Source organism: Catellatospora sp. NPDC049133 (assembly GCF_040648455.1).
GTDB classification, from domain to species: domain Bacteria; phylum Actinomycetota; class Actinomycetes; order Mycobacteriales; family Micromonosporaceae; genus Catellatospora; species Catellatospora aurea.
Genome location: NZ_JBEZDT010000032.1, coordinates 1 through 57,454, shown reverse-complemented (window position 1 = coordinate 57,454; position 57,454 = coordinate 1). Strand labels below are relative to the sequence as shown.

Here is a 57,454-nt window from a genome sequence, read left to right as displayed (position 1 = left end):
TCCCACGCGTAGTAGTCCCCGGCGAACGCGCAGATGCCCGCGTCGCCGAGCGCCTTGGACGTCTCGGCCGGGTGCGTCGACCCGACCCGGAACGACACCGTCGGGCACCGGTCGGCCGGGGCCGGGCACAGCGACACCCCGTCGATCGCGGCGAGCCCGTCCACGAGCCGGGCGAACAGCTCCGCCTCGTAGTCGCGTACCGCGGCCAGGGAGGTCAGCAGGCGCTCGCGCCGGGACCCGGTCGCGGCCGGGTCGAGACCCGCCAGGTGATCGACGGCGGCGGTGACGCCGGCCAGGGACGCGAAGCTCGGCGTGCCGAACTCGAAGCGCTCCGGCACCGCGTCACTGGACGGGCGCAGCTTCGCCGGGAACATCCCCGCCCACAGCGCGGGGTCCGCCACGCAGGCGGCCAGATGCGGGCCGGACCACTTGTACGCGCTGGTCACGTAGAAGTCCGCGCCGAGCGCCGCGACGTCGGTCGGCTGGTGCGGCGTCGCGTGCACGCCGTCCACGAAGACCAGCGCCCCGGCGGCGTGCGCGATCGCGGCGATGGCGGGCACGTCCGGCCGGGTGCCGATCGCGTTGCTGCCCGCGGTCACCGCGACGAGCCGGGTGCGGTCGCTGACCAGGTCCTTGTACTGCCAGGTCGGCAGCTCACCGGTGGCCGGGTCGAACTCGGCCCAGCGCACGGTCGCGCCCTGCTCGTCGGCGACCTGCACCCACGGGCGCACGTTCGAGTCGTGATCGAGCCGCGAGACGACCACCTCGTCGCCCGGACCCCACGACTGGCCGAGTGTGCGGGCGACCAGGTACACCAGCGACGTCGCGCTGTTACCGAAGACCACCCCGGCCGGGTCCGCGCCGAGCAGGTCGGCGACCGCGCGGCGGGCGTCCGCGACGATCCCGATCGCGCGCCGGCCGGGCGCGAACGCGTCGCTGCGGTTGGCCACCGCACCCCGGTACACGGCGTCGACCGCCTGCGCGACCGGCTCCGCGACCAGCGAGCCCGCGGCCGCGTCGAAGTGCCGGAAACCCTCACCCAGGGCCGGGTATGCAGCGCGAGCCCGCGCGATGTCGAACGCCATGCCCGCCACCCTAACCACCCGCCCACTCTGCCGTCATGATCCAAACGGCCGGTGTCCGCGCCGCGCCTTCGGACCGCACGGCCGCGGTCGTAGGGTGGGGTGGTGGCGGAGATCGTGCAGCTGCTGGCGTCGGGGGTGCGGCGGTTTCAGGGGCGGCCCGCGGACGGGCCCTCGCCGGCGCCGCAGGGCGAGCTGGTCGAGCAGGTACGGATCCGCGCGCAGCTCGGCATCGTCGGGGACCGGTACTTCGGCAGGCAGGCGCACCGGGACGCGAGCGTGACCGTGATCGCGCAGGAGTCGCTGCCGCCCGGCGCGGACCTGACCCAGGTCCGGCGCAACATCCTGACCAGCGGCATCGCCGTCGACGACCTGGTCGGCTCGGTGCTGGTGCTCGACTCCGGCGACGGGCCGGTGCGGCTGCGCGTCAACCGCCCCGCCCACCCCTGCGCCTGGATGGACGTGACCATCGGCCCCGGCGCCTGGCGGGCGCTGCGCGGCAAGGGCGGCATCCGCTGCACACCACTCGACGACGGCATCCTGCGCGTCGGCCCGGTCGAGGTCTCGATCGCCCCCATTCCCCAGGCGTAGCGCAGGCAGCCCGTCGTGGACCGCCGGCGGTTCTCACCAGGGTTCGGGGCCGTCCTCGCTGCTCACCCGGGGTTCCGTGGGGCTGCCCTGCACCTTCAAGGAACTGCAGGATCAGGAGTGGCGATTGCTGCAGTTTCCTTGAAGTGCAGCGGGGTCACGGCTTGGGCGTCCCGTCCTTGGCCGGGCCTATGGACACGCACCAGCGGTCGTCGCAGGTGGCCGGTCCATCCACATGCGCAGGAGTCGTGCTGTCGATCCGGCGGCCGCTCGTTCGTACAGACGGAGACGGGCCGACGCGGTCGGCCACGAGCGGCAGGGAGAGACGTGTGCGCAAGCTGATGGTCATCGAGTTCGTGACCCTGGACGGGGTCATGCAGAGCCTCGGTTCCCCGGACGAGGACCGCGACGGCGGCTTCGAGCACGGCGGCTGGGCCGCGCCGTACTTCGACGAGGTCCAGGCGTCGGCGGCGGGCGAAGGGCTCAAGAACACGACGGCGTACCTGTTCGGGCGGCGGACCTACGAGAAGATGGCCGCGTTCTGGCCCACCCAGCCCGACGAGAACCCGATGGCGGCCCACCTCAACGCCACCCCCAAACACGTCGCCTCCCGGACCCTGACCCACGTGGCCTGGCCCGGCGCGTCCGTGCTTCAGGGCGACCTGGCTCAGGCGGTGCGCGACCTCAAAGCGCAGGGCGACGGGGTGATCGCCGTGCTGGGCAGCGGGGTGCTCGTGCAGGAGCTGATCGCGCAGAACCTGGTCGACGGATACCGGCTGTTCCTGCACCCGCTGCTGCTCGGCACCGGCAAGCGGCTGTTCAACGAGATGCCCCGCCCGCAGCGGCTCCGCCTCGTCGACAGCACCCCGACCAGCACCGGCGTGCTCATGCTCGGCTACGACGTGGTGTGACCGCCGCACCGCCCCCCACCGCACCTGAAGATCACGCATAATCCGTCGTCGTGAGCGATCCCGTGGCGCAGGGCGACGACCTCCTCGACGACCTCCAGCGAGCCGAAGCCCTGCTGACGGTGGGCCGTCCCGACGCCGCCGGGCAGATCCTGGCCGGGGTGCTGGGCCGCCACCCGGACAACGCCCCCGCCCTGTGCCTGCTGGCGATCGTGGAGAGCAAACGCGGCGACCACCGCGCGATGCTGCGCGCCGCCGACGCGGCCGTGGCTGCCGAGCCGAGCAGCGACTGGGCACACCGGCTGCGTTCGACGGCGCTGCGCCATCGCTGCCGTCCGCTGGAGGCGAGGGAGGCGGCGCTGGAGGCCGTACGGCTCGCGCCCGACAACTGGGCCTGCCACATCGTGCTCGCCGAGAGCGAGCTGCTGGACGAGACCGTGGTCGGGGTCGAGGCGGCGTATCTGGCCGCGAGCAGGGCCGTGGAACTGGCGCCGGACGAACCGGACGCGCACCTGACGCTGGGCCGGGTCCACGCCGCGGCGTTCGATCCCGCCTACGCGCAGGCCTGCTACGAGCAGGCGCTGGCCCTCGATCCGCAGCACGTGGCCGCGCGCAACAACCTGGCCGTCGAGCAGCTCAGGACGGGCCGTTACACCGCGGGCGGCCGGACGCTCATCGACGCCCTGGCCCAGGACCCGCAGCACGACCTGCTGCACCGGAACCTGGGCCAGGCCGTGCACGCCTGGCTGCACCGCCTCGCGGACGGCGCGGTGCTGGCGTGGCTGTGCTGGGCGGCCGTCCTGCTGAGCGGGAGCCCACGCGCCGAACGGATCGCCGGTGGCGCGCTGGCCGTGCTGGTGGCCGCCGGTGCGGGGTGGTCCTACGCGCGGCTGCCGACCGCGATGCGGCGGCTGGTCCGCAGACTGCCCGCCCGAGCCGAGTACGGCCGGATCGCGGCGTGGGCCTGCGTCGCCGTGCCCTTCGTCGCGCTGCTGCTCAGGCCGGTCGCGAGCACACCGGCACTGCGGGGCGTCGCCGCGGGCCTCACCCTGTTCGCTGTCATCGCCGCTTTCGTGACGGCGTCGCGGGCGTACACCCGGGTTCTCGGCGCCGCCGCACGGCTGCACCGCAGGTGGCGGCACCGGGTCTTCCTCCGGCGCGGTGCCCGGCAGCCGGATTCACGCGCTCGCGGCGTCGCAGCCAGATATACCGCGCTTCGAGTGGTCGCGATCGCCGGCAGGGTCGTCGTCGGGCTGGCCGCCGTCGGTGTCGTCAGCGCGCTGATCCTCCGGCCGCACGGTGAGACCGCGCCGCCGCCCGCGAAGGTGCCGACCGGCCAGTGCCTGACGTCGCCCGACGGCGGGGCCGCCCGGCCCGGCGTCGTTCTCGCGGGCCAGGCGCAGCTCGTGGCCTGCGACGACGCGCGGGCCGTCTACCGTGTCACCGGTGTCATGACCCTGCCCTCGACCGCCCCGGACGGCCCACAGGCAATCTCCTGCGGCGACACCGCGGCGGACACCACCCAGACCGTGATGATCGGCTGGCACGACGGCGGCCACGTCGTCTCCCTCTGCCTCACCGCCGCCCACTGACGCACCGAGCGGCGAGGACACCTCCGAGGGGGTCCGGCGGACCGGACTAGGCTGATCCACATGACGTACGTGGCAGACCCGAAGCGATACGACTCCATGATCTACCGCCGCACCGGCCGGAGCGGGCTGAAACTGCCCGCGATCTCGCTGGGCCTGTGGCACAACTTCGGCCACGAGCGTCCCTGGGACCGCCAGCGCGACATCGTGCGCCGCGCCTTCGACCTGGGCGTGACGCACTTCGACCTGGCCAACAACTACGGCCCGCCGCCGGGCGCGGCCGAGGAGAACTTCGGCCGGATGCTGGCCACGGACCTGAAGCCGTACCGGGACGAGCTGGTCATCGCGACGAAGGCCGGCTACGACATGTGGCCGGGTCCATACGGCGAGTGGGGTTCGCGCAAGTACCTGACCGCGTCCCTGGACCAGTCGCTGCGGCGGATGGGCCTGGACTACGTCGACGTCTTCTACTCGCACCGGTTCGACCCGGACACCCCGCTGGAAGAGACGATGGGCGCGCTGGACGCGGCCGTGCGCGCGGGCAAGGCGCTGTACGTCGGCATCTCGTCGTACACCTCGGCGCAGACCCGCGAGGCGGCGGCGATCCTGAAGTCGCTGGGCACGCCGCTGCTGATCCACCAGCCGTCGTACTCGATGATCAACCGCTGGACCGAGCGCGACCAGCTGCTGGACACCCTGGAGGAGGTCGGCGCGGGCTGCATCTCGTTCTCGCCGCTGGCCCAGGGCCTGCTCACCGACCGCTACCTCAAGGGCGTGCCCGCGGACTCGCGCATCCGGACCAGCCGTTTCCTCAACGAGGACGCGCTGACCCCGAGCAACCGGGTCAAGGTCGAGGGCCTCAACGCGATCGCCCAGCGGCGCGGGCAGTCGCTGGCGCAGCTCGCGCTGGCCTGGGCGCTGCGCGACGAGCGCATGACCAGCCTGGTCATCGGCGCGTCGAGCGTGGCCCAGTTGGAGAACAACATCGCCGCGCTGGGCAACCTCGACTTCACCGCCGAGGAGCTGACCGAGATCGACCAGTTCGCCACCGAGGCGGAGATCGTCATCTAGTGCTGGACGCGCATCAGCTCGTCGTCGAGCACGGCATCCTGTCGGTGGTGGTGGGCTCGCGGGCGTACGGCCTCGCGGGCCCCGCCTCCGACACCGACCGCCGGGGTGTGTTCGTCGCGCCGACCCGGCTGTTCTGGGGCCTGGACAAGCCGCCCACGCACGTGGACGGCCCGGCCGAGGAGCAGTTCTCGTGGGAGGTCGAGCGGCTGTGCACGCTCGCCCTGACGGCGAATCCGACGGTGCTGGAGTGCCTGTGGTCACCGCTGGTCGAGCTGTGCACGCCGACCGGCGAGCGGCTGCTGGCGGTGCGCGGCGCTTTCCTGTCCAGCCGGGCGGCGGAGACCTACGGTCGTTATGCCGCGGACCAGTTCGCGAAGCTGCGGGCGCACCGGGAGCGCACCGGCGAGGTGCGCTGGAAGCAGGCCATGCACATGCTGCGGCTGCTGCGGGCCGGGGCGCACGTGCTGCGGACCGGTGAGGTGCTGGTCGACGTGTCCGACGAGCGCGAGCTGCTGCTGTCGGTCAAGCGCGGCGAGGTGCCGTTCGAGCGGGTGTCGGCGCTGGCCGAACAGCGCTCCGCGGACCTGGCGCGGGCGGCGGCGGACACCGTGCTGCCCGCCGAGCCGGACCGGGCCGCGGTGGAGAAGTTCCTGGTGGGCGTACGCGAGGAAGGGCTGGACTCGGCCGTTCGGTGACGACGGCGGCCGATCGGGTGGCCTTACGGCACGGCACGGTCGTTGTGGATACTTGCCCGGTGACCCGACCCCTCGGCCGCCGCCTCGCGCTGCTCTGTGCCGCGCTCCTCGCCACCGCCGTCGCCGCCTGCGACTCCGCCCCCGACGACCCGGCGTTCGTGTCGCCGAGTTCGGCCGCGCCGTCGGGTTCGGGCGCGCCCGAGCCGGCCCCGGCCGCGTTCAGCGGCTGGCACGACCCCGCCTCGGCCGGCAAGCCGTGGGGCGACAAGGTGCAGGGCCTGCTGACGTTCCGGGGCAACCCGACGCGCACGTACCACGGCAGCGGGCCGATGCCGAAGACCAAGCCCGAGGAGCTGTGGCGCTTCCCGAAGTCGGGCAACATGTGCCGGCCGTCGGTCGACGAGCACGGCGAGCGCATCTGGTGCGGCATGGGCTGGACCGGCCAGCCCGCGGTGTTCGAGCGCGAGGGCAAGACCTGGCTGGTGTTCGGGGCGTACGACGGCAAGGTGCACTTCCTCGACGCGACCACCGGTGAGCGGCTGCTGCCCGACTTCACCACCAACGACATCATCAAGGGCTCGGTGACCATCGACCCGGACGGCTTCCCGCTGGTGTACACGGGTTCGCGCGACGACTACTTCCGCATCATCGCGATCGACGGCGACAAGCCCAAGGAGCTGTGGAAGCTGTCGGCGTACGCGGTGAAGCCGACGCTGTGGAACAACGACTGGGACAGCTCGGCGGTCATCATCGACGACTACCTGTTCGAGGGCGGCGAGAACAGCCAGTTCCACATCGTGAAGCTCAACCGGGGCTACGACAGCAACGGCAAGGTGACCGTCAAGCCGAAGCTGATCTGGAACACCCCGAGCTGGGACGACAAGCTCATCAAGGAGGCCGGGCACAAGACGTTCTCGGTGGAGAACTCGGTCAACGTCTCCGGCAACACCATCTACTTCGCGAACTCGGCCGGGCTGGTGCAGGGCTGGGACATCAGCGGGCTGAAGAGCGGGCAGAAGCCCAAGCGGGTGCTGCGCTTCTGGACCGGTGACGACACCGACGGCTCGATCGTCTCCGACGAGCAGGGCATGCTGTACGTCGGCTCGGAGTACGAGAAGAAGAACGCCCGGTCCAAGACCGTCGGCCAGCTGATGAAACTCGACCCGAGCAAGCCGAACGACCCGCTGGTCTGGAAGATCGACGAGCGCAACGGCGGCACGTACAGCACCGCGGCGCTGCACAAGGACATCGTCATCTTCGGCACGCACGCCATGGACCTGGTCGGCGTGGACCGCGAGACGGGCAAGGTGCGCTGGCGGCACCACGTGCCCGGAATGGGCCACGGCTCGCCGGTCATCATCGACGACGTGCTGATCATCGGTGACTGCAACGCGGGCTGGCTGTACGCGTTCGACGTCGCCGACACCTCGGTCGCGCCGAAGCCGCTGTGGAAGGTCAAGCCGGGCGCGTGCATCGAGTCGACGCCCGCGGTCTGGAACGGCGTGATCTACGTCGGCACCCGGGCCGGCCAGCTGCACGCCCTCGCGCTGCGATGACGGTCACGATCCCGGACTGGACCGGCCAGGTCGCCGACGAGCAGCCGTACCCGCTGGTCTTCGCGACCGTCAGCGGCGCTCACCTGTACGGCTTCGCCTCGGTCGACTCCGATGTGGACCTGCGCGGAGCGCACCTGCTGCCGATCGCGGAGCTGGCCGGGCTGCGGCAGGGCCCGGCGACGATCAACCACATCGGCGACCGGCACGGCGTGGAGCTGGACCTGGTCACCCACGACCTGACCAAGTGCGCCAAGCTGCTGCTCGGCCGCAGCGGCGACGTGCTGGAGCAGGTCACCTCGCCCTTGGTGGTGCGCACCACACCGCTGCACGAAGAGCTGCTGTCTCTCGTGCCGGGCTGCCTGAACGCGGGCTACGCCGACCACTACCTGGGCTTCTCGATCTCGTCGGAGAAGCTGTTCGCGAAGACCGGCGAGCTCAAACCCGCGCTGTACCTGCTGCGGGTGCTGGCGACCGGCCTGCACCTGATGCGCACCGGCGAGGTGCTGGCCGACCTGAACCTGCTGCACGACGACGCGAAATTGCCGTACGTGCCGGACCTGATCGCGGCCAAGCGGCAGGGCGAGCACCGGCGGCTCGGCGTCGACGAAGGGCTGCCCGACCCGGAGCGGATCCTCGCGGACACGTACCGGCTGCGCGAACAGTTGACCGAGGCCAAGGCCGCGACCGCGCTGCCCGCCGCGCCGACCGCGTACGACGCGCTGCACGACCTGGTGGTACGGGCCCGTCTGGCCGCCCGCTGAGGGATCCGCCGGTCGCGCCGGGCCCGGCGAACCGCTGGGCCCGGCGACCGCTGACAGGCACGAAAGAGCCCGCCTGCGCCCCTGACCGGCGCAGGCGGGCGTTCATGGGCCCGCGTGGGCGGGCGGGGTGCTACCGGCGGCGCCAGTTGCGGCCGCGCACGGCGGTGGCGAAGCCGGCCAGGTGCAGCGCGACGAACAGGAAGCCCAGCAGGGACAGCGTGCCGACGGTGAACAGCGGCTCGACGCCCTCGCCGAGCAGGTCCAGCAGCAGGGCGAGCCCGAAGCAGATCGCGGCGATGATGGCGAACATCGTGACTCCAGTTATGTCAGAAGGGGTTGACTGACACTCCGATGTCCACATGCGCATGAGCGCAAACCTCAGCGCAGTGCGACCAGCAACCGGCCCTGCTCGGTGGTGGTGACCTGGGTGCCCAGCTCCGCGCAGGCCTTGCCGAACCGCCAGCCGATCCACTCCGCCTCGTGCGGCATCGCCAACCGGGTCCGGGTGAAGTCCAGCGCCAGCGGCACCGCCTCGACCGAGACCGGCCCGAGTTCGTCCACGGTCACCTCGAACAGCAGCCCCAGATCGTTGCGCAGGCCGGGATCGACGGCGTAGTCGTCGACGAAGTCGCCCATGTCGTACAGCACCGGCCCGTGCACGCCGTGGAACACGTGCGCCGAGTGCCCGGCGACCAGGGTCGCCCCGGCGGCGAGCAGCTGCGTCGCGGCGGCCCGTACGTGCCCGACCGGGCCGCTGGTCATGTTCGGACCCCAGTGCGGGGTCACCAGCGCGACGTCGACCTGCGCGGCCATCTCGGCGACCAGCTCGGCCAGCCAGTCCGGCACGCCGTGGCGCAGGTCGGCGAAGGCGACCCCGGGGCCGTCCTCGGTGGCCGCGAAGTCCTGCGGGTGGTCGGTGACGCCGAGCACGCCGAGGCGTACGCCACCGGCCTCCAGCAGCCGCCAGGCCCGCGCCCCGGCCTGGTCGGGGCCCGCGCCGACCACGGCGACCCCGGCCCGGTCCAGGTGCTCGAGGGTGTCGGCGAGCGCGACCGGACCGAAGTCCAGGGCGTGGTTGTTGGCCAGGGTCACGCAGTCCACGCCCAGCCAGGCCAGCAGGCCCGCGGCCCGGGGCGGGGCGCGGAAGAAGAACGGCTTGCCGGGCGCCGGCCACGGCTCGCCGCGCTCGGAGACGCAGCACTCCAGATTGACCACGCACACGTCCGCCGCAGCGGTGAGCTGCCGCACCTGCTCGGCGAAGATCTCCTCGTACGCGGCGTGCCCGAGGGTGAGCCGGTCCGCCACGGAGCGGCCGAGCATCGTGTCCCCCGCCAGGACGAGCTTCACGCCCTCATTGTGCTCCTCCGGCGATCTTGCGGGCTGGTTTGCCGGGCGAAATCCGGCCGTTCGCACAAGATTCCCGACAGCAGGCGCGGCGAGGGATGATGGGGGCACAGGAGGACGGCCATGCGACCCACTCTGCGGTTGGGCACCATCGCCGGCATCCCGGTCGGCGTGCACTGGTCGGTACTGCTGATCATGCTGCTGCTGGGCCAGGGGCTGGCGACCGCTGTGCTGCCCGCGGGCGCGCCGGGTGGCTCCACCGGGGCGTACTGGATCGTCGCCCTCGCCGTCACCGTGCTGTTCCTCGGCTCGCTGCTCGCCCACGAGCTGAGCCACGCCATCGTCGCCCGCCACTACGGGGTGAGCGTGCGCCGGATCACGCTGTGGCTGCTCGGCGGCATGGCCGAACTGGAGTCCGAACCGCCGCACGCCCGCGCCGACCTGCTCGTGGCGCTCGCCGGACCGCTGGCCAGCCTCGGTGCGGCGGCCCTGTTCGGCGCGGCCGCCGGCGGGCTCTACCTGACCGGCCTGGCCCCGCTGGCCTGGGTCGCGCTGGCGTGGCTGGCGCTGGTCAACGCGGTGCTGGCCGTGTTCAACCTGCTGCCTGGCGCGCCCCTGGACGGCGGCCGGGTGCTGCGCGCGGCACTGTGGTGGTGGCGCGGTGACCGGGCCTTCGCCGCCCGCACGGCCGCGCGGGCGGGCATGGTCGTCAGCATCCTGATGATCGCGGGCGGCACGCTGCAGGTGCTGTGGCTGGCCGACATCGGCGGCCTGTGGCTGGTGCTGCTCGGCTGGTTCCTGCTGTTCGCGGGCCAGGCCGAGCAGGCCGACGCGCGCCTGCGCTCCGCCCTGTCCGGAGTCCTGGTCCGCGACGCGATGACCCCGCCGCCGCCCGTGGCCGGCTACGTGACCCAGCGCCTCGACGACTTCATCACCGTCGCCGCCGCGCACCGCCCCGCCGACGCCTACCCCGTGCTCGACCCCGACGGCCGCCCCGCCGGCCTGGTCACCCTCTTCTCCCTGGCCCGTCTGTCCCCCGCCCAGCGCGCCGACAAGACCCTGCGCGACGTCCGCTTCCCCCTGGACCGCCTCACGGTCCTGTCCCCCGACGACCCCCTGGAAGAAGCCGCCCGCCGCGTCGCCACCACCCGCCTCCCCTGCCTCGTCATCTCCCAAGGCCTCCTGGTCGGCCTCCTCACCCCCGCCGACCTCTCCCGCACCATCGACCTCCACACCCTGACCGAAGGAAGGGCATCGTCGGCTCGCGGCAGCGAGACGAGCAGCGGCTCTGACCATCGCTCTACGTAGAGGAAGGGCACCCTACTAACGCCTCATTGCGGCTGAGCTGGGGAGATGCCCGCGTTTCCGGCAGGTGCGGATAGCGAGGCCGCGGCGGCGCGGCGAGGGCGGCATTATGGCGGGCAGCAGGTTGCACCTGGCGGGGCCTACCGCTCGACGTTGGCGGGCTTCCCGCCGGCAACCCACCGCCGCCCTGCGGTGCGGCTTGTTGCACATTGATGGCAACAGCGGATACCTTGCGGAACGTGTCGTCACCCGGTGTCGTCGTCGAAGCCCTCCTGCTGTCCGTGCAGGACGGCGGCCTGCGCTACCGCCGCCGCAGCACCCCGGTCACCGACGGGGCGCACCCGGACGACGTCGCGCGCCTGCTCGCGGGCCTGTCGCCGTGCACCGAGGGCGGGCTGCTGCACTCGACCTCGTGGCGGGTCGAGCAGGGAGCGGTCGTGCTGACGTACGCGGCCCTGCCCGACCTGGACCCCCGGCACACCCGTCCGGTGCGGCTCGACGCGATGACCTCCGGCCCGCACCCGCTCGCGCCCAGCCCCGCCACCGTGGACGTGGACGCCGTCGCCGCGCACGCCTGCCGCCATCTCGCGATGCTCGTCGACACCGATGCCACCGTCGCAGCCGCCACCCGGCTGCTGCCGCAGCTGTGGGAGCCGCTGCGCAAGCTCGCCCCGGTTCCGGCGGGAGCCCTGACGGCCGTCGCGGTCTGACGGGATCCGTCGCTCCTCCCCGTCCCGCCTGATCCGCGCCGGTCCTCCGCCGTGCGGCGTCGACGCCTACGGCGCGCTCCCGGCGTCGGGATTGCTCCTTCGCGGGCAGCGCGGCCACGCCGCCGATTCCGCGAGAGTGGCCGATCGACGACTAACGCCGCCTCTTATCGGGTAGATGTGGCTGCGAGGGAACTGTCGGACCTTTGGGAGGAAAGTATGAGCCAGACCGCGAGCAGCACCACCCGGCGCAAGGCCACGACCGCGGCGAAGAAGGCCACCAAGGCGACGAAGACCGCGGTCAAGAACACGGCGAAGACCGCGCCCAAGACCCCGCAGGGCAAGAAGTCCATGCCGGCGGCGGCCGTGGGACAGGACGCGATCACGATGCTCAAGGACGACCACAAGGTGGTCGAGAAGCTGTTCAAGGAGTTCGAGAAGGCGGGGGATGCGGCGTACGCCAAGAAGCGCAAGATCGTCGACCAGGTGATCGCCGAGCTGACCACGCACGCGTACATCGAGGAGAGCCTGTTCTACCCGACGGCGCGCAAGGCCGCGCCGGAGACCGGTGAGCACGTGCTGGAGAGCGTCGAGGAGCACCATGTGGTGGCCTGGATGCTGAACGAGCTGAAGAACACCGACCCGCGCGATGAGCGCTTCGACGCCAAGATGACGGTGCTGATGGAGAACGTCCGCCACCACGTCAAGGAGGAGGAGCAGGAGTGGTTCCCGGAGGTCCGCAAGGCGATGAGCCGCGGTGACCTCAAGGAGCTGGGCGCGAAGATGGAGGCCGCCAAGAGCAAGGCCCCCTCGGATCCGCTGTCCCTGAGCAGCGCCAAGGCCTGAGCCCGACCGGCCGCCGCCCCGACCGCGCCCGCGGTCCGGGGCGGCGGCGCCGTTTTGCCGCCGAAGTCGACCCCCGGCTGTTCCGCCGCCTGGAGCCTGCGCACCTCGGCTGGTTCGCATACCGGCGGCTGGTTGATCCGCTGCCTCGATCGCCGACGCAAAGCCGCTGCTCAGCACAGAGACACGGTTAAGAAGGTGCCCTTCCTCTACGCAGCGCGATGTGAAGGTGCCCTTCCTTTCAGGAAATCGGCGTCGGCGATGGCGGCGGCGTGGGAGTCGTTGTTGAAGTAGACGTAGGCGGGGGCGTCGGCGGGCGAGGTGTCGGTGAGGCGGGCCAGCCAGGTGGTGAGGGCTGCTCGGCCGTAGCGCGGGCGAGGGGTGGCGCGGCCCTCGTGGAGGCGGAGGTAGGCGAAGTCGGTGGTGCGCCAGAGGGGGGTGATCGGGCGGCCGAGGCGGTCGGCCCAGCACAGGGCGGCGTGGTGGTGTTCGAGGACGGCGCGGGTCTCGTCGGTCCACCAGGAGCGGTGGCGGGGTTCGACGGCGACGCGGATGCGCGGCGGGAAGCAGCGCAGGACCGCCGCCAGGGCCTCGGGGTCGGCGGGCAGGGTCGGTGGGAGTTGGAGGAGCACCGGGCCCAGGTGGTCGGCGAGGGCGGCGGTGACGGCGAGGAAGCGGTCGACCGCTTCGCGCGGATCGCGCAGGCGTTTGATGTGGGTGAGGTAGCGGCTCATCTTGACCGCCATCACGAAGCCGTCGGGGAGTTGGTCACGCCAGGCGGCGAACGTGCCGCGAGGCGGCAGGCGGTAGAAGACGCTGTTGACCTCGACGGTCGGGAAGTGCTCGGCGTAGTGCCGCAGCCAGAGCCGCTGCGGCAGGCCGGGCGGGTAGAACGGGCCGCGCCAGTCGGCGTACTGCCAGCCGGACGTGCCGACGAGGATCACGGTTGTCTCGTCACCCGAAGCGGGGCCCGGCAAACCCGCATGTGATCATCGAGCGGTGGCGGTGACGGGTGTGCACGATCGGGACGAGCTGGCGCGGCTGCTGGGCGGCGCTCCCGCGCTGCACGCGTACCAGCTCGGTGACCTGGACGACTTCTTCTGGCCGTACACGACCTGGTATCGCGACGGCGACGCGGTCGCGCTGATGTACCACGGCGGCGGCCTGCCCGTGCTGCTCGCCTTCGACGACCGCCCGCGGGGCTCGCACACGCTGCTGGCGGGGCTGGTCCCGCTGCTGCCGCGCCGCTTCTACGCCCACCTGTCGCCGGGGGCCGAGCAGGTGCTGGCCGCGCAGTTCGACGCCGTGCCCGGCGGCCCGCACCTGAAGCTGGCGCTGACCGACCCGGCCGCGCTCGCCGACCCGCTCGGCGACGTGCTGACCGGCGCCGACCTGCCCGAGCTGCTGGCGCTGTACGAGGTGGCGTATCCCGGCAACTGGTTCGACGCGCGGATGCTGGAGACCGGGCAGTACGTCGGGGTGCGCCGCGACGGCGAGCTGCTGGCGGTGGCGGGCGTGCACGTGTGGTCGCCGAAGTACCGGGTGGCGGCGCTGGGCAACGTCACCACGCATCCGCGGGCCCGGGGCGAGGGCCTGGCCAGGGGCGCGGTGTCGGCGCTGTGCCGGCGGCTGCTGGACACCGTCGACCACGTGACGCTGAACGTGATGGCCGGAAACGCCGCGGCCCGCTCGCTGTACGCCGGTCTCGGGTTCACGACGGCAGCCGAGTACGGCGAGTTCACCTTCACCGCTCGTTGACGTGCCCCGTCCCGGCTCCTACGCTCTACGCCGTCCGGTGATGTTGGATTTCGTTGGAACGGGTGGAATTCCGTGGGTGGTTCGGAGCTGGTGGCACTGCGCGCCACCGGGGTGTCGCTGGTGCTCGACGTGGCCGGGCCCGGCCTGCCCCGGGTGCTGCACTGGGGCGCCGATCTCGGCGAGACCCCGCTCGACCAGCTGGCCGACGCGCAGGACGGGGGCGGCAACGCCCTGCCACCGACCGCGGCGCTGCTGCCCACCCAGTACGACCGCTGGGCCGGCCGCCCCGGGCTCACCGGCCACCGCGACGGCGGCCCGGGCCACCTGCGGCTGACGCTCACCGCGCCGGTCACGGCCACCGTCGACCCGGCCGGCGGCGGTACGGTCACGGCCCTGTCGCACGACGAGGTCGCGGGCATCGCGGTACGCACCGAGCTGGAGTTGACGCCGCAGGGCCTGGTCCGCCAGCGCCACGCCGTGACCAGCACCGCCCCGGGCGCCTGGCACCTCGACAGCATGCTCTGCCTGCTCCCGGTGCCCGCCCAGGCCGCCGAGGTGCTCGACTTCACCGGCCGCTGGTCACGTGAGCGCGCCCCGCAGCGCAGCGCGTTCGGCGACCAGACCATCGCGCACGAGAGCCGCCGCGGCCGCACCGGCTTCGGCGCGCCGTCGCTGTTCACGGCGGGCACGCCCGGGTTCGGCTGGCGCACCGGCGAGGTGTGGGGCGTGCACGTCGGCTGGTCCGGCAACCACCAGCACCTGGCCCAGCGCCTGCCCGACCGCGACGGCGTGCTCGGCGGCGGCGAGCTGCTCGAACCCGGCGAGGTACGGCTTGCCGAGGGCGAGACTTACACCGGCCCGTGGGCGCACTTCGCCTACTCGGCAGCGGGCCTCGACGGGCTGTCCGCGGCCGTGCACGGCTGGCTGCGCGCCCGCCCGTCGCACCCGGTCACGCCCCGGCCGCTGACCCTGAACACCTGGGAGGCCGTCTACTTCGACCACGACCTCGCCAAGCTGACCGCACTCGCGCGCACCGCCGCCGAGCTGGGCGTGGAGCGCTTCGTGCTCGACGACGGCTGGTTCCTCGGCCGCCGCGACGACAAGGCGGGCCTCGGCGACTGGCACGTCGACCCGGACGTGTGGCCCGACGGCCTGCACCCGCTCGTGGACGAGGTGACCCGGCTCGGGATGCAGTTCGGGCTGTGGGTCGAGCCGGAGATGGTCAACCCCCGTTCCCGGCTGGCCGAGCAGCACCCCGACTGGGTGCTCGCCGCGCCCGGCCGGCTGCCCGAGGAGCAGCGCTGGCAGCACGTGCTCGACGTGGCCCGCCCCGAGGTCTTCGCGTACCTGCTGGACCGGCTCGACGCGCTGGTCGCCGAGTACCGCCCGGCGTACCTGAAGTGGGACCACAACCGGGACCTGGTCGAGGCGGTGCACGGCGGCGCGGCGGGGGTGCACGCGCAGACCGAGGCCGTGTACCGGCTGCTCGACGCGCTGCGCGAGCGGCACCCCGGCCTGGAGATAGAGTCGTGCTCGTCCGGCGGCAGCCGCGTCGACCTCGGCGTGCTGGCCCGCACCGACCGGGTGTGGGGTTCGGACAACAACGACCCGCTGGAGCGCCAGCACATCCAGCGCTGGACCGGCCTGCTGCTGCCCCCGGAACTGGTCGGCTGCCACGTCGGCCCGCCCGTCTCGCACACCAACGGCCGCGCCACCTCGCTGGCGTTCCGCTGCGCCACCGCACTGTTCGGCCACGCGGGCATCGAGTGGGACATCACCGCCTGCACCGACGACGAGCGGGCCGCCCTGCGTTCCTGGATCACGGCGTACCGGCGGCTGCGCGGACTGATCCACACCGGACGTACGGTGCGGGCCGACCATCCCGACCCGACGGCGTACCTGCACGGCGTGGTGGCCGCGGACGGCGGGCACGCGCTGTTCGCGTACGCCCAGCTGGGTTCGAGCGCCCGGGACGGCGCGACCCGCCTGCGGCTGCCCGGCCTGGACCCCGACGCGGCCTACCGGGTGTCCCTGCTGCCCGAACTGCCCGGCCCCCACCTGCACGGCCGCCCCTGGCAACCGAACCTCGTACTCACCGGCGCGACCCTGGCCGGGCACGGCCTGCTCGCACCCCCGCTGCGCCCGGCGGAGGCCTTCGTCCTGGAACTGCACCGCGAGCCCTGACCACCCACCCCACTGCGTTGATCATGAACTTATGGCACGGCTCGACGGCGTGTCGTTGCCACAAGTTCATGATCACCCAAAGGGGGGTGGGCGCTGCTCGGCCGGGGTCAGGGCTTCTGCTGGCGGCGCTGGGCCTGGATGCCGGCCCCGAGCGCCACGCCGACCGCGATGCCCATGCCGATGCCCAGGGCGAGGTTGTCCAGCGCCAGGCCCAGTGCCGCGCCGATGGCCGTGCCGAGCGCGATGCCCAAGGCCAGGGCGCTGCCCCACTCCTTGCCGCCCTCGGCCTCGGGCCCGCCGCTGCCCGCACCGCCGGCCGGCCCCTCCACGGGCTTGTCCGCACCACCGGGCGGGTCTTCCACGGGCCTGTCCGGTCCCCTGTCCGTCATGGTCGCCTCCCACTGCCTACGCGTCCGGTCGGGGCACCACATACCCGACCCGCACCGAACCATGTCAGACGCCGGCAACCCGCGCATCGACCGACTGCCCGCGGGCGTCCGGCGAGTGGCGGTCGGACCTTGACTCCAACCCCCGGGCGGGTCCACTCCGCCAGGCCGGTCGCTTCGGCAGGCGGCTCACTCCGGCAGGCCGGGGATCGCGAGCTGCCCGGGGATCTCCGGGATGGGGCCACCCGCCCCCGGCTCGTCGGACGGCTCATCAGACTGCTCGAACCGGCTTGCACCCGGCGGCAGCGGCACCGGCGGCAGCGGCTCGGACGGCAGGTGCGGGAAGAGCCGGGCGAGTGCGGGCAGGCGGCGGGCCGTCTCGGCCGGGTCGTCGAAGTTCCAGTGCTCGTCCTGCAGGGTCTGCAGCCGGGGCTCGCGCCGGTGCTCCTCGACGGCGCGGTAGATGTTGGCGCCGTGGCCGCGTACGCCCTCGAAGGCTTCGGAGGCGGCGTAGTTGAGCTCCTCCCACTCCGGCCACTCGTCCGCGCGCCAGTCGGCGCGCTCGCGACCGGCCAGGGCGAGGATCTGCGACTCGAGGGCCAGCGCGTCGGGGTCGTCGACCAGGCGCTCGAAGGCGTCCCGGCCCAGGCTCATCAGCCAGGTGCGGAAGTAGCAGAAGCCGTCGTCGGAGCAGCCGCCGAAGATGCGGTAGGCCGCGCCCCACATCAGCCAGGTCATCGCCCGGTCGGACGCGTCGTCGAGGTGCGCCTCGAAATCCAGGATCTCCTCGACCTCACGTGCCGCGAGCTGCCCCTGGATCCAGCCGGCACGGCGCGCCCGGTCAGGTTCCTCCCGCACCGCACGCCCGACGAGCCCCCAGAACTCCCCCACATCCACGGCAGGCACTCTCCCACATCCGTCCGACGGTCCGACCCCGGCACCGATATCGATCACGGTGCCAGGGCGGCGACACGCCGACGAGCCGTGCCATAAGTTCATGATCAGCGGAAACAAGGGGGCCCGGGCGGGTCGGGGGTGACCCGCCCGGGGTGGAAGGGGTCAGCCTGCGGGGAACAGGCTGCCGTAGTCGGCGAAGGCCATGGCGATGTCGGACTGCGCCCAGAAGCGGTGGTAGGTGAACGTGGGGGCGGGGCCGGTGCCGTTCATGTACGCCTGGACCGCGGGCCAGGCCGGGTCGGTGGCGTAGAACGGCCGGACGGACATGAAGGTCGAGCTGGAGTTGATCGGCACGCCGGTGCCCATCATGCCGCTGAAGCCCGAGGGGACGTACATGCCGGTCTGCGTGGTGGAGTTCCACACGTCGTCGAACCGGTTGTAGTCCTCGCGAACCTCGGGCACCACGATGCCCTTGGTGTCGTTCGCCTTGAGCAGGATCATCCGGTCCAGCAGGCCCTTCGCCGTCGCCTTGGCGGAGTTGCCCAGGGTCGAGCCGTTCTCCTTGGCCGCGTAGTAGATCAGCGTACGGGCGTAGGCCGCCGCGACGCCGACATCGTTGCTGGTCTTGGACACCGTGACGTGCAGGCCGGGGTTGGCCGCCGGGGTGCCGCCGCCGCTGAAGTTGCCGGACGGCTGGCCCGACCAGGTCATGTCACCGGGGATGGTGAACGTCGAACCCGAGCCGAGCGTCGTGTTCGCGATCGCCCAGGCGACCCACTTGTCGAGGATCGTCTTGGCCTTGGCGTTACCGGTGACGTAGTACAGCTCCGCCACCCGGTGCAGCGACCACGCCTGGAAGCCGAACCACTGGTTGCTCGGCGGGTCGTGGTAGACCGGCTTCACGTCGTACGCCATGCCGTAGAAGGTCGGCGTGCCGGACGGCGGCGCCGAGTAGTTGCCGTTCCAGCTGTTCGTCGCGCCACCGGCGATGGCGCCCTCGGCCGACTGCAGCCAGAGGTAGAAGTCCAGCTGCCGGGTGAGGCTGATGTCCCAGTCGGCCGCCGCCGTGGGCGACAGCGGGCGCAGCGCCGACGGGCCCGACGAGCCGAGCACGTACGCCGCCAGCGGGTTCTGGTAGCCCTGGTGGTTGTGGCTGGAGCCGATGCGCCACGACCAGGCACCGCCGATGTCGCCGCCCCAGGCGTAGTACCAGGACATCAGGTAGTTGCTGCTGCTCTTGCCACTGCCCGGCGTGCAGGAGGTGGAGGTGCAGCCCGGGGTCTTAAAGTACTTGTCGTACATCGCGTACCGCAGGAAGTCGCCCATCTTGGCGGCCTTGGCGATGGTGGCCGAGATCTGCGACTGGTTGCCCTGGGCCGTGGCCCACTGCAGCGCCCAGTACGCGGCCTCGACGGCACGCGCGTCGGCGTCCGGCGCGTTGGTGTAGCGCCACTGGTTGGTGCCCGAGCCCTGGATGAACAGCGACGGGAAGTTCGCGAACCGGCCCGTGTCACAGGACGGGTGCGCGACCGTCTCCCAGGTGGACTCCTGCGGCCCGCGCTGGAACGTGTTGATGTAGGTGACGCGCTGGGTGCTGTCGCCGCACTCGGCGCCGGTGCGGCCGGTGCCGTACTTGTACACGTCGTCGACGTCCAGCAGCCAGTGCATGCCGTAGATGTTGCGGTTGCCGTACGTGCTCTGCAGCTCGTTGGCCAGCGGGTCCTGGCCGGCGACCACGCTGGTGCTCAGCGCCACCGGGTAGCCGTTGGGCTGCAGCGACTCGGGCGCGTAGTCGGCCGGGTCACTCGGGTTGTACGTGCTCTGCCCCGGCTGGGCGGCCGCGGACGGGATGATGTACTGCTCGGTGATGTTCCAGGCGTTGTTGAACGGGGTCCAGTTGCCGGTGACCCGGCCGTACTGTGCCTCCATCCAGATCCAGAAGCTGAACGCCTCCGACGTCGTCTCGTGGCCGTGGTCCGGCGCCTCGACGAGCAGCGTCTCGATGGTGTGGTACGGGATGCCCTCCGGCGAGAAGTAGCCGTTGGCCGGGTCCTTTAGCTTGTTGTACTGCGTGGTGAACTCGGTGATGTAGGCGTTGGCGGTGTTCTCGTCGTCGACCTCGGTCGCGGTGACGGTCACCGAGGTCAGGCCGCTGGAGGCGACCGTGATCGGCCGGGTGCCGTTGGTGCTGTCGGAGTCCTGCGCCGCCGCCAGGGTGACGTTCTGCGTGGTGTTCCAGTTGCTGGTGGTGAACGTCAGGCTCGCGCCGGACGAGACCGTGATGCTGGTGTCACCCGAACCCGCGGTGTTCGTGACCGTGACATTGCCGGTCGGCTGGATCGCCAGGCGCACCGCGTACACGGCGGCCGAGCCCTCCGGCACACTCACGCTGGTCGGCGAGACCACGAGGGACTGCGTGGTGGTGGTGTCGTTGTCGGCCTCGGTCGCGGTGACGGTCACCGAGGTCAGGCCGCTGGACGCCACCGTGATCGGACGCGTGCCGGCGGTGCTGTCGGAGTCCTCCGCCGCGGCCAGGGTCACCGTCTGGGGAGTGCTCCAGTTGCTCGTGGTGAACGTCAGGCTCGCACCCGACGACACCGTGATGCTGGTGTCACCCGAACCGGCCGTGTTGGTCACCGTCACGTTGCCGGACGGCTGCGCGGCCAGGCGCACGGTGTACGTCGCCGTGCCGCCCTCCGGCACGGTCACGCCGGTCGAGGAGACGACCAGCGACTGCGGCGTGACCGAGTCGTTGTCTGCCTCGGTCGCGTTGACCGTCACCGACGTCAGACCGCTGGCGGCGACCGTGAACGGCCGGGTGCCGTTGCTGGTGTCGGAGTCCTCCGCAGCCGCGAGGGTCACGATCTGGTTGGTGTTCCAGTTGCTCGACGTGAACGTCAGGCTGGCGCCCGACGACACGGTGAGGTTGGAGTCACCCGAACCCGCGGTGGTGGACACGGTGACGTTGCTGCTCGGCTGGGCCGACAGGCGTACGGCGTAGGTGGCGGTGCCGCCCTCGGGCACGCTCAGCGACGTCGGCGACACGACCAGGCTCACCGTCGGCGTGGTGCCGCCGCAGGACACCCCGTTGATCGCGAAGTTGGACGGGTTGGTGTTCGTGCCGCTGTACGAGCCGTTGAAGCCGATGCCGGTGGACGCGCCGGTGGCCAGGTTGCCGTTGTAGGACAGGCTCGTCGCGGTGACGTTCTGCCCCGACTGGCTGTAGTTGGCCGACCAGCCCTGGATGCCGCCCTGGTTGCCGGGCCAGGTCCAGGTCAGCGACCAACTGGTCAGCGGGTCGCCGGTGTTGGTGATGTTGATGTTCGCGCCGAAGCCGCTGCCGTTGTCCCATGCTTTCGTATAGGTCACCTGGCAGGACACGGCGGCGTGGGCCGGGGACGCGATCGTCGCCCCCGTGACCACGACCATGGCGCCGACCGCGACCAGCGCGACACGGCGTCTCAACGTGCGGATACTCACGAGATCTCCTCATGGAGCGGGTGCCGGCCGCATGTCCCGGATCGGGCCGTGGACGGGACGGATACGCGGCGGCCGCGCAGCGGCCAACCAGGCGCCGTCCGGTCCCACCGGTTGCCCTCGGCCGCCCGATCCGCGTGAGGCTCCACACGAGTAGATGCATCGTCGCATCGACCCTTGCTGATCACAAGGGTCGATCATGCAGCACTTTTCAGCCCCCTCTCAACCTTCCCAGGCAACGCACAGCAGGCCCCTTCCACGTCGATCATGAACTTATGGCACGGCTCGACGGCGTGTCCCTACCCCAAGTTCCTGATCGACAGCGCGACCTCCGCTGGACCACACACTTCGGCGAGCGGTTACATCTTTTTTGATGTGGCCACATCAAAAAAGATGTAACCGCTGTACGCAGATGTGCCGCGCGGGCGCGGGCAAACCGGCAGCCGCGCCTGACACGCGGCCGCCCCTGCTCCCACCAGAAAGGGCCGGCCCGTCAGCCGCGCAACACCAGGCCGCGCCGCTCGCCGGTGAACCGGCCGGACTCGACCACGACGTGACCGGCCAGCACGACATGCTCGACGCCGGTCGGGCGCACGTCGGGCACGGCGTAGGTGCCGTCGTGGCCGATCGTCGCCGGGTCGAACACGACCAGGTCGGCGACCGCGCCAGCGTCGACGAAGCCGCGTCCGGTGAGCCCGAACTGGTCGGCGATCGCCGAGGTCATCTTGCGGACCGCCTCGGGCAGGGTGAGCAGGCCGCGCTCGCGCACGTACTCGCCGAGCACCCGGGGAAAGCAGCCCCAGGTGCGCGGGTGCTGCAGGCCGACCGGCGGGCCGTTGTCGGAGCCGATGCCGATCAGCGGGTCGGCCATGATGGTCGCCACGTCTTCCTCGGCCATCATCGTGACCACCATGCCCGCCCCTGGGTCGCCCAGCAGCACCTCGCACAGCGTGTCGAAGGCGTCCGCGGTGCCCGCCAGCTCGGCCAGGGTGCGGCCGGTGACCTCGGGCCGGGTCGTGTGCGTGGTGACGAACACGTCGGCCGGGGTGACCCGGGCCCAGAAGCCGTTGGCCTGCGTCAGATCCTCGGCCAGGGCGCGCAGCCGCGCCCGCTCGGCCGGGTCGGCGAGCCGGGCCCGCATCGCCTCGGTGCCGCCGACCAGCGCCGCGCCGGGCAGCAGGGCGTTGAGGAAGGTGCCGCCCGCGCGGTACGGGTACTGGTCGCCACGCACGTCCACCCCGGCCAGGCGGGCGGCGTGCAGCTTGGCCAGCAGCGCCTTGCCGCCGCCGTGGTTGGCCTTGCCGGCGACCTTGCAGTGCGAGACCTGGAGCCGGACCCGGGCCTGCGTGGCGATGGCGATCGCCTCGTCGAGGGCCTCGCCGAGCCGGTCGTCCTCATTGCGCATATGGGTGGTGTAGGGGCGGTTCCAGCGGTGCGCGACCCGGGCCAGGGCGATCAGCTCGGCGGTGTCGCCGTAGCTGCCGGGTGGGTAGATCAGGCCGCTGGACAGGCCGACCGCGCCGGCCGCGAACGCCTCGTCGGCCAGGCGGCACATCTGCTCCAGCGCGCCCGGGCGCAACCGCTCGTCCATGCCGTTGGCGTACGCCCGCAGGGTGTTGTGCCCGACCATCGCCGCGATGTGGTTGGTCGGACCGGCGGCGGCGATGTCGTCGAGGTAGCCGGCGAAGTTACGTGGCACCACCGGCACGCCCCCGGCCAGTTCGGCGAACAGCGGCCCGGTGGCCTCGATCGCGGCGGCGTCCAGCGGTGCGAAGGAGAAGCCGCAGTTGCCGACGATCTCCGTGGTGACGCCCTGGTGCAGCTTGAACGGCTGCGGCTGCGGCATCAGCGGCACCGGGTCGGAGTGGCTGTGCGCGTCGATGAAGCCCGGCGCGACGGCCAGGCCGGTCACGTCGATCTCCCGCCGGGCCGCGCCGAGATCCGCCCCGACGGCGCTCACCCGGTCGCCGGTGATCGCGACGTCGGCGACGACGCCGGGACCGCCCAGACCGTCGTACACCGTGCCACCGCGCAGCAGCAGGTCATGCATGTTCAAGCCTCCAGGGGGAAGGGGTGGGGGTCGTGCGGGTCACCGGTCAGGTGGTGATCCGGGCGCGGCCCGCGGCGGCGAAGGCGATCAGGCCCGCCGCGATGACAGGCAGGCCGACGCTGAACAGCGCCAGCGCCCCGAGCGCGCACAGCAGCACCCCGGACACCAGCAGTGCGGGGGCCCGCCTGCGCCGCGAGCCGAGCGCGCCGCCCAGCGTCAGCGCCGCCGCGACGAGCAGGCCGCCCACGAACCAGAGCACCGGCGTGCCGCCCTGCTGGACGACGGCTATCACGTACCCGCCCGCCGACAGCAGGCACAGCAGCACCACGACCAGCGGCAGCCAGTCGATACGGAGCCGGGTACGCGCAGCCACGCCGTCATTGTCCCCGAGGTGGCGGTCCCGGTCCGGCCAAACGGGGCGAAGGGGTCAGCGGGCGATCCATTCCGTGGCGGTGGTGACCTCGGCGAGCGCTTCGGGGTCCGGGTCGACGCCCACGCCCGGTCCGGTCGGCACGGCCAGGTGCCCGTCGGCCAGCACGAACGGGGCGGTGATGTCGCGGCGGAAGTAGCGGTCCGAGGCGGAGGTGTCGCCGGGCAGGACGCAGCCGGGCAGCGCGGCCAGGGCCACGTTCGCGGCCCGGCCGATGCCGGTCTCCAGCATGCCGCCCACCCAGACCGGCACCCCGTTGGCGGCGCACACGTCGTGCACGCGGCGGGCCTCCAGGTAGCCGCCGACGCGGCCGGGCTTGATGTTGACGACCGACGTCGCGCCGAGCGCGATCGCGTCGGCGGCGGCCCGCGCGCTGGTGATCGACTCGTCGAGGCAGATCGGGGTGCGCACCTGCCGGGCCAGCTCGGCGTGGCCCCGGATGTCGTCCTCGGGCAGCGGCTGCTCCATCAGCAGCAGCTCGAACGGGTCCAGCTTGGCCAGGTGGCGGGCGTCGGCAAGGGTGTACGCCGTGTTCGCGTCGACCTGGAGCAGGATGTCGCCGAAGCGCTCGCGCACCGCGCGCACCGGCTCGACGTCCCAGCCGGGCTGGATCTTCAGCTTGATCCGCAGGTAGCCCTCGGCCAGGTAACCCGCGACGGCTTCGAGCAGCTCCGGGATCGAGTCCATGATGCCGACGGAGACGCCCGCCGGCACCCGGTCGCGCACCGCGCCCAGGTGCGCCGCCAGCGGCGTGCCCGCGATCCGCAGCTTCGCGTCCAGCAGCGCCGTCTGCACCGCCGCCTTGGCCATCGGGTGGCCCTTGATCTTCGCGAACGGCACCTCGGCCAGGTACGGGTCCGCGTCCGGCAGGCTCAGCACCGCCGGGATCAGGAAACGCCGGATCACCTCGGCTGCTCCGTCCACGTACTCGCTGGAGTACAGCGGCTCGGCCATCGCCACGCACTCGCCCCAGCCCTGCGCCCCGTCCTCGGTGACCGCGCGCACCAGCAGCACGTCGCGGTCGTGTTCCACCCCGAACGAGGTGCGGAACGGGCTGACCAGCGGCATCGCGATCCGGCGCAGCTCGAACCCGGTCACCTTCATGACTTCTCCTCCAGCACGTACCAACCTTCACGGCTCATCCCGGTGATCCGGTAGCCGGTCTCCAGCGCCCCGCAGATCGCCTCGCGCACCGCGGTCCGCCACAACTTCGCCACGTCGCGGTCCTGCGCCCGCAGCCGTTCGATGTCGGCCGGCACCGCGACCAGCAGCACGGGGGCGCCCGTGGGCGGGCGGGTCGGCGGCAGGGTCGGCGCGTCGGTCGAGGTGCGGCTCAGCAGCTCGGCCGCCCCGGCGGCGCGCAGCGCGGCCAGGTCGACCTCGCGCACCTCACCGCGGGCGGCGGCCGACGCGGCCGGGGACAGCAGCTCCCAGCGAATGTAGAGGCGGTCGGTCGCCTCGCCGGTGTTGATGCCGTCGTTCATCTCGCCGTAGAAGTCCGGCAGGTACTCGGCCGCCGTCGCGCCGAGTTTGTGCAGGTTGACGTAGGCGTTGCGGCGCACCAGGGGGTCGAAGGTCCAGCAGATCTCGCCGATGCCCCGGGCCAGGGTCCAGGCCCGCTGGTGCTGCTTGAGCGCGAAACCCACGCCGCCGCTCTGCTTGGCGGGGTCCACGCCGGCGATGTGCGAGTGCAGGTGTCCGGTGCCGAAGAAGCCCACGGCCGCGCCGATGAGGTCGTCGCCGCGGTAGGCCCCGACGACGTAGTTGCCCGAGTGCTCCAGCGCGCGCAGCATGCCGGCGTTGATGAGCTGGTCGGGCGAGTCGGCCCGCCAGACCCGGCACAGCAGGTCCGCCGCGCGGTTCTGCTCGGGCACGGTGGACAGCTCGCGCATGCGTACGCCTAGCCGGTCGGCGGCGGCCCGCGCCAGCTCCTCGGCCTGCACCACCGCGTCCACGGTGATCTGCTGCGTCACGTCGCCCCACTCTCCCGCCGGCTCGTCATGCCCTGAGCGTATGGCCGCGTGAGTCGCCGCCGATGGTCGCGGTCGACGAAAGCGACCACCGCCGGTGGTGCCCGCGCACGAGGCGGCGAGCCGGACGTCAGGGCAGCGTGCTGACCGTGGCGACGAGCGTGAGCGCCTCGTCGAGCGTGCGCGGCCGCAGCACGCCGTCGGGCAGCTCGTCGGGCCAGCCGGGCCCGGCCGCCGCGACCACGGCGGGGCGGCGCGGCAGCTCCAGCACGGCCCGCAGCGTGGCGAGGTCGGCGGTGCCGGGCTGGTGCGACCACACGACGACGATGGCCGGGCCGGTGCGGCGTACGGCGTCGAGCAGGGCGCGCGGGGGGACGCGGGCGCCGAGCAGCCGGGCGGCGACGCCGCGTTCGGCGAGCGCGGCGGCCAGGGCCTCCAGGGGCAGGCTGTGCTGCTCCTCGTCCGCGCAGGCCAGCAGCACCGGCACCGGCGAGCCGGGCGCGGGCCGGCGGACCCCGCCGAAGACCTCGCTGACGCAGCGCGAGACGAGGTGTTCCACGTCGACGAGGCGCTGGGTGGCGGCGTGGCGGGTGCCGATGCCGACGAGCACGGGCACGAGCAGGTCCTGCCAGGCGTCGACGACGCCGTGCTCGGCCACGGACTCCTGCACGAGGTGGCGCACGGTCAGCGCGTCGAGCCGCATGGCGGCGCGGGCCAGGCCGCGGGCCTGCGCTCCGGCCCGGCCGACGGCGACGGTGTGGCCGCCGCCGTCGCGGGTGTGCGGGCGCTCCTCGGCGAGCTGGGCGATTCCGTCGCGGCCGGCGGAGCGGGCGACGCGGGCGGCTTCGGCGGCGGGCACACCCTGGGCGGTGAGCCGGCGCATGGTCTCCAGGCGGGCCAGGGCGTCGGCGTCGTAGCGGCGGTGGTGGCCGGGGTCGTGGCCGCTGGGGCCGAGCCCGTAACGCTGGTGCCAGGTGCGCAGCGTGGTGACGGCGATGCCGAGCCGCCGGGCGACGGCGCCCGCGCTCAGCCCTTCGTCCTCGCCTGCCACGTCAGCAGCCTATCGCAGCGTACAGTTGCGTTGATTGCTGCATCGTTATCTCCCGCCGACGCCTGGGGATGATCATGAATACCGTCGTACTGTTGCTGACCCGCGATCTGCGCGTGCACGATCATCCCGCGCTGGCCGCCTCCTGCGCCAACGCCGAACGTGTGGTCCCGCTGTTCGTCGCCGACCCGGCGCTGACCGTCCCGGACAACCGCCGCCGCTTCCTGCTGGAGAGCCTGCAGGACCTCCGCGACGGCCTGCGCCGCCGGGGCGGCGACCTGCTGGTGCGCTCCGGCGACCCGGTCGCCGAGGCGGTGCGCACCGCCCGGGAGGTCGGCGCCGAGGGCATCGCGCTGACCGCCGACGTGTCCGAATACGCGGCCCGCCGCCAGGAGCGGCTCGCACGAGCCTGCTCGCGCGAGCGGCTGGCGCTCAAACTGTTCCCCGGCGTCACGATCGTGCCCGCCGGCGAGGTCACCCCGTCCACGGGCGGCGACCACTACAAGGTCTTCACCCCGTACTGGCGGGCCTGGCAGTCGTCGCGCTGGCGCGACACGGTCGCCACCCCACGCAAGATCCACCTGCCCGACGGTGTCACCGGCGACGACCCGCGCGCCGTGCTCGGTGACGCGAAGAGCGAGTCGCCGCACCCGATGACCGGCGGCGAGAGCGAGGCACTGCGCCGCGTCAAGGACTGGAAGACCAAAGCCGCCGCGTACGCCGACCGGCACGACGACCTGCCCGGCGACGCCACCTCGCGGCTGAGCCCGTACCTGCACTTCGGCTGCCTGTCCCCGCTCGCCCTGGCCACCGCCGACGGCATGCCCGAGGCGTACGTCCGGCAGCTGTGCTGGCGCGACTTCTACCACCAGCTGCTGGCCGCGTTCCCGAAGCTGCGCACGCAGGCCTTCCGGCCGGGCGCGCAGGAGCAGTGGCAGGACGACCCGGTGGCGTTGCAGGCGTGGCAGGCCGGCGAGACCGGGGTGCCCATCGTGGACGCGGGCATGAAGCAGCTGGCGGCCGAGGGCTGGATGCACAACCGGGCGCGGCTGGTCACCGCCTCCTACCTGACCAAGACCCTCGAGCTGGACTGGCGCGACGGCGCGGCCTGGTACGACCGGATGCTGATCGACGCCGACGTGGCCAACAACTACGGCAACTGGCAGTGGGTCGCCGGGACCGGCACCGACACCAAGCCGTACCGGCGCTTCAGCCCGGACCGGCAGGCCGAACGCTTCGACCCCGACGGCGAGTACGTGCGCCGCTGGACCTGATCGGGCCGTCAGCCCGCCCGGCCGTAGCCCCACCCCATCCGGGACTTCATCGGCTCGGTCCCCGTCGCCGTGACGTGCGCGATCAGCACCGACCGCAGTGGCTCCGGCGGGTCGGGCCGGCCTTTCCACTCCAGTGCGGTGAACAGATCGGCGGCCCCGTCGAGCCGCTCCGGCGTGGGCGCGGCCAGCACCTCGAAGATCGACTCAACGGACTCCTGCAGCAGCATCCGCCGCGGCGCGAGTTCGTACCAGGGCGTGCCGCCCCCGGGCACCGGCGGGGCATGCGGGGTGAAGCCCGCCCAGGCCAGTAGCGCCGCGATCCGCTGCGCGGCATCCGGAAAGCGCACGGCGGTGAGTTCGGCGAGCCGCTCCTCCGCGTCGTCCTCGCGCTGGGACGTGGCCTCGGCGGCCTCGGTGAGCCCCGGTGGCGCGGCTCGCACCCACGCGACCCGGCGGTACTCCTCCTGCGCCTCGTATTCCGCCAGCATCTGCTCGATCTCGCGGGGGCGGGTCAGGCCGTGCTCGGCGAGCCAGTCGGTGAGCGCGGGGCCGTCTCGCAGATCGGCGTCGCAGTCACCGACGCCCCGCAGGCCGGTCTGGTGGTGCAGGGTCCACTGGGCGATGTCCTGGCCGGCCGCGTCGCGCACGAGGATCGTCGGCGAGCCGAGGCACCGGCAGCGGTCGCCGGTGCCGCCGTCCACGATGGTCAGCAGCTCGGCCAGCTCACCGATCTCGGCACCGGAGAGCGAGATGCGGGCGGCATCCGGTTCGTGCGCTTTCTGCGGGGACGTCGCGACGATGACGACCTCAGCGGCTTCGCTCAGAACCCGGCGCAGGGCGGCCGTGGTGGGAGCCTCGTCGTCGCGGATGCCGAGGGAGAAGTCGTCGCGGTGGCCGGTCACGGCGGGCAGCGTACCGCGGGTGGCGGAGAACGAGGTGTCGGTGCGAGCGGATACATCTTTTTTGATGTGGGCACATCAAAAAAGATGTATCCGCAAACGGAACAGCATGTCCCAGCCGCGGTACCGGTTCCGACGCCGAGGGAGGACTCCCCGTCACGCTTCGGCCTGCGACAACGTGGGTGACTCCGGGCCGCCAGGAGGTCCGTAAGCAATGGATCTCTTGGCCCCATCGGGTCGCCCGATCTCCGATTCGCTGTCTTGAACTGCCGAAACGCAGTCCAGTCCATGATCACTGGCACCGTGATCATGGACTGGAACAGGGTTCAGCCCGCGTTCGCGCCGGAGCGGGCCAGGTGCTCGCGGGCCGCCGCGACCAGGGCCTTCGGGTCGTCGGCCCAGACCCGCACGTGGGTGACCGGCTCGGTCGGGCCCTTCGGGAGGTGGAACACGGTCGGCTCGCGCAGGACGACGTCCACGTTGGTCTGGCTCAGGATGACGATGCTCATCACGGTGCCGTCGGCGGTCTGCTCGTACTGGAAGGTGCGGCTCGCCTGCAGGGAGCGGTTGCGGGCGCTCACCGAGACCACGTTCTCCCACGGGATCGGCAGCGTGATCGTCGCCGCGTGCCGCAGCCGCAGGCCGGACGGCACGACCAGGTGCGGGTGCACCTTCACCATGGCCAGCAGGCCGATCATCCAGGCCAGGCCGTACACGCCCACGAGCGCCAGCGCCAGACGCGCGCTCTCCCACGGCAGCAGCAGGTCCACGGCCGGGATCTCGATCGCCGAGATCACGATGAACACCCAGATCACCGGCGTCATCGCCTTGGCGTAGCCGAACGCGGCACCGCCGTCCTCGGTCACCAGCGGGCGGCGCAGCACCCAGCGGTACAGGCTGCGCCACATGCCCAGCTCGTACGCGAACAGCCGGCGGGTCAGCCGCCACGCCTGCTGCCATCGGGACAGGGAAGCGGGGGTCGTCATGAGGTCTCCTCGCCAGGGGTGGTGGTCAGGCCGACTGCGCGCAGCCGGTCCACGATCTCGTCGAGGCCGGCGCTCAGGCACTCGAACCGGTCCTCGGACATCCCGCCGAACAGCAGGTCGGCGAACCCGGCCTGCTGTCTCTCCATGTCGGCGACGACCGCCGCGCCATGCTCGGTGAACGAGACGAGCAGCGCCCGGCGGTCGGTGGGGTGCGGCTGCCGGGTCACGAAGCCGGTCGCCTCCAGCCCGTCCACCAGGCCGGTGACGGTGCGCGCGCTCACCCCGAGCCCGTCGGCCAGCGCCCGCTGGGTGCTCGGCCCGCTGCTGCGCAGCAGCCAGAGCAGGGTGGTCCGGGACGGGGTGAGCCCCTCTTTGGCCAGGCTCTCGGTCATGTCCTTGTTGAGCAGAACCACCAGTTCGAGCACGCGGTCGAGCGCCGCCAGATACCGCTGCTCGGCCACGGAGCCTCCAGTGATCGTGATGCACATTCACTATGTGCCAGTGACACAATGATGACAGGTCACCATCTCCACGGCAAGCGGACGGGAACACCGGCTGGATGTCCGGCCCTGCGCGCGGTACAGATGGCAGGGGCCGGCGGCGAGCACCGGCCCCGATCACCGAGGGAGCAGACATGCGCGTACCCGCGCTGGAGATCCGTGAGGCGGCCGACCGCCCGCAGGCGCTGGTGATCCTGCTGCACGGCGGGGCGGCCGGCGGGCATGGACGAGCGCACCGCGGCCGAGCCGCCTACCTGCGCATGCTGCCGTTCCAGCGGGCCATGCCCGGCGACGTCACGGTGTGGCGGCTGCGCTACCGCTTCCGGGGCTGGAACGGCGCGGCCGCCGACCCGGTGCGCGACCTGGAATGGGCCCTGGACCAGGCCCGCAGCCGCCACCCGGGCCTGCCGGTCGTCCTCGTCGGACACTCGATGGGCGCTCGCGCGGCCCTGTGGGGTGCGGGCGATCCGCAGGTCACCGCCGTCTGCGCACTCGGCCCGTGGATCGAGCCCGGCGACCCGGTCGCACAGCTCGCCGGGCGCACCGTCCTGATCGCCCACGGCGACGCCGACCGGATCACCGACCCGGCCGCCTCCCGCCGGTACGCCGTCGCGGCCGAGAAGGCCGGGGCGGACGTCACCTTCCTCGACGTCACCGGCGACGGCCACGGCATGCTGCGCCGCGCCCGGTACTGGCACCGGCTCGTCGGCGACTTCGTCCGGGCGCACACCCCGCGCGGCGAGCCGGACCGGGTCCGGACAGCGTGATGCGGGCCGGGCGTCGTGCCCGACCCGCATCGTGGCTGTGGTGTCAGTCGACGCGCGACCGCGAGGCGATCGGCGCGACCAGCGCGACGCCCAGCGCCGCGAATCCGATCTGGAAGAGGAGCTCCAGCCAGTCGACGCCGCCCGTGTTCGCCACGTCGAAGGCGCCCGCCACGAACGTGCCCAGCAGGGCCGCGACGACACCGATGACGATGGTCAGCCACAGCGCGACGGACTGGCGGCCCGGCAGGACCAGCCGACCGAGCACACCGATGACCAGACCGATGATGATGGCGGTGAAGATACCGGTGATTTCCACGGTGTTTTCCTTTCCCTGTCGTTGACACGGCGATGCCCGCACCCCGGGGACGGCAAACCAACACCTGCCCAGCGGCCGTGGCCGCGCCCGACGGCGGAGCGCACACTGCGGGGATGGACCAGGCTGCCGCTCGGCTGTACCGCTACATCGGCCCGCCCGAACTGCTCGCGACCGTCGCCCCTGGACAGTCCGGTCGGCTGCTCGACTCCGCGCAGGCCGTGCGGGCCTGGGTGGCGCAGGTGGGCGGTGAGCCGTTTACCTATGTCGTCAACGCGGCCGGCCGGTTGCTGGCGGCGGACCGGCGCAGCGAGCACGTCGCCTGCGCGGGCGGCCGCGACGTGCTGGGCGCGGGCGAACTGTCGTTGCGGGGCACGGCCACGGGCTGGGCCGTCGCCGAGGTCAGCAACCAGTCCACGGGGTACGCCCCCGAACCGGCGTCGTGGCCGGCGGTGGCGGCGGCGCTCGACCACGCCGGGATCGCCCACCCGGGCGGCTTCACCGCCGCGTTCGATTTCCGCCGCTGCCCGGCCTGCACGGAACTGAACCTGGTCAAGGACGGCGACTACACGTGCTGCCTGTGCGAGGCTCCGCTGCCCGCGCGGTGGCACGGCTGAACCGGGCGCAGACGAGGACGGGCCCCGGCGCGTACGCCGGGGCCCGTCCTCTCACATCGTCACCGGCGCTCGCGGTCGGCGTAGTACGTGCCGACCTGATCGCGGTACAGCGTTTCGTCGCGGAGGTCCGGGTCGTACTCCGGAGCGTCCTTGATCTCTGCCTTCGAGCGGTTGACGAACACCTTCTCCTCGGTCCAGTCGATGTTGTTCACGACTCCCGCGGGAAGCATCCGCTTGCTGCCGAAGATCCACGGACCGGTGTCGACCACGATGTAGCTGGAGCCGACGGCCCCGGTCGCTTCATCGATCTTGCCGATACCACCGTCGACGGCCTCGACGTGGAAGCCGACGATCGAGCGGTCCCCGCCGTCGTCGGTCGTCTTGTAGTCGAGGTCCGCGCTGTAGCTCCACGGGTCCCAGGGGATCGGGTTCATGGCAGTCATGTCTTCCTCCTCCTCGTTGGACTGGTGCTGACGACGACCGCCTACCCGCTCCGCCGCCCGCCTAACCCACCCCCACCCGCCCATGATCACCCGACCTGCCCGGCACCTGGGCGAATGAGCGGTCAAGATGCCCACGATTGCCGGGCACGACGGTGGATCATGGACGGGACGCCGGGGGCATATGGGTTATATGCATAATTCGTACCGGGGCGGGGTACGAGCTCGACATGGCACGAACCGAGCGCGTGATCGCGGCCTCGCCCGAGCGCGTCTTCGCCGTCCTCGCCGACGGCTGGACGTACGCGGACTGGGTCGTCGGCACCGCGCACATCAGGGACGTCGACTCCTCCTGGCCCGCTGTCGGCAGCAGGCTGCACCACAAGGTCGGCCCCTGGCCGCTGTCGACCGCCGACGTCACCCACGTGGTGCGCTGCGAAGCGCCGTACCGGCTGGTGATGCGGGCCCGGATGTGGCCGCTCGGCGAGGCGGTCGCGGACTTCCGCCTGGTCCGCCTGGACGCCCACTCGACCCTGGTCACGCTTGTCGAGGACTTCACCCGCGGCCCGCTGCTCGCGATCCGCAACAAGCTGAACGACCTGCTGCTGCACGGCCGCAACAAGGAGGCCCTGGACCGGCTGGCCGACTTCGCCGAGAACCGCGAGAACACCTACGACGCCCGGGCGCTGGCCGAGGTACGGCTGGAGCGCGTCGCCCGGCACTGACCGGGCGGGGCGGGTCGCGATACCCGGATCCGGCCGGCAGGGTGCATCATCTGCACATGCCCCTCCCGCCGCCCAGGCAGCTGGACTACTACCTGCTCGCCGCCGACGAGTCCGCCCGCCCGGCGGCGGTCGTCGTCGAGGACCTGGTGCTGCGCGACGACGGCACCGCCATCGGCATCGACAACGTGACCTGGACGGCGACCGGCGGCTCGTGGCAGTGCACCCCGGCGCTCAGCCGCGACCTGCGCGCCGACGAGCGGCTGCGCGGGCGGGTACGCGCGGTCGACGCGGGCACCGCCGAGACCGCGCTGCGCGAACTCGGCGGTGGCGACCTGCCGGACGAAGCGTTGCTGCGGGCGCGGTTCGGCGACTTCCTGCCGCTGCCCTCGGCCCCGCTGCTGCGCCTCGGCCCGGCCCAGGCGCCGCCCGGCTTCCGGGACCGGCACGTCTACCGGATCCTGTTCGCGGGCGATCTGGACCGTGCCGGGCTGCAGTGCCTGCGGCTGTGGTGGCGGCTGGAACCGGTCGAACCCGCCGCCGACCCGTCGGGCCGCCTCGTCGGGCGGGCCCGCCGCGCGGTGGACGGGCACGAGCTGAGCTGGGAGCTGCGCCGGATCGGGCCGGGCCTCGGCTGGGCCGTCGACCTGACCGCGTGCCTGCGCGACGGACCCGCCGCAGGGGTGCCCGCGCTGCTGCGCGACCTGCGGCAGCTGGCCCGCGCCCACGGCCTGATCCCGGTGTCCGTCGAGCGCCTCGGCTGAGCCCGGCTTCCTGCCCACCCGGAACGCCACGACACCGAGGACCTAGCGGCGCGTGGCCGGTCTTTGATCAGACCCGGTCGAGCGGCAGATGCGGCTCGGCGGGCAGTTCGACGGTGACCGTGTCGCCGGGGCGCACCGGGCCGCCGGCCAGCACGATGCTCATGATGCCCGCCTTGCGCACCAGGTTGCCCTCGTCGTCGCGGTGGACGACCTGTTTGAGCAGCCCGTGCTCGAAGCGGTCGATCTGGGCGCAGGGATTGCGCAGGCCGGTCACCTCGACGACGGCCTGCGGGCCGATGCGCAGCACCGTGCCCCAGGGCAGCGACAGCAGATCGAGGCCACGGGTGGTGATGTTCTCGCCGAGCTGGCCCGGCGCGACCTCGAAGCCCTGCTCGCGTACCTCGTCGTGCAGCTCGGCGTGGATCAGGTGGACCTGGCGCAGGTTGGGCTGGGTCGGGTCGGCGGCGATCCGCGACAGGTGCCGCACGGTCACGCCCGCGTGCGCGTCCCCGGCCACGCCGAGCCCCGCGACCAGCTCGATCTCGTCGGCGTTCGGCTTGCTGAACCGGTGTTCGGCGTCCCGGCTGACGGCCACCACGATGGGAGCTGACATGCGCCCATCCTCGCATCCGGTCCGGCCGGCGGCATGCTCCGTTGCGGGCCCGGTCGCCGGGGACCGATCATGACCTGATGCAGCCCTCCGCGGATCCCGAGCGCCCCACCGAGGTGACCCTGCTCAGCCAGGCGGGCAACGCCGCCGTGGTGCACCTGCCGGGCCGGGCCTTCCCCGGCGTGAACCTCCAGGGCGACTCGCTGTCGGTGCTGCGTACGCAGCTGGCGGGCGCGGCGGGGACGCTGCGGGAGACTCCCGGCGACGCCGACGCCCTGGACGAGCTGGACGACGTCGTCAGAGAGCTGAACGCGCTGCTGGCCTACTACGAGCGGGTGCTCGCCCAGCACGGTATGCGTCGCCCCTATTAAGCCGCCGCCGGGCGGGTCCGCCGGTTTTCGGGGCGCCGGGCCGCAGAATCATGTCATGGCATACGGGGTGATTTCCGACGAAGCCTCCCATGAGCGGCTGGCGGTGCGGGTCGCCGGAGTCGTCCAGGGTGTGGGGTTCCGGCCGTTCGTGTACACCCTCGCGCAGCGGCTGCACCTGCGCGGGCACGTCGGCAACGACACCGAGGGCGTGTTCATCGAGGCCGAGGGGCCGCGGTCGGCGCTGGACGCGTTCCTGTGCGCGCTGGACCTGGAACGCCCGCCGCTGTCCGTGATCGACTCGATGACCGCCGCGCCGCTGCCGGTGACCGGCACGCCCGGCTTCACCATCGTGGCCAGCGACGCGTCCGGCCCACCCGCCGCGCAGGTCACCCCGGACGCCGCGACCTGCGAGGCCTGCCTGGACGAGACCACCGGCGGGGGCGGCCGCCGGCAGGGGTACGCGTTCACGAACTGCACCCACTGCGGTCCCCGGTTCACCATCGTGCGCGACGTGCCCTACGACCGGCCGAACACGACCATGGCCGGGTTCGCCATGTGCGACGACTGCGCGAAGGAGTACGGCGACCCCGCCGACCGCCGCTTCCACGCCCAGCCCGTGTGCTGCCCGGCCTGCGGGCCCCGGCTCAGCCTGCTGAGCATGGACGGCAGCTCGGTGCTCACCGCCGGGGCCGACCCGGTCGCCGCGACCGCGCGGCTCCTGCGCGCCGGGGCCGTCGTCGCGATCAAGGGCCTGGGCGGTTACCACCTGGCCGTCGACGCGACGCACCCCGAGGCCGCCGCCCGGCTGCGCGCCGCCAAGCACCGCGAGGACAAGCCGTTCGCGCTGATGGTGGCCGACCTCGCGGAGGCGGCCGGGATCGCCGAGGTGGAGCCCGCCGCGGCACGGCTGCTACGCCACCCGGCCCGGCCGATCGTGCTGCTGCCCCGCCGCACCCGCCATCCGGCGCACCGCATCGCCGAGGCCGTCGCGCCGGGCTGCCGCGAGCTGGGAGTGATGCTGCCGTACACGCCGCTGCACCACCTGCTGCTCGCCACGATCGTCCGGCCGCTCGTGATGACCAGCGGCAACTCCTCCGACGAGCCGATCGCCTTCCGCGACGACGACGCGATGACCCGGCTGACCGGCATCGCCGACGTCGCGCTGACCCATGACAGGCCGATCCACCTGCGCACCGACGACTCGGTGGCGCGGGTGGTACGCGGGTCGCCGATGCTGCTGCGCCGCTCGCGCGGCTACGTGCCGCGGCCGGTGCGGCTGCCGTGGAAGCTGCGCCGGCCCGTGCTGGGCTGCGGGGCCGCCCTGAAGAACACCTTCTGCCTGGCCCGTGGCGAGTTCGCGACGCTGTCGCACCACATCGGCGAGCTGTCGAACGCGGCGACGTTCCGCTCGTACACCGAGGGCGTCGGGCACCTGGAGCGGTTGCTGGGGATCACGCCCGAACTGCTCGCGCACGACCTGCACCCGGACTACCCGTCGACGGCGTACGCGCAGGAGCGGGACGGGGTGGAGCTGGTCGGGGTGCAGCACCACCACGCGCACATCGCGTCCTGCCTGGCCGAGCACGCGGAGCAGGAGGCGCTGATCGGGGTCGCGTTCGACGGGCTGGGCTACGGCGACGACGGCACGCTGTGGGGCGGCGAGATCCTGGTGGCGGATCTGGCGGCGTACACCCGGGCGGGTCATCTGGCCGCGGTGCCGATGCCCGGCGGTGCGGCGGCGGTGCGCGAGCCCTGGCGCATGGCGCTGTCCTACCTGGACACGCTCGGCGGCGAGCTGCCCGACCTGCCGCTGGCGGCGCGGCATGCGGCCGCCTGGTCGCCGCTGCGCGACGCGGCGCGGGCGGGGGTGAACGCGCCGCTGACCTCCAGCGCGGGGCGGCTGTTCGACGCGGTCGCGGCCCTGCTGGACCTGCGCGACGAGGTCACCTACGAGGGCCAGGCCGCCGTGGAGCTGGAGCAGGTGGCACGGCGCGGCGAGGTCGCCGGTTACCCGGCGGAGATCACCGAGGACGCGGTGCTGTCGCTGAGCGGCGCCGACCTGGTCCGCGCGGTGCTGGCGGACCGGCTGGACGGGGTGCCGGTGGCGGAGATCGCCGCCCGGTTCCACGCCGGCGTCGCCGACCTGATCGTGAACGCCTGTCTGCTGGTACGCGAACGCCACGGCCTGCACACCGTGGCGCTGTCCGGCGGCGTCTTCCAGAACACGCTGCTGCTCGGCCGGACCCTGGACGGCCTGACCCTGTCCGGCTTCCGGGTGCTGACCCACCGCCAGGTCCCGCCCAACGACGGCGGCATCAGCCTCGGCCAGGTCGCCGTGGCCGGCGCCCGCGACCGCCGCTGACCACGGCCCGTGCCTGCTCCCGGCCTTGCTCGGTAAGGAAGGGCACCTTCACATCGCTATGTGTTGTAGAAGGTGCCCTTCCTTACCGCGCAGGAAGGTTGACCTTGCTTACTTGATGTTGACCTTGCCTACTTCATGAGGCGTTGGACGCCGTCGAGGATGACGTCGAGGCCGAAGGCGAAGGCATGGGCGGGGTCGGCGGAGGCCTGGTAGACCTGGCTGCTGGCCTCGCCGACGCGACCCGCGACCGGGAAGTCGTGGCCGGCCATGACGCGCTCCAGGACCGGGGCCGTGGCGCGCCACCACTCCTGCTCGTCCAGGCCTGATTCGCGCTGCGCGCGGACCAGTCCGGCGTGACTGCGGGCGACGCCTTCGACGTGGGTCAGCACGAGGGTGAGCACGGAGTCCATCTGCAGGTCGGTCAGGCCGATGCCGTCGAGCACCCGCAGCTCGGCCTCGTACTTCAGGACGGCGTTCGGGCCCAGGGTCGGGCGGCCGCCCGTGGCGTCGAGCAGCCACAGGTGGCGCAGGCTGACGTCCCAGTTGCGCTCGGCGACGTAGCGCAGGCCCTCGCGCCATCCGCCATGCCCGGACGGGTCGTCGACGCCGGCGTACAGCTCGCCGAGGACCGTGTCGACCATGAGGTCGTTGAGTTCGGCCTTGCCGGGCACGTGGGTGTAGAGCGACATGGTCCCGGACCCGATCTTGTCGGCGACCCGGCGCATGGTGGCCGCTTCCAGGCCCTCGGCGTCGGCCAGCTCGATCGCGGCGTCGACGATCGCGCGGACCGTCAGGCCGGACCGGCCGGGCCGGGTGTGCGAGCCCCACAGCAGCGCGAGACTGCGACCTGGGTCACTTTTGCCGCTCACGGGAACACTCCACCTCGTCTTATCAGTTGGCGTACGTCGTACGGTACAGGCTACGCTTGCGAGCCGCTCTCACCCCCGATTTCCCGGAGGTCTGCCCGTGACCACTGCTGACTACGGCTTCATCCAGGTACGCGGAGCCCGCGAGAACAACCTCAAGGACATCAGTCTCGACATCCCGAAGCGTAAGATCACACTCTTCACGGGCGTGTCCGGTTCGGGCAAGTCCTCGCTGGTGTTCGACACCATCGCCGCCGAGTCGCAGCGCCTGGTCAACGAGACCTACACGGCGTTCCTGCAGTCGCTGCTGCCCGGCTACGGCCAGCCGGACGTGGACTCGCTGGAGAACCTGTCCGCCGCGATCATCGTTGATCAGAAGCGCCTGGGCGGGAACTCCCGGTCCACGGTCGGCACGGTCACCGACGCGTACTCGATGCTCCGGCTGATCTTCGCCCGGCTCGGCTCGCCCGCGGTGGCCAACCCGGGCGTGCTGTCGTTCAACGACCCCAACGGCATGTGCCCGGACTGCGAGGGCCTCGGCGACGTCGCGTCGATCGACGAGGACGCCATCGTCGACCGGGACAAGTCGCTCAACGAGGGTGCGATCCGGCTGTCCGGCTTCAACGTGGACAGCTGGTTCTGGGCGATCATCACCCAGTCCGGCTTCTTCGACAACGACAAGAAGCTGCGCGACTACACCGCCGACGAGTGGCACCGGCTCATGTACCTGCCCGAGGCGAAGGTCAAGCTGGCCACCCCGGCGGGCAGCATGAACTCCACCTACGAGGGCCTGGTGCCCAAGTTCAAGCGGCTCTACCTGAGCAAGCAGACCGAGACCACGGCCCCCCACATCCGGGCCGCGATCGAGCGCGTCGCCACCCGCTCGGCCTGCCCGGCCTGCGGCGGAGCCCGGCTCAACGCCGCCGCGCTGGCCTGCCGCATCGACGGCCGCAACATCGCCGAGTGCGCCGCGATGGAGGTCGCCGACCTCGCCGCGTTCATCCGCGGCGTCGACGCGCCCACCCTGGCCCCGATGCTGAACTCGCTGGCGGCCCGGCTCGACAACCTCACCCACATCGGGCTCGGCTACCTCAGCCTCAACCGGCCCAGCGCCACCCTGTCCGGCGGCGAGTCGCAGCGGGTGAAGATGGTCCGCCACCTCGGCTCCAGCCTGACAGACATGACGTACGTCTTCGACGAGCCGAGCGTCGGGCTGCACCCGCACGACGTGCACCGGCTCAACGAGCTGCTGGTACGCCTGCGCGACAAGGGCAACACCGTGCTCGTCGTCGAGCACCGGCCCTCGGTCATCGCCATCGCCGACCACGTGGTGGACATGGGCCCGCGCGCCGGGCGCGACGGCGGGCAGGTCGTCTACTCCGGCGACCTGGCCGGGCTGGCCGCCTCCGGCACGCTCACCGGCGAACACCTCAGCCGCCGGCAGGCGCTGAAGCCGAAGGTGCGCACCGCCACCGGCGAGCTGGTCATCAAGGACGCGGCGCTGCACAACCTCAAGGGCGTCACCGCGGCCATCCCGCAGGGCGTGCTGACCGTGGTCACCGGTGTGGCCGGTTCCGGCAAGAGCTCGCTCGTCCAGGGCTGCCTGCCCCGGCACCACCCCGACGCGATCTTCATAGACCAGCGGCCGATCCGCGGCTCCAAGCGTTCCACCCCGGCCACCTACACCGGAGTGCTCGACCCGATCCGCAAGGCGTTCGCCAAGGCCAACGGCGTCAACGCGGCCCTGTTCAGCGCCAACTCCAAGGGCGCCTGCCCGCAGTGCCAGGGCATCGGCCTGCTGTACACCGACCTGGCCTTCATGGACCCGGTGGTGAGCACCTGCGAGGCCTGCGACGGCCGCCGCTTCCTGCCCGAGGTCCTGGAGCACACCCTGCGCGGGCAGAACATCAGCGACATCCTGCGCATGCAGATCACCGAGGCGGCGTCGTTCTTCACCGAGAAGGCGATCAAGCCGACGATGACCGCCCTGGTCGACGTCGGCCTCGGCTACCTGACCCTGGGCCAGTCCCTGGACACCCTGTCCGGCGGCGAGCGCCAGCGCCTCAAGCTCGCCACCGAACTGGGCAACACCTCGCGCGTCTACGTGCTCGACGAACCCACCACCGGCCTGCACATGAACGACGTCGACAACCTGATCGGCCTGCTCGACCGCCTCGTCGACGGCGGCAGCACGGTGATCGTCATCGAGCACAACCTCGACGTCGTCTCCCGCGCCGACTGGATCATCGACATGGGCCCCGGCGCGGGCCACGACGGCGGCCGCATCGTGTTCGCGGGCACGCCGCACGACCTGCTGGCCGACCAGCGTTCGCTGACCGCGGTCCACCTGCGCGAGCACCTGAGCTGACGCACGCCACCGGCTCGGCGGCCGGGGACAGCGAAAGGAGCGCACGCGTACGACACTGTCCGGATGATCACTGCCAGTCCGCAACCAGCCCCGCCACCTGCCGAGCCGATCGACGAGGGCTGGTACCCCTTGCTGCGGTTCTTCCTGGTGCTCGGCTGGCTCGGCACGGCGCTGCTCATCCTCGTCGGGTCGGCCGCCGCGAACGGCAGGGTGCGATTCGTGTCGTGGGACGAGCGGCTTCAGTTCCACGTCGGCACTGTCGTCGCCCTGAACATGCTGCTCGGGATACAGGTCTGCGGCGCGCTCGCCGTGTGGCGGATGCGCCGCAGACCACGCCGCGCAGCCGCCCTGGCCGTCGCAACGGCGGTGCTCGCGCTGGCCACCATCGGGCTGCGTACGCCGCTGACCCGGCCGGAGGACGCCCGGCCCGAACCCGTGCCGGCGTGGACCGGGTGCGTGTCGGTCAGCGGTGGGCGCAACACCTGCCCGGGTGGCTGACCCCAGCCCCGCTGCGGGCGGGCCTGCGCCCGCGACGGGGCCACGGCTGGCTGACCGAGCCGGCCGGCTCCATCAGTCAGCCTGCCCCGCGGCCGGGTCGGCCGGGGGCACGGCAGGCTCAGGAGCCGGCCAGGCAGTCGGCTCCGCCACGGCGACCGCGACGGCGGCGGGGACCGGCTCCGCCGGGACGGCCGCCGCGGGCAGTGCCATGGTCAGCCTGCTGTGGCCGAGGTGGGCCGCAGCCGCGGCTTCGTGGTATCTGTCCAGCTCGGCGAGGAACTCCTCGGATCGGTAGAGGGTGCCGTCGACGACCGGGCCCGACCGTCCTTCGAGCACCGCGACCACGTCGTCGCCGGTGAGCGTCTTGTGTGTCTCCAGCGCGTGGGCCAGGGCGAGCACGTCGCGGCGGTGCTGGGCGAGCAGGTCCGCCGTACGGGCCAGCAGGTCGCCGAGCATGTCCTCGATCCGGTCGGCCAGCGCGTGGCGCACCTCGGCCTCGGTGTCCTGGCCCTTCTTGCGCCGGCCGCCCTGCCCGCCGCCGGGTGCGCCGACCTCCAGTCGCTTGGCGGTCGAGTACGACGACACGGTGCCGCCCATGCCCCAGAAGCCCTCCATGAACGACGCGACCGTCGTCGCCGACTCCAGGTCCCCGGAGACGCCGGACGAGCTGTCCCCGCCGAAGAACATGCGCTCGCCCGCCAGCGAGGCCAGCGACACGCAGATGTCGGACTCGTACTCGGTGCGCCACCGGGTGAACTGGTCCTCGGGCGGGATGCTGGCGACCATGCCGAGGTAGTCGCTGCCCTTCTCGATGGTCGCGATGTCGATCTCCATGTGGTGCCGGGTGCGGTACGCGATCACGGCGTGGCAGGCCTCGTGCACCGCGACGGCGTGCCGCTCCCGCTCGATGTACTCGACGTCCTCGGGCGGCCCGAGTTCCTTGAGCTGCTTGGCCCGCATCACGTCGCGCCAGGCGATGACCTCGCGCCCGTCCCGGATCGCGGTGATCAGGGCCTCGTTGATCAGGTCCTTGATGGTCGCGCCGGTGGCGTACGGAGTGATCGTCGCCAGCTTGTCGATCTCGGCGGCGGTCAGCTCGTGGCGCACCTTGCCCAGGTAGCCCTCGTAGGTGCGGACCCGGCCGGCCTTGCTCGGATAGCCGACCTTGTAGATGCGGTCGATGCGCCCCGGCCGCAGCAGCGCCTCGTCGAGCGCCTCCGGCAGGTTGGTCGCCATCATCACCAGGATGCGGTATCGCGGCGGCGGCTTCGGGCGCATGCCCAGCACCCGGCGCACGTACCGGTTGACGAAGCCGCGCGGCTTCTTCAGCCCGGACAGCTCGGTGAGCAGGGCCTGCAGGGTACCCATACCCCCGCCGTTGTTCATGCCCGCACCCATCACGAACCGGTTGCGCCGCACCGGAGCCGGAGCCGGTTCGGCCGCGGCGTTCCTGGCCAGCCGCCACTGCGTCTCCGGGGACAGCCAGCCGAAGCCGTGACAGCCGGGGCCGGTGGTGAACGCCGGGGTCATGCCGCGCGGGAAGCCCGGGCCGCCCTGGGCGAGCTGGCCGCGGCTGCCGAGCGAGTCGGCCTCGTCGAAGAAGACGATCACGCCGCCGTAACGCAGCGCCAGCTTGCGCAGCTTGCGGAACAGCGACTTCACCTTGAGAATGCCGACGCCCATGAACATGTTGGTGAACGCGCCGGGGTCGACGAACACGTACGGCTTGCCGGTCTCCCCCGCGACGGCCTCGGCCATCAGCGTCTTGCCGGTGCCCGGCGGACCCCACAGCAGCAGGCCGGACGGCACGTAGCCGCCCTTGGCCTCGATCGCGTCGGGCTGCTCGAGGAAGACGATGTTCTCCCGTACCCGCGCCAGCACGTGGTCCTGGCCCCAGACGTCGGTGAACCGGGTCTTGATGTCGTCGGGGTAGTACACCTCGACGCCGCCCCGGGACAGGAACCAGAAGATGGCGACGAACTGCATCACGACGATGAACAGGATGAACACCATCTGCACGACGAAGGGCATCAGCGCCCACAGGATCGCCGGGGCCTGGAACAGCGCCAGCACCGGCGAGGTGTCCAGCACCGCGCCGGCGACGAAGGCGAACACGACGATCCAGAAGATCCACTTGAGGATGCGGGCCAGCCGGAACCTGGTCCAGTCGGACAGCCTCCGCCGGGAGAAGCGCTCGAAGCCGCCGAACACCCGGTGGCTCCAGAACCGGTGGTATCCGGCCCAGTGCTCGCTGACCAGGAAATGCAGCTGGCGCAGCAGTTCCAGCCCGGCCAGGATCAGCAGCCAGCGCGACTCGGCCAGGTGGATGCGGGTCGCCTCCACGAACGGCATGCCGCCCGGGAAGTCGGCCATCTCCGCCCACACCAGCACCAGCCAGGCGACGGCGAACAGGAACAGGAACTTGATCCGGTCCCAGAACGGCAGCTTCTTGCGCTTGGGACGCTCCTCGACCCGTGCGGGCTCACCCGGCGGGCGCAGGCCCTCGACCGGCTCGGCAGACACGTCGCCCATGGCTCGCTCGCTCATGCCACGCTCCTGACCGTGAAGGACTGCACCAGCACGTCGAGTTCCGCCGCCCGTGCGCGGTAACACGAGGCCGAGCAGCGCACGATGAACTGGTACAGCCGCCGCCCGGCGTCGTCGACGTAGACGGTCTGGTCGAACGTCTGCAGCCCGCCGCCGCCGGGGCTGTAGTTGAAGACCGAACGCACCCCGCGCACCGAGCCCTCGGTCGGCAGGATCTCGTCGGAGACCAGCTCGAAGCCCTGGAACACCGGGTTCTGCGCGTTGTCCGCGCGGGCCGAGTCGGTGACCGGCAGCAGCAGGTCACGGGCCCCGTTCAGGGACACCGCGTTGATCTCGTTCTCGGACAGCCGGCGCACCATCGCGTACACGAAGGGCTCGTCGCCGGTGCCGAGGAACAGGTGCAGCGGCTGCGGGACGATCGAGGCGTCGTAGCCGACCGACCAGATCCGCTCCCGCCGCGCCGCCGCGGCCACCGAGTCGGGGTCCTCCCCGGACAGCATCCAGTCCATCGCCTCGTGCTCGATGCGCTGCCAGCCGTGGGGGACCTTGAAGTAGACGCCGTCGTCGGCGTTCTTGACGTACTCGAACTCCGGCGCGCCGCACCCGCCCAGCACGAGCGCCACCGCTGTGAGGAGGGCGGCCAGCGCCGCCCGTTTTCCCGCTGCCTGCCGCCTGTCCTTCATGACGCGCCCCCACCGCCGTCGGGCTGTCCTGATCGGTCACTGCTCACGTGCGGGCGACGACACCTACGGCGGCGTCACCGACCGGCACGGTTGGCTGTCGGTGCTCCTGTAAGGAGTATGGAGGCGGCACGTCCGGAAGCAGAATAGCTGCACAGTCGTCAATGTCGACCGCACACCCGATGGCGCGATCGATACATGTGCCTGATTATCTTCGTGGTCGCCCGGACTCCTTACCGCAGCGGCCGTCCGGTGCGCGGCCGCGCCTTGATCGTCCGACTTGCCTGGCACCTGTGCGTATCTTGAGCGCGAATACCCACAGGTGCCAGGCAAGTCGAGCGATCTTGCGGCGTGCGCCGCCCCGCGGTCCACGTGATGCGGACCGCGGGGCGGGGTCGGCGGGGCGGTCAGGTCAGGTTGGGTCGGAGCCAGCGTTCGGCGTCGGCGAGGTCGGCGTCGCGGCGGCCGGCGTAGTCTTCGAGCTGGTCGCGGCCGATGCGGCCGACGGTGAAGTAGCGCGAGTCCGGGTGCGCCAGCATCAGGCCGCTGACGGCCGCCGCCGGGGTCATCGCGTACGACTCGGTCAGGCCCATGCCGATCTTCTCCGCGCCGAGCAGGTCGAACAGCTCCCGCTTGAGGGTGTGGTCGGGCGTGGCCGGGTAGCCGAACGCGGGCCGGATGCCGCGGAAGCGCTCGGCGTGCAGGTCCTCGATGGCCGGGTCGGCGTCCGGCTCGTACCAGTCGCGCCGCGCCTGCAGGTGCAGGTGCTCGGCGAACGCCTCGGCGAGCCGGTCGGCGAGCGCCTTGACCATGATGGCCCGATAGTCGTCGTGCTCGGCCTCGTACTTCGCCGCAAGCTCGTCCGCGCCGTGGATGGCGACGGCGAACCCGCCGATGTGGTCGCCGGCCGGGGCCAGGTAGTCGGCCAGGCAGCGGTTGGGCCGCCCGGCGGGCTTGACGGTCTGCTGGCGCAGCATCGGCATCCGGGCCTCGCCCTCGATGACGATGTCGTCGCCGTCGGCGTGGGCGGGCCAGAAGCCGTACACGCCCTGGGCGCGCAGCGAGCCGTCCGCGATGATCTGGTCGAGCATCGTGTTGGCGTCGTCGAACAGCTCCCGGGCCTGCGGCCGCTCCAGGATCGCCGGGTACTTGCCCTTGAGCTCCCAGGCCAGGAACAGGAACTGCCAGTCGATCATCGTGCGCAGCTCGGCCAGGCTGGGCGTGACCTCGCGCAGGCCGGTGAAGGCGGGCACGGGCAGCTCGGTGAAGTCGGGCCGCTCGGCGTTGGCGCGGGCCTGCTCGAGGGTCAGCAGCGGCTGGCGGGTCTTGTTGGCGTGCTCGTCGCGCAGCCGGGCCTGCTCGGTGCGGTTGTGCTCGGCCAGCTCCTCGGCCTTCGCGGGGTCGAGCAGCTGCGACACGACGCCGACGACGCGGGAGGCGTCGAGCACGTGCACGGTCGCCGACTCGTACGCCGGGGCGATGCGCACCGCCGTGTGCTGCCGGGACGTGGTGGCCCCGCCGATCAGCAGCGGCAGCTTGAGGCCGCGGCGCTGCATCTCCTGCGCGACGGAGACCATCTCGTCCAGCGACGGGGTGATCAGCCCGGACAGGCCGATCACGTCCGCGCCCTCGGCGACCGCCGTGTCGAGGATCTTCGCCGCGGGCACCATCACGCCGAGGTCGACGACCTCGTAGTTGTTGCAGCCCAGCACCACGCCGACGATGTTCTTGCCGATGTCGTGCACGTCGCCCTTGACCGTGGCGAGCACGACCTTGCCCTGCCCGCGCTGGGCCTCGGCCCTGCCTTCGCGGCGGGCCTGCTCCTTCTCGGCCTCCATGTACGGCTCCAGGTAGGCCACCGCGCGCTTCATCACCCGGGCGCTCTTGACCACCTGCGGCAGGAACATCTTGCCCGCGCCGAACAGGTCGCCGACGACCTTCATGCCGTCCATCAGCGGGCCCTCGATGACTTCGAGCGGCCGGTCCGCCTCCTGGCGGGCCTCCTCGGTGTCCTGCTCGATGAAGTCCACGATGCCGTGCACCAGCGCGTGCGACAGCCGCTGCGCGACCGGGGCCTCCCGCCACGACAGGTCGGCGACGCGCTTGGTCGCCTCGCCGCTGACGGTGCCCGCGTACGCGACGAGCCGGTCGGTGGCGTCGGGGCGGCGGTCGAAGAGCACGTCCTCGACGAGGTCGCGCAGCTCGACGGGGATGTCCTCGTACACGGCGAGCTGTCCGGCGTTGACGATGCCCATGTCGAGCCCGGCGCGCACGGCGTGCAGCAGGAACGCCGAGTGCATCGCCTCGCGGACGACGTCGTTGCCGCGGAACGAGAACGACAGGTTCGAGATGCCGCCGCTGGTCCGCGCCCCCGGGCAGCGCGCCTTGATCAGCGGCAGCGCGTCGATGAACGCCTTGGCGTAGCCGTTGTGCTCGGCGATGCCGGTGGCCACGGCCAGCACGTTCGGGTCGAAGACGATGTCCTCGGCGGCGAAGCCCGCCTTCTGCGTCAGCAGGTCGTACGCCCGCCCGCAGATCTCGACCTTGCGCTCGACGGTGTCGGCCTGGCCCTGCTCGTCGAAGGCCATCACGACGACGCCCGCGCCGTAGCCCTGGATGCGCCGGGCGTGGTCGAGGAAGACCTCCTCGCCCTCCTTGAGGCTGATCGAGTTGACCACGCCCTTGCCCTGCACGCACTTGAGGCCGGCTTCGAGCACCGACCACTTCGAGCTGTCCACCATGATCGGGATGCGGGCCACCTCGGGCTCGGTCGCGATCAGGTTGAGGAACGTGGTCATCGCCAGCTCGCTGTCGAGCAGGTCGGCGTCCATGTTCACGTCGAGCAGGTTGGCCCCGCCGCGCACCTGGTCCAGCGCCACGTCCACCGCGCCCTGGTGGTCGCCGGCCTCGATGAGGCGGCGGAACTTCGCCGAGCCGGTCACGTTGGTGCGCTCGCCGATCATGACGAAGCCGGTGTCGGGGCCGATCGCGAACGGCTCCAGGCCGCTGAACCGGGTCGCCTTCGGCACCTGCGGCACCTCGCGCGGCGGCAGGCCCTTGACGGCCGCCGCGACCTGCGCGATGTGGTCGGGCGTGGTGCCGCAGCAGCCGCCCGCGATGTTGATCAGGCCGGACGTCGCGAACTCGCCCAGCAGCGCGCCGGTCTCCTCCGGCGTCTGGTCGTAGCCGCCGAACGCGTTGGGCAGCCCCGCGTTGGGGTGGCTGGCGACGTAGACCCCGGCGAGGCGGGACAGCTCCTGCACGTGCGGGCGCATCTCGGTGGCGCCCAGCGAGCAGTTCACGCCGACGGCCAGCGGATTCGCCCGCTCGATCGAACGCCAGAACGCCTCGACGGTCTGCCCGGACAGGGTGCGGCCGGACAGGTCGACGATGGTCACCGAGATCCACAGCGGCAGCTCGGGCGCGACTTCACGGGCGGCGGCGATGGCGGCCTTGGCGTTGAGCGTGTCGAAGATCGTCTCGATGAGCAGGATGTCGACACCGCCCTCGGCCAGCCCGGAGATCTGCTCGGCGTACGTGTCGAAGACCTGGTCGTAGGAGACGGTCCGGTAGGACGGGTCGTCCACCCGCGGGGAAAGCGACAGGGTGACGTTGAGCGGGCCGACCGAGCCGGCGACGAAGCGCCCGCCGAACTCGTCGGCGGCCTGCCGGGCCAGCTGCGCGCCGCGCAGGTTCATCTCGCGCGCGTACGCCTGCAGGCCGTAGTCGGCCTGCGCGATGCCGGTCGCGGTGAACGTGTTCGTGGAGGTGATGTCCGCGCCCGCGGCGAGGTAGCGCCGGTGCACGTCGAGGATCAGGTCGGGCCGGGTCAGGATGAGCACGTCCGGGTTGCCGGTGACGTCGTGCGGGTGGTCGCCGAAGCGGTCGCCGCGGTAGTCCTCGGGGGTCAGCCGGGCGCCCTGCAGCATGGTGCCCCACGCGCCGTCGAGCACCACGATCCGCTCGTCGAGCAGCTTGCGCAGCTCCTGCACGCGGGTGGCGGGGGAAGAAGACCGGCTCAACGCGAACACCTCCGAAAGAACTCTCGGAGGCGCCCTTGCAACGGTGGATCCAGCCGAGCGTGGCGGGCTGTGCCCGTTGCAGCGCCTCTCGACCTGAACACGAAGTTTACCGTCCGCCCCCCGCCGCCGCGATCACGGCACCGCTCGCGTCCCGGTCTGCGGGACGCTGACGGCCGTTCGCCCTCGATCATCCGACTTGCCGGGCACCTGGGCGTATCTTGATCCGTTTTTCGCCCACCTGCCGGGCAAGTCCGACGATCGTGAGCGCCGTCCCACGATGCGGAAGAACGCCTCCGCCGAGCACAACGCCGGCGGAGGCGCACTTCGTTCCTGGCCGGGCGGGGGCGGTCAGGCGAGCGGGCGCAGAGCGTCCACCAGCGGGGTGGTCGGGCGGCCGGCCAGGCGGGACAGTTCGCCGGTGGTCGTGGCGAGCGCGCCGTCGCGGATGTCGGCGTCCACAGCCACCAGGAAGCCGGCCGTGCCCGCGTCCAGGCCCGCCTCGGTGAGCAGGTTCAGGTGCTCCTCGGACGAGACGCGCCGGTAGACCACGTCGCGGCCGAGCACGGTCGCGAACGCGGCGGCCAGCTCGTCGAAATCCCAGGCGTGGTCGCCGGACAGCTCGTAGACCGCGTTCTCGTGGCCCTCGCCGGTGAGCGCCGCGGCGGTGGCGGCGGCGTAGTCGGCGCGCGTCGCGCTGGCGACCCGGCCGTCGCCGGCACTGGACAGCACCACGCCCGCGGCACGCGCCTGGACCAGGGCGGGCGCGTAGTTCTCGGTGTACCAGCCGTTGCGCAGCAGGGTGAACGGCAGGCCCGAGGCGCGGATGGCCTGCTCGGTCGCGACATGGTCGGGGGCGACCGGGAGCGGGGAGTCGGCCGCGTTCAGCACGCTGGTGTACGCCAGCCGGGCCACCCCGGCGGCCTTCGCCGCGTCGATCACGGCCTGGTGCTGGGCGACCCGGCGGCCGACCTCACTGCCCGAGACCAGCAGCAGGGTGTCCCCCTCGGTCAGCGCCGCCGACAGGCTCGCCGGGTCGTCGTAGTCGAAGCGGGCGACGCGTACGCCGCGCGCGGCCAGGTCGGCGAGCCGGCTCTCGTCGCGCGCCCCGGCCACGATCTGCCCGGCCGGCACGCCCCGGTCCAGCAGTGCCGCGACCACGAGCCGACCGAGCTGCCCGGTGGCTCCACTGATCACTGTCGACATGTTCTCTCCCACACTGCATGGCGGCGCTGGGCACGATCGCCCAGGCCGCGAAGGGTCTTCACGAAACGGGGACAACTCCCCGGTTGATCCCGACCGTAGCACAACCGGGGACCGATCCCCACTTCGCTATGCTGAACACATGGCCACCCACGCCCCCCGCGCCGACGCCGAGCGCAACCGCCGCCGGCTGATCGAGGCGGCGCTGGCCGTGTTCAGCGAGCGCGGGCTGGACGCCCCGCTCGACGAGATCGCGCGCCGGGCCGCGCTGGGCAACGCCACGCTCTACCGGCACTTCCCCACCCGCCGGGACCTGATCTCCGCCGTGTACGCCGAGACGCTCGACGAGATCGTGCTGGCCGCCGAGCACGCCGCGCACCAGCCGGACGCCTGGACCGCGTTCCACGACCACCTGGTCTACCTGTGCGGCGTGCAGTCGCGGTGCCGGGCGACGTCCGACCTGCTCACCGCCGCCGTGTCCGGCGTGCCGGGGCTCGACGCGCTGCACGACCGGGCGTACCAGGGACTACAGCGGCTCATCGAGCGCGCGCAGGCGGCCGGCGAGCTGCGCCCGGAGTTCCGGCACGAGGACGTGGTGCTGATCCTGATGGCCAACGCCGGGCTGATCGAGCGCACCGCCGAGGCGGCACCGGACGCGTGGCGGCGGCAGCTCGCGTACACCCTCGACGGGCTGCGCGCCCCGGGCCGCACGCCCGCCCCGCCGAGCCCCGGCGTGGACCGGGTGGTGGACGCCATGCGCGAGCGCGGGCGGCGCTTCAGCGGCGACCCCGTGCAGTGACATCACTCTCCGTGTTCACTCGGGGCACCAGAGGACATCGACAGTCGCCGAAATGATTTCGGCACATTCCGAAAGCGTTGCGGTCGCAGGTGATGCGGCATGGCCGAATTTGCCTGTATGCATGCCGTTGACATCGATCAGACCCTCTGCCTGAATAGACCGAAAGCGTTTTAGATCGTCCTCGGTCGATCATTCGGTGGCAGCTCACCGCCTGCCGCGCTCCACACGCACGGTGACGGTTTCACCGTGCCCGCTTCCCGTTTCCGCCGACGCGCGTCGCCCGGACGCGCTCGCCGAAAGGACGCCGATGCACCCCTCCCCACCCCGCCGCCGATGGCCGGTCATCGTGGTGACCCTGCTGGCCCTCAGCGCCGCCGCCCCCGCCTCGGCCGCCCCGGTCGGCGCGCAGGACGGCGCCGCCCCGTCCGTCCAGGCCGCCGGCATGGTCTACACCGGACTCACCGCCGAGCGCACCGGCGCGTGCGCCGGCATGTACCGCATCGTCGGCATCACCTCGACGATGTGCACCCACGGCCCCGACCCGGCTCCGGCCGGGCTGTCGGTCACCCGCTCCGTGGCCCCGCTCGCCGCACGGGCCGCCACGGCCGCGCCGTCCGCGCTGGCGGTCTGCGAGGGCGACGGCACCTCCGGCCGCCGCGTCGAGGTGCTGTACGTACGCGGCAGCACCAGCCGCTACAGCCAGTACCTGGAGACGTTCCGGCAGCTCGCCGAGCAGGTCGACGTCATCTTCAACGAGAGCGCCAAGGCCACCGGCGGCGAGCGGCACGTCCGTTACGTCACCGAGAGCGTCAACGGCGCGTGCCGCCCGGTCGTGCGCGACGTGCAGATCCCGGACTCGGCGCTCAACGCCGACGACTGGGCCCCGCTGCTCAACGCCGTCAAGGCCGCCGGCTACGCCCGCACCGACCGCAAGTATCTGCAGTTCGTCGACGCGAACATCTACTGCGGCATCGGCGGCTTCGCCGGGGACACCCGCAAGAGCGACGCCAACCGGTCCAACACCGGTCCGGAGTACGCCCGCGCCGACAACGGCTGCTGGACCGCCGGGGTCGCCGCGCACGAACTCGGGCACACGCTCGGCGCGGTGAACAACAACGCCCCCAACGCCTCCGGCGCCGCGCACTGCGTCGACGAGTACGACGTCATGTGCTACAAGGACGGCCCGAACGTGGTGCTGCGCTACTCGTGCCCCAGCCAGGCGCTGGACCAGCGGCTGGACTGCAATCACGACGACTACTACCACACGAACCCGCCCGCGGGCAGTTACCTGGCGACGTACTACAACGTCGCCGACAACCTGTTCCTGATCAAGGGCGGCGGCACGACCCCGCCGCCGGTCACCAACCTGGCCCTGTCCGCGACACCGAGCGCCTCCTACACCTCTTCATGGGAGAGCGTCCTGGCGATCAACGACGGCATCGACCCGCCGTCCTCCAACGACACCGTCAACCGCCGCTGGGGCACCTGGCCCAACACCGGCCAGCAATGGGCGCAACTGACCTGGTCCACGGCCCAGACGGTACGCGTCGCCGACGTCTACTTCTTCGACGACAACGGCGGCGTACGCCTGCCCGCCTCCTGGACCCTCCAGTACTGGAACGGCTCCGCCTACGTCGCCGTCCCCGGCGCCGGCGGCTATCCCGTGGCCCTCCACCAGTACAACCGCGTCACCTTCACCTCCGTCAGCACCACCCGCCTACGCGTCGTCCTCAACAGCGGCCAAGGCTCCGTAGGCCTCCTCGAAGTCAAAGTCACCGCCTGACTGAAAGGAAGGGCACCTTCTTGACGCTGTTGGTGCGCAGGGTGCCCTTCCTTACCACTCGGGGGTTCTGAGCAGGGAGGATGCGGGTGAGGATTCGCAGGCGGGTCGGGCAGCGCCGCCTGGTCGGGTGGCGTGGCCCTGTCGCGGCGGTGGCCGCCGGGGTGGCCGCCATGGGGCTGGTGCTCGGGTATGCGAGCCCGGCCGGAGCGCACCGGGGTGTGCAGCCCACGCTGCATCACGACGGGCGTGGCTCGCTGTGGCTCACCCTGGCCTGGGACGACGGCCATCCCGTCGACCAACCCGGACTGGCGATGCTGTCGGCGAGCAGCGACGCGGGCGCGACGGTGCCGGTCACGGCCCTGCGGCCGCTGCCCCACGACCCGGCGACCCTGCCGCTGCCGGGCGCGCTGGCCGCCGGCGAGTGGACGGTGACCGTGGACGTTGCGGCACCGGGGGTCGGGTACTGCACGGCGCGGGTGCGGGTCGCCGTCGACGGGGTGCCGCAGACGGTTCCCTGTGCGGTGCCGGCGGACCCGGACGCGACGGCGGCCGCAGCTGACCCGGCCGTGGACAGCCCGCCGTTCGGGCAGCTCGCGGCACTGCTGGCGGCACTGGCCGCGGTGGCGGTCGGAGGCTTCGGGCTGCTGAGGTCGCGCGGCGGGCGGGGTGTGCCGCCGACGCGCCGCCGCGGAGCGGGTCGGCGCGGTCGGGGCGGGTTGCATAAGCAACTTCTATAAGTGCGTGATATGTTGGCGAGGTGGCTACGACACCGGCTCCGCTGTCCGCGGACACCGCTCGGCATGACCTGGCCCTGACCGTCCAGCGCCTGTTCGCCGCCCTGCGGCGGCTCAGCCCGCCTGGCATCAGCCTCAGCGCCGCCGCCACCATGGCCACCCTGGAGCGCGAGGGGCCGCAGCGGCTCACCGAACTCGCGGTACGCGAGGGCGTCACCCAGCCCGCGATGACCCAGATCGTCACCCGGCTGGAACGCGACGCGCTCGCCGCCCGCACCGCCGACCCGGCCGACCGCCGCGTCGTCCTCGTGGAGATCACCCAGGCTGGACGCGACCTGCTCCGCCACCGCCGCGACGTCCGCGCCGAGCGCGTCGCCGCGCTGCTGTCCCAGCTCGACCCCGCCGACCGCGCCGCGATCGAGGCGGCGCTGCCCGCGCTCGGCCGCCTCGCCGACCACGCGGCCACGACCTGACCCCGACCACGACTGCCCCGGTCACCGCCGACCCGGCGACCCCGAGAACCACCGCACGACCCGGTACCACCGACGGACCCGCCGGCCGATGTCGTCCGAGCACCACCGCGTACCCCGCACCACCCGCTCCGACAGCCGAAGGCGCGCCTCATGAACAGCCCCGAATCCCGCTACAAGTGGGTCGCCCTGTCCAACACCACGCTCGGCATGCTGATCGCGACGATCAACTCGTCGATCGTGCTGATCTCGCTTCCGGCGATCTTCAACGGCGTGGGACTCAACCCGCTGCAACCGGGCAACGTCGGCTACCTGCTGTGGATGCTGATGGGCTACATGCTGGTGACGGCCGTGCTCGTGGTGACCCTGGGCAGGCTCGGCGACATCTACGGCCGCGTGCGCATCTACAACCTCGGCTTCGCGATCTTCGCGGTCACCTCGGTGGTCCTCGCCCTCGACCCGTTCACCGGCGGCGCGGGCGCGCTCTGGCTGATCGGCTGGCGGGTGGTGCAGGCCGTCGGCGGCGCGATGCTGATGGCGAACTCCGCCGCGATCATCACCGACGCGTTCCCGGCCCGCCAGCGCGGCACGGCGCTGGGCATCAACGTGGTGGCCGCCATCGCGGGCTCGTTCGTCGGCCTGGTGCTGGGCGGCCTGCTGGCGGAGTGGAACTGGCGCTCGATCTTCTGGGTCAACGTGCCGATCGCGGCGGTCGGCACCGTGTGGGCGTACCGGTCGCTGCGCGACAACGGCGAGCGCCGCCCCGGCCGCATCGACTGGTGGGGCAACGTCACCTTCGCCGCGGGCCTGACCATGCTGCTGGCGGCGATCACGTACGGCATCCAGCCGTACGGCGGCCACCCCATGGGCTGGACCAACCCGTGGATCATCGCCGGGCTGACCGGCGGCGTGGCGCTGCTGGCGCTGTTCGGCCTCATCGAGACCCGGGTCGCCGAGCCGATGTTCCCGCTGCACCTGTTCCGGATCGCGGCGTTCACCGGCGGCAACGTGGCCAGCCTGCTGGGCTCGATCGCCCGCGGCGGCCTGCAGTTCATGCTGATCATCTGGCTGCAGGGCATCTGGCTGCCGCTGCACGGCTACGACTACGAGGCGACGCCGCTGTGGGCGGGCATCTACCTGCTGCCGTTGACCATCGGTTTCCTGGCCGCCGGGCCGCTGTCCGGGGCGCTGTCGGACCGCTTCGGGCCCCGGCGGTTCGCGGCGGGCGGACTGCTGCTGATGTCGGCGTCGTTCGCCGCGCTGCTGCTGGTGCCGACCGACTTCCACTACGGCGTGTTCGCCGCGCTGGTGTTCCTCAACGGCTTCGGCGGCGGCCTGTTCTCCGCGCCGAACACCTCGCTGATCATGTCCAGCGTCCCGGCGCACCTGCGCGGCGTCGCCTCGGGCATGCGGGCCACCTTCCAGAACGCGGGCATGGTGCTGTCGATCGGCGTGTTCTTCTCGCTGATGGTCGCCGGGCTGGCCCGCTCGCTGCCGACGGCGCTGGACGCCGGGCTCACCGCCCAGGGGGTGCCGGCCGGGGCCGCGCACGCCGTGTCGCAGCTCCCACCGGTCGGCACCCTGTTCGCCGCGTTCCTGGGCTACAACCCGATCCAGGAGCTGCTCGGCCCGCAGGTGCTCGGCGCGCTGCCCGCGGCGAACGCGGCCGCGCTGACCGACCGCCAGTTCTTCCCCGACCTGATCTCGGGACCGTTCCACGACGGCCTGGTCATCGTGTTCTGGCTGGCCATCGTGATGGGCCTGCTCGGGGCCGCGGCGTCGCTGGCCGGGCCGCGCCGCCGGGCCACCACCGGGGATCCCGACGCCGAAGAGGCCCTCGACGAGCTGTACGGCGCGCAGCCACTGAACCCGGTGCCCGTCACCGAGCCCGCGCACCGCTGACCCCGACCGGCCGTTCTGTTAACAGCCGGCCGCATACCGCACGCGGCCGGCCTGGTGAACCTCCGGCAGGGGCGGCAGGTGGTCCGTCCCGCACGGACGGTTGCCCGTGGTAGTCCGATCGGCGCTTATCCCGGGCCGCCGACGGGCCTACCGTGTGGGGCATGACGGCGTACCGCAACGTGCCCGGGGCGGCGCGGGCCGCGGCGCTCCTGCTTGCCCTCACGCTCCCCGCGGCGTGCGGGTTGCCGCTGGCCGCGCCCGATCCCGCTCCGAGCTGCGCCGCGCCCGTACGCTGCGTGGTCGTCGGCGGCCTGGCCACCACGGTGGCGTTCAGCCCGGACGGCGCCCGGTATGCCGTGGGCGGCTTCGGGGCGCTGCACGTGTTCGACACCGCCACCGGCGCGACCGTCGCCAGCATGCCGGTGCGCGATTTCGAGCCGATCTCCCATCTGGTGTTCAGCCCCGACGGCAAGCGGCTGGCGACGCCGGTCGAGGGCGGCGTGCGGCTGTGGGACACCACCACCGGCACGCCGGCCGGCACCCTGACCGGGCACGCGCGCATCCCCATGGACCTGGCCTTCAGCCCCGACGGCACGCTGCTCGCCGGGGCGGGCCACAACGGCGTGATCCGGCTGTGGAGCGTCGGCGGCAACCGCACCGTCGCCGTGCTGACCGGGCACAGCGAGTGGGTGGGCGCGGTCGCGTTCAGCCCCGACGGGACCACCCTGGCCTCGGCGGGCAAGGATGGCGTGATCCGGCTGTGGCAGGTGTCCACCGGCAAGCTCACCGCGTCGCTGACCGGGCACGACGGCGCGGTGCAGGATCTGGCGTTCGCCCCGGGCGGTCGGCTGCTGGCCAGCGGGGGCGACGACGGCACGGTGCGGATCTGGGACGTCGCGGGCGGAGCGGCGCCGTACGTGCTGTCCGGGCACGACGGGGTGGTGCACGCGGTGGCGTACAGCGCCGACGGTGCGACCGTCGCCAGCGGCGGCTGGGACGGCACGGTGCGGTTGTGGCGGCTGTCCGACCACGCGCAGGCCGCGCTGCTGCCCGGCTGGATCCGCGACGCGGACGGCCGGATGGGCGCGGTCTCCGGCGTCGCCGTCAGCCCCGACGGGCACACCGTCGCGGTCGCCGACGGCGCGGACCGCGTCCGCCTCTGGCCGGTCTGACCGGCCCGACCTCCTGCCGCAACTCTTGAAGACTTGCGCCCATCGCACGCGCGGGAGGGCCCAAGTCTTCAAGAGTTGCGGGGGGGGGCGGCGGCAGCCGTGGGTGTGGGTGTGGCACGCCGGGGAGCCCCGCTCGGCTCCCCGGCGTGAGTTCACGGGGTGGGGTAACCCGGGCGCGCCGCCTTTCCACGTGCGGCGCGCCCGGCCCCCACCGACATCAAACGAGCCCGTTGCGCCCGATGACGCCGGCAAACCAGCGGGCACTGTCCTTCGGAGTGCGCCGCTGGGTGTCGTAGTCGACATGCACGATGCCGAATCGTTTGTCGTAGCCGTATGCCCACTCGTAATTGTCCAACAGCGACCATGCAAGATATCCACGCATGTCGGCTCCCTCGGACAGCGCCGCGTGCACGGCCCGCAGGTGGCCGTCGAGGAACCCGATGCGGTCGGTGTCGGCGACCCGGTCCCCGTCGAGCACGTCGTGGTAGGCCGCGCCGTTCTCGGTGATCATCATCGGGGTGCCGGGGTAGTCCGTGGCCAGCCGCATCAGCAGCTCGTACAGCGCGGTCGCGTCCACGGGCCAGCCCATCGCGGTGACCGGCAGGTCCTGCTGCACGTACTCGCAGCCCTCGCTGCCCGGGTTGGCCGGGCCGCAGTCGACGCCGACCCCGGCCCGCACCCGCGACGGCTGGTAGAAGTTGACCCCCAGCAGGTCGATCGGTGACGCGATCACGTCCTCGTCACCGGCCAGGATCTGCCGGTCGACGCCGAAGCGGGCGAACAACGCCCGCATGTCCTGCGGATAGCCGCCGCGCAGGGTCGGGTCCAGGAAGATCCGGTTGTGCAGGCCGTCGATGTGCCGCACCGCGGCGAGGTCGTGCGGATCGTCCGGGTCGTCCGGGCGTACGCAGGCCAGGTTGAGCGTCAGCGACACCTCGCGGGCCCCGCCCGCCCGCAGCGCCTGCACCGACAGCCCGTGTCCGAGCATCAGGTGGTGCACCGCCGACAGCGCGGCGGCCGGGTCCTGGCGGCCCGGGGCGTGGTCGCCGCTGCCGTAGCCGAGGAACGCCGAGCACCACGGCTCGTTGAGCGTGGTCCAGGTGCGCACCCGGTCGCCGAGCCGGGCGATCGTGGCCGTG

At 72.2% G+C, this 57,454-nt stretch carries 51 protein-coding genes and 1 riboswitch (1 of these 52 cut by a window edge); of the genes, 27 read left to right on the top strand and 24 right to left on the bottom strand.

The window, feature by feature from the left end:
• A protein-coding gene (locus AB0B35_RS30880; RefSeq protein WP_361051993.1) for a cysteine desulfurase-like protein crosses the window boundary here: on the bottom strand, positions 1 to 1,085 show its 5' portion. 130 nt of this gene lie to the left of the window's left edge; only the first 1,085 of its 1,215 coding nucleotides appear in the window; its start codon is at positions 1,083 to 1,085; the stop codon falls past the left edge of the window.
• 102 nt (positions 1,086 to 1,187) lie between these two features.
• Here AB0B35_RS30880 and AB0B35_RS30875 point away from each other — a divergent pair, with 102 nt between their 5' ends.
• From AB0B35_RS30875 to AB0B35_RS30845, 7 genes are all read left to right on the top strand, one after another.
• Positions 1,188 to 1,673, top strand: coding sequence for a molybdenum cofactor biosysynthesis protein (locus AB0B35_RS30875; protein WP_361051990.1), 486 nt, complete (start codon positions 1,188 to 1,190; stop codon positions 1,671 to 1,673).
• 326 nt (positions 1,674 to 1,999) lie between these two features.
• Entirely contained in the window at positions 2,000 to 2,581 is a 582-nt protein-coding gene (locus tag AB0B35_RS30870; protein ID WP_361051987.1) for a dihydrofolate reductase family protein, read from the top strand.
• Between the two features lie 50 nt (positions 2,582 to 2,631).
• Entirely contained in the window at positions 2,632 to 4,170 is a 1,539-nt protein-coding gene (locus AB0B35_RS30865; RefSeq protein ID WP_361051984.1) for a tetratricopeptide repeat protein, read from the top strand.
• Between the two features lie 60 nt (positions 4,171 to 4,230).
• Complete coding sequence (gene mgrA / locus AB0B35_RS30860) at positions 4,231 to 5,238, top strand: L-glyceraldehyde 3-phosphate reductase (RefSeq protein WP_361051981.1); 1,008 nt, start codon at positions 4,231 to 4,233, stop codon at positions 5,236 to 5,238.
• Positions 5,238 to 5,933, top strand: coding sequence for a nucleotidyltransferase domain-containing protein (locus AB0B35_RS30855; RefSeq protein WP_360538771.1), 696 nt, complete (start codon positions 5,238 to 5,240; stop codon positions 5,931 to 5,933). Before mgrA ends, AB0B35_RS30855 begins: the two co-directional genes overlap by 1 nt.
• Positions 5,934 to 5,992: 59 nt before the next feature.
• The gene (locus tag AB0B35_RS30850; protein WP_361051978.1) at positions 5,993 to 7,489 is read left to right on the top strand and encodes a PQQ-binding-like beta-propeller repeat protein; all 1,497 of its coding nucleotides are present in this window, start codon (positions 5,993 to 5,995) and stop codon (positions 7,487 to 7,489) included.
• Positions 7,486 to 8,250 (top strand): nucleotidyltransferase domain-containing protein, encoded by a 765-nt coding sequence (locus AB0B35_RS30845; protein WP_361051975.1) that lies wholly within the window; start codon positions 7,486 to 7,488, stop codon positions 8,248 to 8,250. Before AB0B35_RS30850 ends, AB0B35_RS30845 begins: the two co-directional genes overlap by 4 nt.
• 130 nt (positions 8,251 to 8,380) lie before the next feature.
• On the opposite strand, the gene AB0B35_RS30840 is transcribed toward AB0B35_RS30845, so the two are convergent.
• The gene (locus AB0B35_RS30840) at positions 8,381 to 8,560 is read right to left on the bottom strand and encodes a hypothetical protein (protein ID WP_360538780.1); all 180 of its coding nucleotides are present in this window, start codon (positions 8,558 to 8,560) and stop codon (positions 8,381 to 8,383) included.
• A gap of 68 nt (positions 8,561 to 8,628) precedes the next feature.
• Positions 8,629 to 9,597 carry a CapA family protein gene (locus AB0B35_RS30835; RefSeq protein ID WP_361051972.1) on the bottom strand — a complete coding sequence of 323 codons (969 nt, stop codon included), beginning with the start codon at positions 9,595 to 9,597 and terminating at the stop codon, positions 8,629 to 8,631.
• Positions 9,598 to 9,717: 120 nt separating this feature from the next.
• On the opposite strand from AB0B35_RS30835, the gene AB0B35_RS30830 reads away from it, so the two are divergent.
• The 3 genes from AB0B35_RS30830 to AB0B35_RS30820 all read left to right on the top strand — a co-directional run bounded on the left by AB0B35_RS30830 (position 9,718) and on the right by AB0B35_RS30820 (position 12,452).
• Complete coding sequence (locus tag AB0B35_RS30830; RefSeq protein ID WP_361051968.1) at positions 9,718 to 10,902, top strand: site-2 protease family protein; 1,185 nt, start codon at positions 9,718 to 9,720, stop codon at positions 10,900 to 10,902.
• A 236-nt stretch (positions 10,903 to 11,138) separates the two neighbouring features.
• Positions 11,139 to 11,609: a hypothetical protein gene (locus AB0B35_RS30825; RefSeq protein ID WP_361051965.1), complete on the top strand. Its 471-nt coding sequence runs from the start codon at positions 11,139 to 11,141 to the stop codon at positions 11,607 to 11,609.
• Between the two features lie 216 nt (positions 11,610 to 11,825).
• On the top strand, positions 11,826 to 12,452 hold the full coding sequence (locus tag AB0B35_RS30820) for a hemerythrin domain-containing protein (protein ID WP_361051962.1): 627 nt from the start codon (positions 11,826 to 11,828) through the stop codon (positions 12,450 to 12,452).
• 206 nt (positions 12,453 to 12,658) lie between these two features.
• On the opposite strand, the gene AB0B35_RS30815 is transcribed toward AB0B35_RS30820, so the two are convergent.
• A complete protein-coding gene (locus AB0B35_RS30815; RefSeq protein ID WP_361051959.1) occupies positions 12,659 to 13,393 on the bottom strand; it encodes a DUF72 domain-containing protein in 735 nt (244 codons plus the stop codon).
• A gap of 55 nt (positions 13,394 to 13,448) precedes the next feature.
• On the opposite strand from AB0B35_RS30815, the gene AB0B35_RS30810 reads away from it, so the two are divergent.
• Positions 13,449 to 14,207, top strand: a complete 759-nt coding sequence (locus AB0B35_RS30810) for a GNAT family N-acetyltransferase (protein ID WP_361051957.1) — start codon at positions 13,449 to 13,451, stop codon at positions 14,205 to 14,207.
• A gap of 72 nt (positions 14,208 to 14,279) precedes the next feature.
• A complete protein-coding gene (locus tag AB0B35_RS30805; protein ID WP_361051954.1) occupies positions 14,280 to 16,391 on the top strand; it encodes an alpha-galactosidase in 2,112 nt (703 codons plus the stop codon).
• A 107-nt stretch (positions 16,392 to 16,498) separates the two neighbouring features.
• On the opposite strand, the gene AB0B35_RS30800 is transcribed toward AB0B35_RS30805, so the two are convergent.
• The 8 genes from AB0B35_RS30800 to AB0B35_RS30765 all read right to left on the bottom strand — a co-directional run bounded on the left by AB0B35_RS30800 (position 16,499) and on the right by AB0B35_RS30765 (position 26,652).
• Complete coding sequence (locus AB0B35_RS30800; RefSeq protein WP_361051951.1) at positions 16,499 to 16,780, bottom strand: hypothetical protein; 282 nt, start codon at positions 16,778 to 16,780, stop codon at positions 16,499 to 16,501.
• Positions 16,781 to 16,966: 186 nt separating this feature from the next.
• Complete coding sequence (locus tag AB0B35_RS30795; RefSeq protein WP_361051948.1) at positions 16,967 to 17,683, bottom strand: DUF4240 domain-containing protein; 717 nt, start codon at positions 17,681 to 17,683, stop codon at positions 16,967 to 16,969.
• A 153-nt stretch (positions 17,684 to 17,836) separates the two neighbouring features.
• Positions 17,837 to 21,154 carry a glycoside hydrolase family 48 protein gene (locus AB0B35_RS30790; RefSeq protein WP_361051945.1) on the bottom strand — a complete coding sequence of 1,106 codons (3,318 nt, stop codon included), beginning with the start codon at positions 21,152 to 21,154 and terminating at the stop codon, positions 17,837 to 17,839.
• A gap of 490 nt (positions 21,155 to 21,644) precedes the next feature.
• Positions 21,645 to 23,201, bottom strand: a complete 1,557-nt coding sequence (locus AB0B35_RS30785) for a D-aminoacylase (protein ID WP_361051942.1) — start codon at positions 23,199 to 23,201, stop codon at positions 21,645 to 21,647.
• A gap of 46 nt (positions 23,202 to 23,247) precedes the next feature.
• Entirely contained in the window at positions 23,248 to 23,574 is a 327-nt protein-coding gene (locus tag AB0B35_RS30780; protein WP_361051939.1) for a hypothetical protein, read from the bottom strand.
• Between the two features lie 54 nt (positions 23,575 to 23,628).
• Positions 23,629 to 24,735, bottom strand: coding sequence for an o-succinylbenzoate synthase (gene menC / locus AB0B35_RS30775; RefSeq protein ID WP_361051936.1), 1,107 nt, complete (start codon positions 24,733 to 24,735; stop codon positions 23,629 to 23,631).
• The gene (locus AB0B35_RS30770) at positions 24,732 to 25,604 is read right to left on the bottom strand and encodes a GNAT family N-acetyltransferase (protein ID WP_361051933.1); all 873 of its coding nucleotides are present in this window, start codon (positions 25,602 to 25,604) and stop codon (positions 24,732 to 24,734) included. The genes menC and AB0B35_RS30770 overlap by 4 nt, the downstream gene beginning before the upstream one ends.
• Positions 25,605 to 25,731: 127 nt before the next feature.
• Entirely contained in the window at positions 25,732 to 26,652 is a 921-nt protein-coding gene (locus tag AB0B35_RS30765; protein ID WP_361051930.1) for a MerR family transcriptional regulator, read from the bottom strand.
• A gap of 74 nt (positions 26,653 to 26,726) precedes the next feature.
• On the opposite strand from AB0B35_RS30765, the gene AB0B35_RS30760 reads away from it, so the two are divergent.
• Positions 26,727 to 27,923: a deoxyribodipyrimidine photo-lyase gene (locus tag AB0B35_RS30760; protein WP_361051927.1), complete on the top strand. Its 1,197-nt coding sequence runs from the start codon at positions 26,727 to 26,729 to the stop codon at positions 27,921 to 27,923.
• An 8-nt stretch (positions 27,924 to 27,931) separates the two neighbouring features.
• Here AB0B35_RS30760 and AB0B35_RS30755 read toward each other — a convergent pair whose 3' ends face one another.
• The 3 genes from AB0B35_RS30755 to AB0B35_RS30745 form a co-directional block, all read right to left on the bottom strand.
• On the bottom strand, positions 27,932 to 28,825 hold the full coding sequence (locus tag AB0B35_RS30755; protein WP_361051924.1) for a hypothetical protein: 894 nt from the start codon (positions 28,823 to 28,825) through the stop codon (positions 27,932 to 27,934).
• Positions 28,826 to 29,148: 323 nt separating this feature from the next.
• Positions 29,149 to 29,808, bottom strand: a complete 660-nt coding sequence (locus AB0B35_RS30750) for a hypothetical protein (RefSeq protein WP_361051921.1) — start codon at positions 29,806 to 29,808, stop codon at positions 29,149 to 29,151.
• Entirely contained in the window at positions 29,805 to 30,269 is a 465-nt protein-coding gene (locus AB0B35_RS30745) for a MarR family transcriptional regulator (RefSeq protein WP_361051918.1), read from the bottom strand. The genes AB0B35_RS30750 and AB0B35_RS30745 overlap by 4 nt, the downstream gene beginning before the upstream one ends.
• A gap of 173 nt (positions 30,270 to 30,442) precedes the next feature.
• Here AB0B35_RS30745 and AB0B35_RS30740 point away from each other — a divergent pair, with 173 nt between their 5' ends.
• Positions 30,443 to 31,075, top strand: coding sequence for an alpha/beta hydrolase (locus AB0B35_RS30740; RefSeq protein WP_361051916.1), 633 nt, complete (start codon positions 30,443 to 30,445; stop codon positions 31,073 to 31,075).
• A gap of 43 nt (positions 31,076 to 31,118) precedes the next feature.
• Here the strand turns inward: AB0B35_RS30740 and AB0B35_RS30735 are convergent, their stop codons facing one another.
• A complete protein-coding gene (locus AB0B35_RS30735; RefSeq protein WP_361051913.1) occupies positions 31,119 to 31,391 on the bottom strand; it encodes a GlsB/YeaQ/YmgE family stress response membrane protein in 273 nt (90 codons plus the stop codon).
• 113 nt (positions 31,392 to 31,504) lie between these two features.
• Between AB0B35_RS30735 and AB0B35_RS30730 the strand changes: the two genes are divergently transcribed.
• Complete coding sequence (locus AB0B35_RS30730; RefSeq protein WP_361051910.1) at positions 31,505 to 32,005, top strand: hypothetical protein; 501 nt, start codon at positions 31,505 to 31,507, stop codon at positions 32,003 to 32,005.
• Between the two features lie 59 nt (positions 32,006 to 32,064).
• Here the strand turns inward: AB0B35_RS30730 and AB0B35_RS30725 are convergent, their stop codons facing one another.
• Complete coding sequence (locus tag AB0B35_RS30725; protein ID WP_361051907.1) at positions 32,065 to 32,448, bottom strand: PRC-barrel domain containing protein; 384 nt, start codon at positions 32,446 to 32,448, stop codon at positions 32,065 to 32,067.
• Positions 32,449 to 32,675: 227 nt separating this feature from the next.
• Between AB0B35_RS30725 and AB0B35_RS30720 the strand changes: the two genes are divergently transcribed.
• Positions 32,676 to 33,170, top strand: a complete 495-nt coding sequence (locus AB0B35_RS30720; RefSeq protein WP_361051904.1) for an SRPBCC family protein — start codon at positions 32,676 to 32,678, stop codon at positions 33,168 to 33,170.
• Between the two features lie 56 nt (positions 33,171 to 33,226).
• A complete protein-coding gene (locus tag AB0B35_RS30715) occupies positions 33,227 to 33,931 on the top strand; it encodes a hypothetical protein (protein WP_361051901.1) in 705 nt (234 codons plus the stop codon).
• A 67-nt stretch (positions 33,932 to 33,998) separates the two neighbouring features.
• On the opposite strand, the gene AB0B35_RS30710 is transcribed toward AB0B35_RS30715, so the two are convergent.
• Entirely contained in the window at positions 33,999 to 34,544 is a 546-nt protein-coding gene (locus AB0B35_RS30710; RefSeq protein WP_361051898.1) for an MOSC domain-containing protein, read from the bottom strand.
• Positions 34,545 to 34,621: 77 nt separating this feature from the next.
• Here AB0B35_RS30710 and AB0B35_RS30705 point away from each other — a divergent pair, with 77 nt between their 5' ends.
• Positions 34,622 to 34,912 carry a hypothetical protein gene (locus AB0B35_RS30705; protein ID WP_361051895.1) on the top strand — a complete coding sequence of 97 codons (291 nt, stop codon included), beginning with the start codon at positions 34,622 to 34,624 and terminating at the stop codon, positions 34,910 to 34,912.
• 55 nt (positions 34,913 to 34,967) lie between these two features.
• Positions 34,968 to 37,274, top strand: coding sequence for a carbamoyltransferase HypF (gene hypF, locus AB0B35_RS30700; protein ID WP_361051892.1), 2,307 nt, complete (start codon positions 34,968 to 34,970; stop codon positions 37,272 to 37,274).
• A 128-nt stretch (positions 37,275 to 37,402) separates the two neighbouring features.
• Here the strand turns inward: hypF and AB0B35_RS30695 are convergent, their stop codons facing one another.
• Positions 37,403 to 38,143, bottom strand: coding sequence for a TetR/AcrR family transcriptional regulator (locus AB0B35_RS30695; protein WP_361051889.1), 741 nt, complete (start codon positions 38,141 to 38,143; stop codon positions 37,403 to 37,405).
• 97 nt (positions 38,144 to 38,240) lie between these two features.
• Here AB0B35_RS30695 and AB0B35_RS30690 point away from each other — a divergent pair, with 97 nt between their 5' ends.
• On the top strand, positions 38,241 to 40,508 hold the full coding sequence (locus AB0B35_RS30690) for an excinuclease ABC subunit UvrA (protein WP_361051886.1): 2,268 nt from the start codon (positions 38,241 to 38,243) through the stop codon (positions 40,506 to 40,508).
• Between the two features lie 63 nt (positions 40,509 to 40,571).
• A complete protein-coding gene (locus AB0B35_RS30685; protein WP_361051884.1) occupies positions 40,572 to 41,006 on the top strand; it encodes a hypothetical protein in 435 nt (144 codons plus the stop codon).
• A gap of 72 nt (positions 41,007 to 41,078) precedes the next feature.
• Here the strand turns inward: AB0B35_RS30685 and AB0B35_RS30680 are convergent, their stop codons facing one another.
• The 4 genes from AB0B35_RS30680 to AB0B35_RS30665 all read right to left on the bottom strand — a co-directional run bounded on the left by AB0B35_RS30680 (position 41,079) and on the right by AB0B35_RS30665 (position 49,458).
• Entirely contained in the window at positions 41,079 to 43,553 is a 2,475-nt protein-coding gene (locus AB0B35_RS30680) for an AAA family ATPase (RefSeq protein ID WP_361051881.1), read from the bottom strand.
• Entirely contained in the window at positions 43,550 to 44,236 is a 687-nt protein-coding gene (locus AB0B35_RS30675; protein WP_361051878.1) for a hypothetical protein, read from the bottom strand. The genes AB0B35_RS30680 and AB0B35_RS30675 overlap by 4 nt, the downstream gene beginning before the upstream one ends.
• Before the next feature lie 404 nt (positions 44,237 to 44,640).
• Entirely contained in the window at positions 44,641 to 48,255 is a 3,615-nt protein-coding gene (metH, locus tag AB0B35_RS30670; protein ID WP_361051875.1) for a methionine synthase, read from the bottom strand.
• 20 nt (positions 48,256 to 48,275) lie between these two features.
• A riboswitch (S-adenosyl-L-homocysteine riboswitch) is annotated at positions 48,276 to 48,351 on the bottom strand.
• Positions 48,352 to 48,603: 252 nt separating this feature from the next.
• Complete coding sequence (locus AB0B35_RS30665; RefSeq protein WP_361051872.1) at positions 48,604 to 49,458, bottom strand: SDR family oxidoreductase; 855 nt, start codon at positions 49,456 to 49,458, stop codon at positions 48,604 to 48,606.
• Positions 49,459 to 49,597: 139 nt separating this feature from the next.
• Between AB0B35_RS30665 and AB0B35_RS30660 the strand changes: the two genes are divergently transcribed.
• From AB0B35_RS30660 to AB0B35_RS30635, 6 genes are all read left to right on the top strand, one after another.
• Complete coding sequence (locus tag AB0B35_RS30660; RefSeq protein WP_361051869.1) at positions 49,598 to 50,254, top strand: helix-turn-helix domain-containing protein; 657 nt, start codon at positions 49,598 to 49,600, stop codon at positions 50,252 to 50,254.
• A 307-nt stretch (positions 50,255 to 50,561) separates the two neighbouring features.
• Positions 50,562 to 52,037 carry a hypothetical protein gene (locus AB0B35_RS30655; protein ID WP_361051866.1) on the top strand — a complete coding sequence of 492 codons (1,476 nt, stop codon included), beginning with the start codon at positions 50,562 to 50,564 and terminating at the stop codon, positions 52,035 to 52,037.
• Positions 52,038 to 52,123: 86 nt separating this feature from the next.
• The gene (locus AB0B35_RS30650; protein WP_361051863.1) at positions 52,124 to 52,774 is read left to right on the top strand and encodes a hypothetical protein; all 651 of its coding nucleotides are present in this window, start codon (positions 52,124 to 52,126) and stop codon (positions 52,772 to 52,774) included.
• Positions 52,775 to 52,794: 20 nt separating this feature from the next.
• Positions 52,795 to 53,244, top strand: a complete 450-nt coding sequence (locus tag AB0B35_RS30645) for a MarR family transcriptional regulator (RefSeq protein WP_361051860.1) — start codon at positions 52,795 to 52,797, stop codon at positions 53,242 to 53,244.
• Positions 53,245 to 53,394: 150 nt separating this feature from the next.
• The gene (locus AB0B35_RS30640) at positions 53,395 to 55,143 is read left to right on the top strand and encodes an MFS transporter (protein WP_361051857.1); all 1,749 of its coding nucleotides are present in this window, start codon (positions 53,395 to 53,397) and stop codon (positions 55,141 to 55,143) included.
• 161 nt (positions 55,144 to 55,304) lie between these two features.
• A complete protein-coding gene (locus AB0B35_RS30635; RefSeq protein ID WP_361051854.1) occupies positions 55,305 to 56,315 on the top strand; it encodes a WD40 repeat domain-containing protein in 1,011 nt (336 codons plus the stop codon).
• Positions 56,316 to 56,532: 217 nt separating this feature from the next.
• Here the strand turns inward: AB0B35_RS30635 and AB0B35_RS30630 are convergent.
• A partial coding sequence (locus AB0B35_RS30630; protein WP_361051851.1) for a family 1 glycosylhydrolase occupies positions 56,533 to 57,454 on the bottom strand: 922 nt, incomplete at its 5' end.

Bases quoted from the DNA above. Each gene is read 5' to 3' on its own strand.
- AB0B35_RS30715 (WP_361051901.1), top strand. From the start codon at position 33,227: ATGCCCCTCCCGCCGCCCAGGCAGCTGGACTACTACCTGCTCGCCGCC.
- AB0B35_RS30655 (WP_361051866.1), top strand. From the start codon at position 50,562: ATGCACCCCTCCCCACCCCGCCGCCGATGGCCGGTCATCGTGGTGACC.
- AB0B35_RS30840 (WP_360538780.1), bottom strand. From the start codon at position 8,560: ATGTTCGCCATCATCGCCGCGATCTGCTTCGGGCTCGCCCTGCTGCTG.
- AB0B35_RS30725 (WP_361051907.1), bottom strand. From the start codon at position 32,448: ATGACTGCCATGAACCCGATCCCCTGGGACCCGTGGAGCTACAGCGCG.
- AB0B35_RS30760 (WP_361051927.1), top strand. From the start codon at position 26,727: ATGAATACCGTCGTACTGTTGCTGACCCGCGATCTGCGCGTGCACGAT.
- AB0B35_RS30660 (WP_361051869.1), top strand. From the start codon at position 49,598: ATGGCCACCCACGCCCCCCGCGCCGACGCCGAGCGCAACCGCCGCCGG.
- AB0B35_RS30750 (WP_361051921.1), bottom strand. From the start codon at position 29,808: ATGACGACCCCCGCTTCCCTGTCCCGATGGCAGCAGGCGTGGCGGCTG.
- AB0B35_RS30635 (WP_361051854.1), top strand. From the start codon at position 55,305: ATGACGGCGTACCGCAACGTGCCCGGGGCGGCGCGGGCCGCGGCGCTC.
- AB0B35_RS30665 (WP_361051872.1), bottom strand. From the start codon at position 49,458: ATGTCGACAGTGATCAGTGGAGCCACCGGGCAGCTCGGTCGGCTCGTG.
- AB0B35_RS30740 (WP_361051916.1), top strand. From the start codon at position 30,443: ATGCGCGTACCCGCGCTGGAGATCCGTGAGGCGGCCGACCGCCCGCAG.
- AB0B35_RS30800 (WP_361051951.1), bottom strand. From the start codon at position 16,780: ATGACGGACAGGGGACCGGACAGGCCCGTGGAAGACCCGCCCGGTGGT.
- AB0B35_RS30710 (WP_361051898.1), bottom strand. From the start codon at position 34,544: ATGTCAGCTCCCATCGTGGTGGCCGTCAGCCGGGACGCCGAACACCGG.
- AB0B35_RS30680 (WP_361051881.1), bottom strand. From the start codon at position 43,553: ATGAGCGAGCGAGCCATGGGCGACGTGTCTGCCGAGCCGGTCGAGGGC.
- AB0B35_RS30785 (WP_361051942.1), bottom strand. From the start codon at position 23,201: ATGCATGACCTGCTGCTGCGCGGTGGCACGGTGTACGACGGTCTGGGC.
- AB0B35_RS30820 (WP_361051962.1), top strand. From the start codon at position 11,826: ATGAGCCAGACCGCGAGCAGCACCACCCGGCGCAAGGCCACGACCGCG.
- menC (WP_361051936.1), bottom strand. From the start codon at position 24,735: ATGAAGGTGACCGGGTTCGAGCTGCGCCGGATCGCGATGCCGCTGGTC.
- AB0B35_RS30640 (WP_361051857.1), top strand. From the start codon at position 53,395: ATGAACAGCCCCGAATCCCGCTACAAGTGGGTCGCCCTGTCCAACACC.
- AB0B35_RS30730 (WP_361051910.1), top strand. From the start codon at position 31,505: ATGGACCAGGCTGCCGCTCGGCTGTACCGCTACATCGGCCCGCCCGAA.
- AB0B35_RS30845 (WP_361051975.1), top strand. From the start codon at position 7,486: ATGACGGTCACGATCCCGGACTGGACCGGCCAGGTCGCCGACGAGCAG.
- mgrA (WP_361051981.1), top strand. From the start codon at position 4,231: ATGACGTACGTGGCAGACCCGAAGCGATACGACTCCATGATCTACCGC.
- AB0B35_RS30675 (WP_361051878.1), bottom strand. From the start codon at position 44,236: ATGAAGGACAGGCGGCAGGCAGCGGGAAAACGGGCGGCGCTGGCCGCC.
- AB0B35_RS30705 (WP_361051895.1), top strand. From the start codon at position 34,622: ATGCAGCCCTCCGCGGATCCCGAGCGCCCCACCGAGGTGACCCTGCTC.
- hypF (WP_361051892.1), top strand. From the start codon at position 34,968: ATGGCATACGGGGTGATTTCCGACGAAGCCTCCCATGAGCGGCTGGCG.
- AB0B35_RS30830 (WP_361051968.1), top strand. From the start codon at position 9,718: ATGCGACCCACTCTGCGGTTGGGCACCATCGCCGGCATCCCGGTCGGC.
- AB0B35_RS30720 (WP_361051904.1), top strand. From the start codon at position 32,676: ATGGCACGAACCGAGCGCGTGATCGCGGCCTCGCCCGAGCGCGTCTTC.
- AB0B35_RS30685 (WP_361051884.1), top strand. From the start codon at position 40,572: ATGATCACTGCCAGTCCGCAACCAGCCCCGCCACCTGCCGAGCCGATC.